The 57,671-nt window shown below is 53.6% G+C and carries 57 protein-coding genes and 2 pseudogenes (1 of these 59 running past the window's edge); 25 read left to right on the top strand and 34 right to left on the bottom strand.

From position 1 onward, the window contains the following. The 5 genes from DB48_RS10525 to DB48_RS10505 all read right to left on the bottom strand — a co-directional run. Nucleotides 1–374, bottom strand: the start of a protein-coding gene (locus tag DB48_RS10525) for an EAL domain-containing protein (protein WP_052813752.1). 1,675 nt of this gene lie to the left of the window's left edge; the window shows 374 of its 2,049 coding nt (coding positions 1–374); the start codon lies at nt 372–374; its stop codon lies beyond the left edge, outside the window. Between the two features lie 222 nt (nt 375–596). Then, complete coding sequence (locus DB48_RS10520; RefSeq protein WP_041510243.1) at nt 597–2,867, bottom strand: OmcA/MtrC family decaheme c-type cytochrome; 2,271 nt, start codon at nt 2,865–2,867, stop codon at nt 597–599. Nucleotides 2,868–3,026: 159 nt separating this feature from the next. Continuing rightward, the gene (locus tag DB48_RS10515; protein ID WP_235375384.1) at nt 3,027–3,941 is read right to left on the bottom strand and encodes a LysR family transcriptional regulator; all 915 of its coding nucleotides are present in this window, start codon (nt 3,939–3,941) and stop codon (nt 3,027–3,029) included. Between the two features lie 206 nt (nt 3,942–4,147). Beyond that, nucleotides 4,148–4,858 carry a pseudouridine synthase gene (locus DB48_RS10510; RefSeq protein ID WP_041510241.1) on the bottom strand — a complete coding sequence of 237 codons (711 nt, stop codon included), beginning with the start codon at nt 4,856–4,858 and terminating at the stop codon, nt 4,148–4,150. Continuing rightward, a complete protein-coding gene (locus DB48_RS10505; RefSeq protein WP_052813751.1) occupies nt 4,848–5,519 on the bottom strand; it encodes a helix-turn-helix transcriptional regulator in 672 nt (223 codons plus the stop codon). The genes DB48_RS10510 and DB48_RS10505 overlap by 11 nt, the downstream gene beginning before the upstream one ends. Before the next feature lie 140 nt (nt 5,520–5,659). On the opposite strand from DB48_RS10505, the gene DB48_RS10500 reads away from it, so the two are divergent. Beyond that, nucleotides 5,660–6,265, top strand: coding sequence for an NADPH-dependent FMN reductase (locus tag DB48_RS10500; protein WP_041510240.1), 606 nt, complete (start codon nt 5,660–5,662; stop codon nt 6,263–6,265). A 98-nt stretch (nt 6,266–6,363) separates the two neighbouring features. Then, nucleotides 6,364–6,786 (top strand): VOC family protein, encoded by a 423-nt coding sequence (locus tag DB48_RS10495; RefSeq protein WP_041510239.1) that lies wholly within the window; start codon nt 6,364–6,366, stop codon nt 6,784–6,786. A 62-nt stretch (nt 6,787–6,848) separates the two neighbouring features. Here DB48_RS10495 and DB48_RS10490 read toward each other — a convergent pair whose 3' ends face one another. The 3 genes from DB48_RS10490 to DB48_RS10480 form a co-directional block, all read right to left on the bottom strand. Beyond that, nucleotides 6,849–7,097: a hypothetical protein gene (locus DB48_RS10490; RefSeq protein WP_041510238.1), complete on the bottom strand. Its 249-nt coding sequence runs from the start codon at nt 7,095–7,097 to the stop codon at nt 6,849–6,851. A gap of 5 nt (nt 7,098–7,102) precedes the next feature. Further along, entirely contained in the window at nt 7,103–7,471 is a 369-nt protein-coding gene (locus DB48_RS10485; protein ID WP_041510237.1) for a hypothetical protein, read from the bottom strand. 164 nt (nt 7,472–7,635) lie between these two features. After that, the gene (locus DB48_RS10480) at nt 7,636–7,953 is read right to left on the bottom strand and encodes a DUF1971 domain-containing protein (protein ID WP_041510236.1); all 318 of its coding nucleotides are present in this window, start codon (nt 7,951–7,953) and stop codon (nt 7,636–7,638) included. Nucleotides 7,954–8,098: 145 nt separating this feature from the next. On the opposite strand from DB48_RS10480, the gene DB48_RS10475 reads away from it, so the two are divergent. The 5 genes from DB48_RS10475 to DB48_RS10455 all read left to right on the top strand — a co-directional run bounded on the left by DB48_RS10475 (nt 8,099) and on the right by DB48_RS10455 (nt 13,827). Then, entirely contained in the window at nt 8,099–8,599 is a 501-nt protein-coding gene (locus DB48_RS10475) for a YcxB family protein (RefSeq protein ID WP_327270663.1), read from the top strand. Nucleotides 8,600–8,746: 147 nt separating this feature from the next. Beyond that, a complete protein-coding gene (locus DB48_RS10470) occupies nt 8,747–9,421 on the top strand; it encodes an OmpA family protein (RefSeq protein ID WP_041510235.1) in 675 nt (224 codons plus the stop codon). Between the two features lie 149 nt (nt 9,422–9,570). Next, entirely contained in the window at nt 9,571–12,318 is a 2,748-nt protein-coding gene (locus DB48_RS10465; protein ID WP_041510234.1) for an ATP-binding protein, read from the top strand. Then, a complete protein-coding gene (locus DB48_RS10460; RefSeq protein WP_041510233.1) occupies nt 12,308–12,646 on the top strand; it encodes an Hpt domain-containing protein in 339 nt (112 codons plus the stop codon). Before DB48_RS10465 ends, DB48_RS10460 begins: the two co-directional genes overlap by 11 nt. Then, the gene (locus DB48_RS10455; RefSeq protein ID WP_041510232.1) at nt 12,643–13,827 is read left to right on the top strand and encodes a response regulator; all 1,185 of its coding nucleotides are present in this window, start codon (nt 12,643–12,645) and stop codon (nt 13,825–13,827) included. The genes DB48_RS10460 and DB48_RS10455 overlap by 4 nt, the downstream gene beginning before the upstream one ends. Here DB48_RS10455 and DB48_RS10450 read toward each other — a convergent pair. The 5 genes from DB48_RS10450 to DB48_RS10430 all read right to left on the bottom strand — a co-directional run bounded on the left by DB48_RS10450 (nt 13,824) and on the right by DB48_RS10430 (nt 20,219). Further along, nucleotides 13,824–14,390 carry an acetate uptake transporter gene (locus tag DB48_RS10450; protein WP_041510231.1) on the bottom strand — a complete coding sequence of 189 codons (567 nt, stop codon included), beginning with the start codon at nt 14,388–14,390 and terminating at the stop codon, nt 13,824–13,826. The two genes, DB48_RS10455 and DB48_RS10450, sit on opposite strands and share 4 nt — an antisense overlap. A 562-nt stretch (nt 14,391–14,952) precedes the next feature. Further along, on the bottom strand, nt 14,953–15,474 hold the full coding sequence (locus DB48_RS10445) for a GNAT family N-acetyltransferase (RefSeq protein ID WP_052813750.1): 522 nt from the start codon (nt 15,472–15,474) through the stop codon (nt 14,953–14,955). A 66-nt stretch (nt 15,475–15,540) separates the two neighbouring features. Then, nucleotides 15,541–16,611: an ACP S-malonyltransferase gene (locus DB48_RS10440; protein ID WP_041510349.1), complete on the bottom strand. Its 1,071-nt coding sequence runs from the start codon at nt 16,609–16,611 to the stop codon at nt 15,541–15,543. Nucleotides 16,612–16,625: 14 nt separating this feature from the next. Continuing rightward, nucleotides 16,626–18,935, bottom strand: a complete 2,310-nt coding sequence (locus DB48_RS10435; protein WP_041510230.1) for a dehydrogenase E1 component subunit alpha/beta — start codon at nt 18,933–18,935, stop codon at nt 16,626–16,628. 108 nt (nt 18,936–19,043) lie between these two features. After that, the gene (locus DB48_RS10430) at nt 19,044–20,219 is read right to left on the bottom strand and encodes an acyl-CoA dehydrogenase (RefSeq protein WP_041510229.1); all 1,176 of its coding nucleotides are present in this window, start codon (nt 20,217–20,219) and stop codon (nt 19,044–19,046) included. Nucleotides 20,220–20,375: 156 nt separating this feature from the next. On the opposite strand from DB48_RS10430, the gene DB48_RS10425 reads away from it, so the two are divergent. The 5 genes from DB48_RS10425 to DB48_RS10405 all read left to right on the top strand — a co-directional run bounded on the left by DB48_RS10425 (nt 20,376) and on the right by DB48_RS10405 (nt 24,686). After that, nucleotides 20,376–21,212 (top strand): LysR family transcriptional regulator, encoded by an 837-nt coding sequence (locus DB48_RS10425; RefSeq protein WP_041510228.1) that lies wholly within the window; start codon nt 20,376–20,378, stop codon nt 21,210–21,212. Nucleotides 21,213–21,384: 172 nt separating this feature from the next. Beyond that, the gene (locus DB48_RS10420) at nt 21,385–22,263 is read left to right on the top strand and encodes a MipA/OmpV family protein (protein WP_041510227.1); all 879 of its coding nucleotides are present in this window, start codon (nt 21,385–21,387) and stop codon (nt 22,261–22,263) included. Between the two features lie 107 nt (nt 22,264–22,370). Beyond that, the gene (locus DB48_RS10415) at nt 22,371–22,679 is read left to right on the top strand and encodes a DUF3019 domain-containing protein (RefSeq protein ID WP_235375381.1); all 309 of its coding nucleotides are present in this window, start codon (nt 22,371–22,373) and stop codon (nt 22,677–22,679) included. After that, nucleotides 22,679–23,392: a response regulator gene (locus tag DB48_RS10410; RefSeq protein WP_011864701.1), complete on the top strand. Its 714-nt coding sequence runs from the start codon at nt 22,679–22,681 to the stop codon at nt 23,390–23,392. Before DB48_RS10415 ends, DB48_RS10410 begins: the two co-directional genes overlap by 1 nt. 10 nt (nt 23,393–23,402) lie before the next feature. Then, entirely contained in the window at nt 23,403–24,686 is a 1,284-nt protein-coding gene (locus tag DB48_RS10405; protein ID WP_041510225.1) for a sensor histidine kinase, read from the top strand. Between the two features lie 26 nt (nt 24,687–24,712). Here the strand turns inward: DB48_RS10405 and DB48_RS10400 are convergent. Continuing rightward, a pseudogene (locus DB48_RS10400) lies at nt 24,713–24,990 on the bottom strand (DUF1289 domain-containing protein). A 188-nt stretch (nt 24,991–25,178) separates the two neighbouring features. On the opposite strand from DB48_RS10400, the gene DB48_RS10395 reads away from it, so the two are divergent. Next, the gene (locus DB48_RS10395) at nt 25,179–25,718 is read left to right on the top strand and encodes a DUF4136 domain-containing protein (protein WP_041510224.1); all 540 of its coding nucleotides are present in this window, start codon (nt 25,179–25,181) and stop codon (nt 25,716–25,718) included. Between the two features lie 31 nt (nt 25,719–25,749). On the opposite strand, the gene DB48_RS10390 is transcribed toward DB48_RS10395, so the two are convergent. The 3 genes from DB48_RS10390 to DB48_RS10380 all read right to left on the bottom strand — a co-directional run bounded on the left by DB48_RS10390 (nt 25,750) and on the right by DB48_RS10380 (nt 28,992). After that, nucleotides 25,750–27,219 (bottom strand): AAA family ATPase, encoded by a 1,470-nt coding sequence (locus DB48_RS10390; RefSeq protein WP_041510223.1) that lies wholly within the window; start codon nt 27,217–27,219, stop codon nt 25,750–25,752. A gap of 245 nt (nt 27,220–27,464) precedes the next feature. Further along, entirely contained in the window at nt 27,465–28,601 is a 1,137-nt protein-coding gene (locus DB48_RS10385; RefSeq protein ID WP_041510222.1) for an HlyD family secretion protein, read from the bottom strand. 1 nt (nt 28,602) lies between these two features. Further along, nucleotides 28,603–28,992: a DUF3302 domain-containing protein gene (locus DB48_RS10380; protein ID WP_041510221.1), complete on the bottom strand. Its 390-nt coding sequence runs from the start codon at nt 28,990–28,992 to the stop codon at nt 28,603–28,605. A gap of 267 nt (nt 28,993–29,259) precedes the next feature. Here DB48_RS10380 and purT point away from each other — a divergent pair, with 267 nt between their 5' ends. Beyond that, nucleotides 29,260–30,438, top strand: coding sequence for a formate-dependent phosphoribosylglycinamide formyltransferase (purT, locus tag DB48_RS10375; RefSeq protein WP_041510220.1), 1,179 nt, complete (start codon nt 29,260–29,262; stop codon nt 30,436–30,438). 73 nt (nt 30,439–30,511) lie between these two features. Here the strand turns inward: purT and DB48_RS10370 are convergent, their stop codons facing one another. The 5 genes from DB48_RS10370 to DB48_RS10350 are packed head-to-tail and all read right to left on the bottom strand — an operon-like array spanning nt 30,512 to nt 34,680. After that, a complete protein-coding gene (locus DB48_RS10370; RefSeq protein WP_041510219.1) occupies nt 30,512–31,465 on the bottom strand; it encodes a D-2-hydroxyacid dehydrogenase in 954 nt (317 codons plus the stop codon). Between the two features lie 20 nt (nt 31,466–31,485). Then, on the bottom strand, nt 31,486–32,115 hold the full coding sequence (locus DB48_RS10365) for an outer membrane beta-barrel protein (RefSeq protein WP_041510218.1): 630 nt from the start codon (nt 32,113–32,115) through the stop codon (nt 31,486–31,488). Nucleotides 32,116–32,140: 25 nt separating this feature from the next. Then, nucleotides 32,141–32,917 (bottom strand): co-chaperone DjlA, encoded by a 777-nt coding sequence (gene djlA, locus DB48_RS10360; protein ID WP_041510217.1) that lies wholly within the window; start codon nt 32,915–32,917, stop codon nt 32,141–32,143. Beyond that, nucleotides 32,918–33,643: an N-acetylmuramate alpha-1-phosphate uridylyltransferase MurU gene (murU, locus tag DB48_RS10355; RefSeq protein WP_041510216.1), complete on the bottom strand. Its 726-nt coding sequence runs from the start codon at nt 33,641–33,643 to the stop codon at nt 32,918–32,920. Then, complete coding sequence (locus DB48_RS10350; protein WP_052813756.1) at nt 33,640–34,680, bottom strand: aminoglycoside phosphotransferase family protein; 1,041 nt, start codon at nt 34,678–34,680, stop codon at nt 33,640–33,642. Before DB48_RS10350 ends, murU begins: the two co-directional genes overlap by 4 nt. Nucleotides 34,681–34,836: 156 nt before the next feature. Here DB48_RS10350 and lptD point away from each other — a divergent pair, with 156 nt between their 5' ends. From lptD to DB48_RS10315, 7 genes are all read left to right on the top strand, one after another. Continuing rightward, nucleotides 34,837–37,158: an LPS assembly protein LptD gene (lptD, locus tag DB48_RS10345; protein WP_041510215.1), complete on the top strand. Its 2,322-nt coding sequence runs from the start codon at nt 34,837–34,839 to the stop codon at nt 37,156–37,158. Between the two features lie 126 nt (nt 37,159–37,284). Next, the gene (surA, locus tag DB48_RS10340; RefSeq protein WP_041510214.1) at nt 37,285–38,589 is read left to right on the top strand and encodes a peptidylprolyl isomerase SurA; all 1,305 of its coding nucleotides are present in this window, start codon (nt 37,285–37,287) and stop codon (nt 38,587–38,589) included. A 5-nt stretch (nt 38,590–38,594) separates the two neighbouring features. Then, the gene (pdxA, locus tag DB48_RS10335; RefSeq protein ID WP_041510213.1) at nt 38,595–39,593 is read left to right on the top strand and encodes a 4-hydroxythreonine-4-phosphate dehydrogenase PdxA; all 999 of its coding nucleotides are present in this window, start codon (nt 38,595–38,597) and stop codon (nt 39,591–39,593) included. Nucleotides 39,594–39,595: 2 nt separating this feature from the next. Further along, nucleotides 39,596–40,405: a 16S rRNA (adenine(1518)-N(6)/adenine(1519)-N(6))-dimethyltransferase RsmA gene (rsmA, locus tag DB48_RS10330; RefSeq protein ID WP_041510212.1), complete on the top strand. Its 810-nt coding sequence runs from the start codon at nt 39,596–39,598 to the stop codon at nt 40,403–40,405. Nucleotides 40,406–40,457: 52 nt separating this feature from the next. Then, nucleotides 40,458–40,838, top strand: coding sequence for a Co2+/Mg2+ efflux protein ApaG (apaG, locus tag DB48_RS10325; protein ID WP_041510211.1), 381 nt, complete (start codon nt 40,458–40,460; stop codon nt 40,836–40,838). A gap of 26 nt (nt 40,839–40,864) precedes the next feature. Continuing rightward, nucleotides 40,865–41,689 (top strand): symmetrical bis(5'-nucleosyl)-tetraphosphatase, encoded by an 825-nt coding sequence (locus tag DB48_RS10320; protein WP_041510210.1) that lies wholly within the window; start codon nt 40,865–40,867, stop codon nt 41,687–41,689. Nucleotides 41,690–41,793: 104 nt separating this feature from the next. Continuing rightward, a complete protein-coding gene (locus tag DB48_RS10315; protein ID WP_041510209.1) occupies nt 41,794–43,818 on the top strand; it encodes a methyl-accepting chemotaxis protein in 2,025 nt (674 codons plus the stop codon). Between the two features lie 142 nt (nt 43,819–43,960). Here the strand turns inward: DB48_RS10315 and DB48_RS10310 are convergent, their stop codons facing one another. The 7 genes from DB48_RS10310 to rplU form a co-directional block, all read right to left on the bottom strand. After that, nucleotides 43,961–44,353 (bottom strand): DUF3718 domain-containing protein, encoded by a 393-nt coding sequence (locus DB48_RS10310; RefSeq protein WP_041510208.1) that lies wholly within the window; start codon nt 44,351–44,353, stop codon nt 43,961–43,963. An 86-nt stretch (nt 44,354–44,439) separates the two neighbouring features. Next, nucleotides 44,440–44,922, bottom strand: coding sequence for a type 3 dihydrofolate reductase (folA, locus tag DB48_RS10305; RefSeq protein ID WP_041510207.1), 483 nt, complete (start codon nt 44,920–44,922; stop codon nt 44,440–44,442). A 40-nt stretch (nt 44,923–44,962) separates the two neighbouring features. Then, on the bottom strand, nt 44,963–45,433 hold the full coding sequence (locus tag DB48_RS10300; RefSeq protein ID WP_041510206.1) for a threonine/serine exporter family protein: 471 nt from the start codon (nt 45,431–45,433) through the stop codon (nt 44,963–44,965). Beyond that, nucleotides 45,430–46,191 (bottom strand): threonine/serine ThrE exporter family protein, encoded by a 762-nt coding sequence (locus tag DB48_RS10295; RefSeq protein WP_041510205.1) that lies wholly within the window; start codon nt 46,189–46,191, stop codon nt 45,430–45,432. Before DB48_RS10295 ends, DB48_RS10300 begins: the two co-directional genes overlap by 4 nt. Nucleotides 46,192–46,226: 35 nt before the next feature. Beyond that, nucleotides 46,227–47,390, bottom strand: a complete 1,164-nt coding sequence (cgtA, locus tag DB48_RS10290; RefSeq protein WP_041510204.1) for an Obg family GTPase CgtA — start codon at nt 47,388–47,390, stop codon at nt 46,227–46,229. 216 nt (nt 47,391–47,606) lie between these two features. After that, a complete protein-coding gene (gene rpmA / locus DB48_RS10285) occupies nt 47,607–47,861 on the bottom strand; it encodes a 50S ribosomal protein L27 (RefSeq protein WP_011864676.1) in 255 nt (84 codons plus the stop codon). A gap of 15 nt (nt 47,862–47,876) precedes the next feature. After that, nucleotides 47,877–48,188 carry a 50S ribosomal protein L21 gene (gene rplU, locus DB48_RS10280; RefSeq protein WP_011864675.1) on the bottom strand — a complete coding sequence of 104 codons (312 nt, stop codon included), beginning with the start codon at nt 48,186–48,188 and terminating at the stop codon, nt 47,877–47,879. A 275-nt stretch (nt 48,189–48,463) separates the two neighbouring features. Here rplU and ispB point away from each other — a divergent pair, with 275 nt between their 5' ends. Further along, nucleotides 48,464–49,435 (top strand): octaprenyl diphosphate synthase, encoded by a 972-nt coding sequence (gene ispB, locus DB48_RS10275; RefSeq protein WP_041510203.1) that lies wholly within the window; start codon nt 48,464–48,466, stop codon nt 49,433–49,435. A 270-nt stretch (nt 49,436–49,705) separates the two neighbouring features. On the opposite strand, the gene mdh is transcribed toward ispB, so the two are convergent. Beyond that, on the bottom strand, nt 49,706–50,641 hold the full coding sequence (gene mdh, locus DB48_RS10270; RefSeq protein ID WP_011864673.1) for a malate dehydrogenase: 936 nt from the start codon (nt 50,639–50,641) through the stop codon (nt 49,706–49,708). Nucleotides 50,642–50,959: 318 nt separating this feature from the next. On the opposite strand from mdh, the gene argR reads away from it, so the two are divergent. Together argR and DB48_RS10260 are read left to right on the top strand one after the other, a co-directional pair. Continuing rightward, entirely contained in the window at nt 50,960–51,430 is a 471-nt protein-coding gene (gene argR, locus DB48_RS10265; protein ID WP_041510202.1) for a transcriptional regulator ArgR, read from the top strand. 242 nt (nt 51,431–51,672) lie between these two features. Continuing rightward, nucleotides 51,673–52,131 carry a cupin domain-containing protein gene (locus DB48_RS10260; RefSeq protein ID WP_041510201.1) on the top strand — a complete coding sequence of 153 codons (459 nt, stop codon included), beginning with the start codon at nt 51,673–51,675 and terminating at the stop codon, nt 52,129–52,131. 61 nt (nt 52,132–52,192) lie between these two features. On the opposite strand, the gene DB48_RS10255 is transcribed toward DB48_RS10260, so the two are convergent. From DB48_RS10255 to DB48_RS10240, 4 genes are all read right to left on the bottom strand, one after another. Next, on the bottom strand, nt 52,193–53,131 hold the full coding sequence (locus DB48_RS10255) for a Dyp-type peroxidase (RefSeq protein ID WP_152619140.1): 939 nt from the start codon (nt 53,129–53,131) through the stop codon (nt 52,193–52,195). Between the two features lie 187 nt (nt 53,132–53,318). Then, the gene (locus DB48_RS10250; protein ID WP_041510200.1) at nt 53,319–54,347 is read right to left on the bottom strand and encodes an ABC transporter ATP-binding protein; all 1,029 of its coding nucleotides are present in this window, start codon (nt 54,345–54,347) and stop codon (nt 53,319–53,321) included. A 1-nt stretch (nt 54,348) separates the two neighbouring features. Beyond that, nucleotides 54,349–55,980 carry an ABC transporter permease gene (locus DB48_RS10245; protein ID WP_041510199.1) on the bottom strand — a complete coding sequence of 544 codons (1,632 nt, stop codon included), beginning with the start codon at nt 55,978–55,980 and terminating at the stop codon, nt 54,349–54,351. A gap of 158 nt (nt 55,981–56,138) precedes the next feature. Continuing rightward, nucleotides 56,139–57,146: a Fe(3+) ABC transporter substrate-binding protein gene (locus DB48_RS10240; protein ID WP_041510198.1), complete on the bottom strand. Its 1,008-nt coding sequence runs from the start codon at nt 57,144–57,146 to the stop codon at nt 56,139–56,141. A 170-nt stretch (nt 57,147–57,316) separates the two neighbouring features. Here DB48_RS10240 and DB48_RS20450 point away from each other — a divergent pair. Further along, nucleotides 57,317–57,671, top strand: a pseudogene (locus tag DB48_RS20450) (hypothetical protein); the annotation flags it as partial.

The following is a 57,671-nucleotide window of genomic DNA, read 5'->3' as shown; positions in this document are numbered from 1 at the left end:
ATGATGGCCCTGGCATCGCCAAACAGGAAATCGAAACCATGGCTGAGATCGATAGCCTCGCTTCCATGAATATGCAGGGCAATTTGACTGCCGATGGAGAGGGACGCCACCACGACCGCCGACACATGGAGATACTTGGCAAAATGAAATGATAGCGAGAGCAGTGCCAACAGGGGAAAGAAGCTGAACAACAGGCGGCTAAACTGACTCAGCCAGCCGTAGGCCTCACTGCCGTGCCAACTGGGTTGCCACACATCGACCAGAGCAACAACCAGAGCCAGCAAGGAGTTAACGAAAATAAAGGGCAGGAGGGCAATAAAAGACTCTTTTATCGCAATGAGAAACAGGCTGGATGAGGTGTCTTTAACCGCCAACTTATGGCCCCAATGTTTGCTGATTGAATCTATTTAACTTAGACCAAGATACTGAAATCAGACAGTGAAATGTACGGCGCGATGTAAAAACTAAAGATAAAAACTAACGAAAAAACAGGCATAAAAAAGGGGAACCTGAATCAGGTTCCCCAAGATTATTGCTATCTCAATGGGCATTTAGCAGGGGTATGCCCATTTAGCGAGAGTTATTATTGTTGGCGTCTAGTGACCACCACCGGCGTGAACTTTATCAACACCGTATGTCTTGCCTTCGGCGTGACAGGTTGCACAAGACTCGACAGGTAAGTCGGCAGTTGTATCAGGCTTACCATGCACTGTCGCACCATTGCTCTCGAAGTGAGCTAGCGCGGAGGCACTGATGTGACATGTACGGCAAGTTTCAGCTACAGGTGAGATAAACTCAGTTGCAGTGACCTGAATTGAACGCTTACCAGAAGTCAAACCACCATCGGCTGCAAAGAAGGTTGCACCATCTTTATGACAGGCTTCACAGTCTGTTGCCAACGCTGGATAACCTACAGTTTCCAGGTTCTTATCAAGGTAGATACCACCACCGAAAGTACCTGTATGGAAACGGTGAGCCACAGTCATCAGGTCACGGTTAGCGAAGGTTACGCCTTCAACTGGTGCCATGATTGGGTTACCGTCTGCGTCTTTTTCACCTGTGTCGTATTCAACAGCGCCGTGGTAAGAACCTGGGTATCTGTTGTTGTGACAATCCATACACTGAGTAAACTCAGTCACACCATGACGTGGAGACTTGATGTGAGTCAGGTTACCGTGACAGCTATTACACTTAGCTTCACTTACGGTGACGCGATCCATATCGCTCATGCGGGCTTCAGTAGCTGCAACCGCAGGGTCATCCAGGTTGTAGTACTTAACAGGTGAACTTGCTGCAACCTGGGTGTAATCACCGTCGGCACACATCACAGCCTTACCACCAGCACCACAGATCATCACTTCTGCCGTGACATAGATAGAACCAGTCAGGCGTGCAGAGTCGAAGCTCTTAGTCGTGGTCAGGATGCCACCAGTAATAGCCACACCACTAACTGGCATGCCTAATCCACGGATTGGTGTGCCTTTCGCGTCAACATTACCAATCAGAAGACCAGTAGAGAGACGTGGCATGTATGGATCTAGCATAGTGCCATCGGCAGGTGCTGCGCCGTTGATGGTAACCTTAGTGGTTACGGTCAATGCACTGGTGCCATCGCCATTGTCAGTCACAGTCACACCTTGGAAATCAAGGACAACTTGTTCCTGTTCAATCGCTCTGTTGCCTACCTTATGCACCATTTCTGGGCTCAGGTTACCTATGTGACAGTTCATACATTGTGAATCATCAGCCTGTGGCAACTGGAAGTCAGAGTGACCTTCACCAGTTTCGAAATTAACCGTTACGTGACAACCTACACACGCCTCACGGTAAACGTTTTCTTTCCACTGATTGCCATTGTCGTGACAGGTCTTACACTCATTAAGCTCAGCTGGGAAGTGAACGCCAGCAAACTCTTCTAATGCTTCACCTTTCAGCACGCCCCACTCAGCAAGATGACCACCCGCGTGTATGGTATGGATCATAGCGTTGAAGTTAGGGTTAAAGCCTTTTTCAGGATCATTTTGATCGGCGGCATAAGCTGGGTTATGACACGCGATACAGTTTTCTACTTTCTGATAGTTGTGGTGAGCACCGATATTAGCGATACGCTTATCGTCATCACCATAGCCCATCAACTCGCTGTGACACTGAATACATGCGGCACTTGATACCGAATCTTTGGCCGATACGGCCATCTCACCCGTTGCCGGAATGAAATCGAGCGGGGTAGAGAGGAGTTTGTCGGATATCGATACACCATTTGCATCGGTCACGTTGTAGGTACGCACCATGACGCGGAACATGCTGTTAGGATCACCAGCCGCGGCCACTACAGGGGCATTACCGTCATGCTCCCAAGTACCAGTGTAGGTACCTGGATTTTCAGGATCTTCCACCAGAGTACAGGCATTAACTTCGGCGCCGCCACGGGCAGTTGCCTTACCGGTAGGTGTACAGTACATGCTTGAGCCAAACTCGTTTGCGATAGCATTGTTTGACCAGAGCATAGGTGCGCCACTGTCAGTAGCGTTAGCGACCTGGTTGGTAACATAGAGGGCAACCTTGTCCAGGCCAGTGAACGGAACATCATCTCCTTTACTATTTTTACCTGTCGCGGTGAACTTAATAGAGAAGTCATCAGCTCCTACTACTACGATGTCGGCAGGTTGTAGAGTCAGTTTGAAGTCTGCGGCTGTGGCTACAGCATCAACAGTCGATCCCGCGGGGGCACCAGGTGTACCAGGAGTACCAGGAACGCCAGGTTCACCTGGCGCGCCATCTTTACCATCATCACCATCACCACACGCACTCACACCAATGGCACAGAAGAGTGCCATGGCTAATAAGGTAATTTTATTTTTTTTCATCGCCATATCCCTTTGTAGGTATTGTCTGCTATTGCAGTACCTCAAATATAAGGGAGTAACGACAAAATGTTAGATAATTGAGTCCAAGTTGTGACTACAATTTAAAGATTCATTAACAGAAATTTCAAAATCTGAAAGTGTAAATTTCAATATGTGGAATTAACATTTAACCAGTAGCTGTTTGATAAGGCGGATAATTAATTCTCTCTGCTCCATCGAGTAGCGGCGATACTCGGCAGGATTCTCCAGCAACAGGTATTGGGGCGACATGCTTTCACCATGAAGCCGAGCCACCTCCTCGTCAGACAGGCGTACTACACGGATCCCGGGCAAGGCACCGCAGATCTCGGCCTCGGAACAAGGCAGGAAAGCCACCGAGTTCATGGTCAACAGATGGCTATACCATTCATCTCGCGAACTGACTCTCTCTATGCAATCTATGTCGGCACCGTTCTGGCGAGCGAACACCTCTAGTGGGTCGATCTTGTCGTTAAACCCCTTACCATCCAGGCAGAGAAAGGGGTGACGACAGATAGTCTCTAGAGTCAAAGGCTCACTCTGAGTCCAGATGGCATGCTCCTCATTAGCCGCCAAACAGACACTACTCAGGCAGCCTAGGGTATCCACCGATAATGAATGCTCGTTGCAGGCATCGAAAGTCACCCCCATATCCAGCTCACCGTTATGGATCTGATCGGCCGAGTCATCCCCCCAGATCACAAACTGCAGTTGACTAAAGGCGGTCTTGGCATCGCTACGGGCAAAAGCCAGGGAGAGGCTGGCCATGATACTCGAGGTGACCGCGATTCTCAGGCGATCGCTGGCCAACTCACTACTCTTTTCGCTGATAGACTGTTCTATTTTTAAGACGGCTTCACAGAACTGACACACGGGCTCGTAGAGAAACTCCGCCATAGGGGTGGGCTTGAGCCCGAGTTGACGACGATAGAAGAGCTCATCGTCGAAGGTGGCGCGTAACATATTCAAACAACGGCTAATTTTAGGTGCAGATACGTTAAGCTGCTTTGCCGCTATGTTGGCATGTCCAGTTTGAAAAATGACTTTAAACACCATCAAACAAAACACATCGAGTTCGCTAATTTTCTTAAGTGTTTGATTGCTCATCGATACTATTGTTTATGTGAGTAATCTAATATTTATAACACAAGAAATATAAAAAACGATATAGCCATTAGTCACACAATTATGCTTGGCTTGTCGAAGTCAGAAATTAGTGCTAGACGAGGGACAAAACAAGGAAACATGCCGGCATGCCCCTTCTAAGCGGAAATGCTCGCCACCTCGGATGGCGTTAGCGGGCGATATTGTCCGACGGGCAGGGTCTCATCCAGAGTCAGCTCACCCACTGAGAGCCTGTGCAGTGCCATCACCTGATTACGAAAACGGCCAAACATCCGCTTAATTTGATGGTAACGTCCCTCATACAGGGTGACGCGGGCCAGATGAGCATCGAGGATCTCCAGCTGTGCCGGCTGAGTGGTGATGTTCTCATAGGCAAAATAGAACCCCTCGGCGAAGGCTTTCACATAAGCCTGGGTGAGTGGCGCCTTCAGGGTAACCAGGTACTGCTTGGCCACCTTATGCTCGGGTGACATGATGCGTTTCGACCAGCGGCTATCATTCGTCAGTAACAGCAATCCCGAGGTGTTGAGATCCAATCGCCCTACGATATGCAGCCCCTTGTCCTGATAGTCAGGCAAGAGATCCATCACCGTCTTGTGCTCGCTATCCTTGGTCGCGCTCACCACCCCCACAGGCTTGTGCAGCATCAGATAGATGGCCTCCTCCTGCCTGAGCGACTGACCATCAAGCATCACATGGGAGAACTGATCTATCTGACAGTCGGCGTCTCGCACCACCTGACCGTCGACGCTCACCCTGCCCTTAGCCAAAATCAGCCTCACCTGTTTGCGCGGGATCTGACACTGCTGACTGATAAACCTGTCCAACCTGGCTCGCTTAGCGGACATTGTCATCCGCCATAGCTTGCTCGGCCTTTTCTACTTCAGAGCAAGGCACCAGCTTATAGGCGCAGCGCCTAGCCCCCTCAATGATATGCTCCTCTCGGCTAACCTTAGCCAGTCCGGTAAACAACTCCTGGAAGAGTTGTAGCTCGGAGCGGCAAAAATTGGCGCAACGCGTCGCAGCCGCACAGATGGGGCAGTGATTTTCCAGCAGCCAATAGACGCCATCTTGCGCCTCGACGGAGGCGACATAGCCTTCCTGTGTTCTGAGCCTTGCCAGCGCCGCGAGCTTGTCCGCCAGGCCGGCGGCTTGTGACAGCGCCTCTTGGTACAGACGCCGACTCGCCTGCTCTCTATGCTCGATCAACTGATTTAGCCCTTGGTCGCCAAACACCACCCGCACCGAGTCGATCAGCTGACTGGTGAGTTCATCGTGACGGTCGGGGAACAGCTTATAGCTCTTCTCGGTAAGCCCCCAGTATCTGGTAGGGCGACCGCGACAGGCCTTTCTATCTTCGATACTCAAGATCCCCTCATCCTCCAGGGCCTGCAGATGCTGTCTGACCCCCATGGTGGTCAATGCAAATTGCTCGGCCAACACCTTGGCGGTACTAGGCCCCTGGGTCTTGATATAGTCGATGATCTTTTCGCTGGTCTTCTTACTCACCCGCCGTCTCCTCTGGACTCACATGCGCCCATTATTACCTATCCAGAGATTAAGTAAACTTTTTTATTTACTTTAGTCTTTACAAAATTAAATAAAGCAACTAGTGTATAAAACATTAAATAAACAAAAAGGTTTACATAATGAAACTTCTTATCGTCAGTGCCAGCCAACGTCCCGGGTCCCAGAGCGCCAGAGTCGCCGGATACCTTAGCGAACATGCCAGTCAATTCAGTGAGATACAGCATGTCGAATTGTGTCGCTACGATCTGCCCTTCTGGGACGGCGACAGAAACGGTGCCGCACTCCAGGCGAGCGACTGGCACAAGCTCGACCCTCTAGTAAAGCAGGCCGATGCATTGGTGCTGATCACCCCTGAATGGGGCGGCATGGCCTCGCCCATGCTGAAAAACTTCCTACTGCTGTGCGACAACCAGGCTACGGCCCACAAGCCCGCCCTACTGGTCGCGGTCACCAGCGGGATCAGCGGCGCCTACCCTATCGCCGAGTTAAAGATGAATGCCCTGAAGAACAACAAGCTGGTACCTATCCCTGATCATCTGATCATTCGTAATGTCGAGCAGGTGTTGGGCGAAGGTGAAATCGATGCCAGAGAACAGGGACTGAGAGAGCGTATCGATTACAGCCTGCATATGCTCGGTCAATACGCCGACGCCCTCGGCGCCATACGCCTGCGCCACAGGGAACAAGCCTACCCCAAACAGCAAGAGTATCAGTACGGCATGTAGCAGGCCGCGAGCGCTAAAGCCAGCGCACCGATACCAAGGCGCTAAACCAGCGCATTTTTAATGGAATACCACCAAGCTAACAGAGAAGGAATTTAATCATGATCCAGCTAGAACATATCAATCTCGTGGTCACAGACTTAGACGCCAGTCTCAACTTCTACCAGGCCGCCTTCCCTCATTGGTCGGTGCGTGGCGGCGGTAAGGGCAGCTGGTATGGCAAGCCACGCAACTGGGTTCACTTCGGTGACGACTATCAGTATCTGGCCTTCAACGATGACGGTGAAGGGGAAAATCGCGATCTCAAGGGCCATCGGGTCGGCCTGGCGCACTTCGCCTTCACCACCCAAGATCTCGACGGCGTGATTGCCAGGCTGAGTCGAGCGGGTTTCGAGGTCGACAAGGTGGGACAGGACGATCCCTTCCGTCGCAACGTCTACTTTATCGACCCCGACGGCTATGAGGTGGAGTTTGTGCAATATTTAACTGACCTGCCAGCACAACGTAACCGCTACGACGCCTGATCACAGCCTAGTGCTTTAGGTCTACTGGGGATGATAGGCCGCAATATTTTGCAGCGAAAGGCCTATCCCCAGTAAACGACCAGGGTGAACAGCAGAAGGTAGAAGAAAAAGCCTGCCAGATAGACGGCGTAAAAATCGTTTTTCGCCAGGCGTTTCTCCCGATGGAACAGGGCGGGCCAGTACAAGGGCTTCTGCACTCGGCCAAGGGTTAGCAGGCCAATCACCACGGCGCCCGTGGTATAAAGAACAAACGAGAGTAAGATCTCCCAGATAAACCAGATAAAGAGCTCGGTGAGACTAGCCGCTAACATGAGTATTACCCCGCCATCTTGCTAAGAAACAACGCAAAACCCGCTCCTGCGAGCAGAAAGATGATCACCATGATAGTGAGTGTCTTGGAGCGCATCATGGACTGCAGCAGGGCGAAGCCTGTGTCCATCTCGGCCAAGTCTTGCAACAAAGAGGAGCCGGCCTGTGGCGCAGTAGCTATCTTAGGCTCGGTTGCGACAGCCTTATCTGGCGCTGCTATCGATGCCTTATCTGTCGTTGCCATCGATGCCTGGCTTTTCAAGGCCTGGGGGGTCAAGGTCTGATATTTCGATCCCTGATGTTTCGAGGCCTGAGGTTTCGGGGCCTGAGGTTTCGAGGCTTGATGTTTCAAGAAATTGTTTGGGGCGGTTTTCATCGGCTTTCCTTAGCGAGAAATATCATTGGACTCTATTACTTAACCCGGGGAAAGTCAGGTTAACTTTTATTCACTTCTCGCCTGTGAAGTGCCAATTTATCGCTAGCGCAGCTCGAAAAGAATTGTTGCTAGAAACAGTTGATAAGACTGCTCAAAATACGTGCTTAAGCCTGATCGACCGGCCCATCGGGTTTGATGAAGAAATGAATTTCGAAACGGGTATCAGGGGTAAGGGGCTTGATACTGTGCCAGTAACCGGGATGGGAAATCGCCGTTTCGTTAGCCAACAGGCGCACCTCGCGATTGACCTCCCCCTGTTTGTCTAGGTAGCCGAAAAACATCAGCTCCCCCTGGATCACATGGATCTGCTCATACACGCCGTGACGGGTAAAATGCCGCTCACGGTAGATGGCTGGCATATCCTGCTCGCTATACACAGGGGTCTTCTTACACTTCACATATCCTTTAGGCACAAATGACATTATAAAGCTCTCTTATCGCGGCCGGTTGCCGTCTATCCGAAAGCTAAACTTAGTCTAAATTTTGCCAAAGATCTAAGACAAGCTAACGGCAAGATTGCACTTCATCCATAAGAGATTACACTGTGTCCAAAATTCAGCTATCTCAATGACCATGACAGCTTCATCTCACTCTTCGTTTCACTACAGCACACACTTTATTCTGGACAAAGCCTATTATGGCGAGTGCTTCGATGCCTCTGTGACCCAAGATGTTCCCCGCACCGCATATGCTAAGGCACTGGGGTTCCTGCTTGTCGGCCTGGCGCTGCTATTAACGGGCGTCAACGCCTACGCCTCCTGGTTTATCATCGCCCTCGGCGTGCTGGAGGCCTTGAGTATCAAGTTTAAGCGTCCCTGGTACCTCGCCCGCCAGATGATGAGTAAGGCCGCCGGCAACGAAGCCAGCCTCACCCTGGACGAGCAAGGAGTCAAAACAGAATCTCTCTATGTTAAACAACTCCTGCTGTGGGACGATATCGACACCATTCAGGAGACCACCACAGGTTTTCTGCTACTGTCTAGCGGCCAAAAACACTACCTCTCGAAACGTTTTCTCGATGAAGCCAGCTGCGAGTTTGTGCGCAACAAAGGGGCCACAAAGGGCTAAATTTGCCGCAGTTATATTAAAATTTGTATAGATTCCGATAAAAACGCCTCGCTTTGTTATTATGCAAGCAAAATGCGACAATAGCGCACATAACAACAAGCCCTAAGGACGGTCTCCGCCCCTGGGCAAACCAAATATGGAGTAACGATGATCAGTAATCAGAAACTCGTCGCGGCAATCTTAGCCGGCTCGACACTTTTTATTTCGGCTTGTCAAACAACCAACCCGTATACCAACGAGACCCAAAACGCCAAGGCGACTAACGGTGCCATCATAGGTGCCATTGCCGGTGCGGCGATCGGTGTAGCCTCTTCGAGCAAGAGCGACCGGGGTAAAGGTGCCCTTATCGGTGCAGCCTCAGGCGCCGCGGTCGGTGGTGGTATCGGCTACTACATGGATGTGCAGGAAGCCGAGCTGCGTAAACAGCTACAATCGACCGGCGTGAGCGTCACCCGCAACGGCGACAACATCATCTTGAACATGCCAAACGAAGTGACCTTCGGCGTCGATCAGTCGGTGCTAAGCAGCCGCGCCAAGAACGTGCTGGACAGCGTCGCCCTGGTGGCCAAGGAATATGACGAAACCATGCTGAATATCATGGGCTTCACCGACAGTTCGGGCAGCGAGTCATACAACCTGCGCCTGTCTCAGGTACGTGCCGCTGAAGTGGCCAACTATCTGATGTCTCGTGAAATCGAGAACCAGCGCATCAGCTCTATAGGCATGGGCGAATCTCGTCCGATCGCCGACAACTCGACGCAACAAGGCCGCGCACAAAACCGCCGTGTCGAAATCGTACTGAGCCCAATGCCAAAGGGCTAATCCGCTAGAATTTTAGCGTCCCTCGCTCTCTGCAGCCGAGGGGCGCTCCTTCCAAAGCTTTCCCGCAAAAAAGATTCACAAATCCACTCCCCAAAATTGCTCACATAGGTCTAGACTTATTCTTAAGCAATAACAAGGATGTGGATGCCATGGCGCCTACAGGGAAAAGCATTGACCACTCACCATTTGCGCAGCTTATCTGCGATGAACAAGGACTGATCATCGAGGCCAACCACGCCCTTTGCGCCTTGTTTGAGCTTAATGATACGGCCATCATCGAGCACCCGCTCGATCAGCTATTGACCCTTAATCAAATCGATTCAAGCACCTCGCTCATTGATGCCATCGCCCATGCAGTAACAGAGGAACAATCCCTCGACGTACGCCTCCACCGCCAGTCTCAGACTCCTTGGTATCAACTGCTCCCTCACCGTCTAGACGACAGTCGCTACCAGCTGCTGTTTGTCGCGCAGAGAGATGATCCCAATATCCAGCAGGCCTACCTCAAGCGTTTCGAGGATTTTCTCTGCTCGGCGAATATCGGCATCTGGCATTATGACTCAGCCACGGGCCAGACGCGTTTCTCCAACAGGATGAAGGAGTTGCTACAGCTGAGCCATCACAGCCCCCTAGACTGGCAGGTGCTACAGCAGATGGTCAGGGTGAAAGACCGCCATAAGTTCGATAGCTTTCTCGCCCCGTCGCCCGCGGGCAAACATAAGACTCAGTTTCGTTTTCGTGTCGACTCAAAAGATATGGAGAGGGTCTATGAGCTATTCGCCGAGCATATCTTCCTGGACAATGGCCACTTTAAGCTGCTCGGCCTCATCAAAGATCAGACAGAATCCAACGCCATGCTCGACGCCCTTAACGAGGCCAACGAGTCGAAGAAGCTGGCGCTCGAGGCCGGTAACATAGGTAATTGGCGGGCACAAATAGATGAACAAGGTCGGTGGATCTGGCAGTGGGATCAAAGAGCCAACGAGATGTTTTGCCTCAACTTTGAAGATATTGGCGTATTAGAGAAGTGGGCCGAACGGATCCATCCAGAAGACTTACCCACGGTAATGACGGCCGTCGAGGACTCCCTGGCCAACGGCACCCCCTTTCATCAGGAGTATCGCGCCATTCTGCCCAACCAGGAGACCATCTACATACTCGCTAAGGGCAAGGTGAGCCAAGGACAGAACAATCAAAACAGCCGCATCGACGGCATCTGTATCGATCAGACCCCCATCTATCAAGCCCGTCTGGCGCTGCAGGAAAGCTACAAATCGCTGGAGAGCCGGGTCAAGCAGCGCACCACAGAACTGCAGCTTGCCAAGGAGCGAGCCGAAATCGCCAGCCAGGCCAAGAGTGAGTTTCTCTCTATGATCAGCCACGAGCTTCGCACGCCGATGAATGCGGTGATCGGCGCGCTGGAACTGCTGTCCCTGGCTGATAAGTCGAGCGAAGAAAGAGATCTTATCGAAACCGCCTCAACCTCGGCCAATAACCTCGTCTATATCCTTAACGACATACTAGATATCAACAAGATAGAATCGGGAAAGATGCAACTTGAGCAGCAAGACTTCCACCTCACCGGAGTCATCGCCGATCTGATCAAGAGTTTCTCACCGGTAGCCAGCCGCCAGGGGTTGAGGTTCGCCGTAGAGGAAGCCCTGGATCTACCCGAATGGGTCGAAGGCGATATCGTCAAGGTACGGCAGATCCTCAGTAACCTGCTCAGCAACGCGATGAAGTTCACCCACACCACAGAGGAACAGACGGGCTGTGTCTCGCTAAACATAGCCGTGAGCGAGCAGAATGATATCGTGACCCGGGTGCGTTTCACTGTGACAGACAACGGCATAGGCATAGACAAGGCGACCCAGAAACGCCTCTTTACCCCCTTCGTACAGGCGCAGCGCTCTACCACGCGTAACTACGGCGGCACGGGACTCGGGCTGGCTATCTGCGGCAAACTCACCAACCTGATGGGCGGTAGCGTCAATCTCGAAAGCGAACTGGGTCAGGGCGCCCAATTCTGCGTCGAGCTTCCCTTCTGGCGCGCCCATCGCCATGAGCAGAATCAGGCGCTTTCCCAACACACCATAGGGATAGTGAATCTGGGCCAGCCCCAGAGCAAGATGGACTGGATTAAACAGTGTTTGACCGACAAGGGTGGCAGGGTCAAATGCTACCAGGCAGAGCACCTGGGTTTCGACACCCAAAGCCTGCAGCTGGTGATTATCCTCGCCACAGGCGAGGCAGACGAGCTGAGTTTTCTGGTTAATCAGGCGGCGAGCCCCAAGGGGCATAGCAACTGGCTTGTGGCCCTGCCCCAACATCAACGCAAGGCGCTAAAACTGGCCATTCCCCAGATAGACAGCCTGGATATCTATCTGTTATCCAAAGCATTGCTGCTCAAGGCGGTGCAGAAACGTCTCGACACCGACCTCGCCATCGATCTCGAGGAGATGGAGCTAGAGCTCTTTGACTCCTTAACTCAGGAGCCAGCACCTCGACTCAAGGGGGATGCCGACATACTGGTCGTTGAAGATAACCCTCTAAATCAAAAGCTTATTCTTAAACAACTCGACATGCTTGGCTATCGTTGCAACCTCGCCGAAGATGGCCTCGCCGGTGTACACCTATGGCAATCGGCGAATTACAAACTGATCCTCACCGACTGCCATATGCCCAATCTAGACGGTTATGACATGTCCAAACAGATCCGCCAGATAGAAACCAGCACCCAACGTAAGTCGGTGCCCATTGTCGCCATCACAGGCGCCGCCATGGCGACCGAACTCGACGACTGCTATCGCTCGGGCATGAACGACTTTGTCAGTAAGCCCGTGCAGCTGAGAGACCTGAAGAAGGTCATACAAAAATGGTATCGCCATGAAGAATAGTCCCCAAATCCTCAACCCTAAGATCATGCGCGATCTCATCGGCAATGATCCTACCCTCATAGCCCAGTTCAAACAGGACTTCGTCAACCAGGCCCGCTCCAGCCTGCGCGAACTCGCTACCCACTACAACAACCGCGAATTCAAGGGGCTCAAGCAGGGGGCGCACTTTCTCAAGACCTCTGCCAAGGCGATTGGTGCCGAAGAGGTTACCGACAAACTACAACAACTGGAGTTCGCCGCCATCGAGCAAGATATGGCTCAGTGCAAGCAGCTCATCATCCAGCTCAAGAATGCCCTGCAATCCCTGATAGAGGTGATCAACTCATGACCCGAAAACCTAGCGTCGCCAGCCGTCACCCCGAAGTGATCATGCTCTATGAGAAGGAGGAGGATATCTCAGGCGCGGCTAACATCATCGCCGAACAGGTCGACGAATACCGCACTGTGCCTGTGACCAGGCTGGTGGGCGAGCAGATAAAAGAGCATAAACCCTCGGTGATCCTCTTTGCCATGAGCACAGTGAAACTCAGCATAGAGCTCTATACCAAACTCTTGAAAAACCAGCAGATCGTCCACAGGCATTACGCCATTGTGCTGTGTAAGAACAAGGAATCTGGTTTGGCCTTTCGCAGCTGCATCAAGGGGGTGTTCGACAACTACTTCGTCTATCTCCCCCTGTATGAGAAGTTTCGCCTGAAGATGATAGTCCACAATGGACTGAGACAGAGCCAGGGGGATGACCATTACGCCGGTCTGGATGACGACCAGCTAGAACGGATAGACACTAACCTCGCCTCGCTGATCGAACTCAGCAGTCAGTGTAAGCGTCAACTACTGGATTCAGTCGACTCCTGCAAGGCCTCCATGGAACAGTCGACCGAGCAGCTCCCCCATGGAGACGAGGGCATGGGTCACGACAAGGCACTGGTCAAATCGCTGGCGAAGCAGCATATCGAGCCCCTGCTGACCCAGCTTGAGGTGGAGATCAAAGATGGTCTGGATCTCATCCTGGCGCAGCTCACCAGTCGCCACAGCGAGATCAAAGATATCAAGCAGAAGGTACAGGCAAAACAGAAAAGCAGGCTCCCGAGTCAGGCCCTGGTTTCCTCCTTGTTTGATGAGCATGACGCCAAGCCGCCCAAGAAGAAGATCTTAGTGGTGGAAGACAATCAGATATACCGCGAGATGATCGTCAAGGTGCTGGAGCAGGATGAATATGACACAGAGCAGGCCTGCGACGGCCTGACCGCGCTCAAGATGATCAAGGGGAACGATTACGCGTTGATCCTCATGGATCTCTATATGCCCCACCTAGATGGCATCAACACCACCAAGCAACTCAAGGTCCATAACGACGGTAAGGACATTCCCGTGGTGGCGCTGACCAGCAACAACAACCGTGAGCTGATCAAGCGCTGGGCTCAGGTGGGACTGAAGGGGTATATTCTTAAGCCCTCCAATCGCACCGAGATCCTACAGGCGGTCAAGACCGCCATAGAATATGGCTAAGCTTTAGCCTCACCGATAGGCAGGATCACCCGACCATATTCCTGATTGAGCACCTGGGCCATGGCAAAGTAGATGGCACTGGCACCGCAGAATATCCCTTCGAATCCGGCGATCAATCCAATCGACTCGCTACCGGTAAAGTCGCGGGCCGCCAGCAGGAAAAACAGCAGGGTCAAGGAGCCAAATACCACTTGCTTGGCGCGAGGGTAACGCAAAGAACCGACAAACATGAAGGCGGTAAACACACCCCAAAGGCTTAGGTACCAGCCCATGAAATGACTCGGACTGGCGGCGGCAAGTCCAAGCTTAGGCAGCATAATGAGTCCCACTAAGGTTAACCAGAACAGGCCATATGAGGTAAATGCCGTGGTGCCGAAGGTGTCCCCTCGTTTAAAGCACATCATGCCCACCAGCACCTGGCCCAGACCACCGTAGAAGATCCCCATCGCCAAGATCATGGCATCGATGTCAAAGAAGCCCGCATTGTGTATGTTCAACAGCACAGTCGTCATACCAAACCCCATCAGACCCAGAGGCGCAGGATTGGCCAATTTTGTCGACATTTAATTCCCCTCGTTATCGCTCGCAGTGAATGCGCCCCCATGGCGCGGTCAAAATCGCGGCGGATTCTAGAGAAGTCTTAAAGGCACTACAATGCCTGCCCGAGTGGGTGACGTGTCATAACAAAAACAGATACAAAACAATAAGATAAGAGTTACAGTCGAGTGATGATATTAACGAGCAGCAAAAATATCCAATAAATTCATTTAGATAAATATCGCCCCACAGATAAAGCGAACATGATCACGCTAACCCGCTTTTTGAGAGAGGTATCACAAAGTTTGTTTCGGGTCATCTCAGGCGAGCGCTCTTAGGACAAGTAAAACCCCGGTAGATAGGACGAGCCTCACACTTTACGACTTTACGTGATCGACCCATCAAAAAAATCAGCAGAAGATCTTAGTTAACCATCTGCTGATCTAGATCAGTTTTGCGTCTCAGATAGCGCCTGTGCCTGGGCGCTTAGAGAGTATTTAAAGCTAATGCTAAAAGCTAGGATTCAAGCCCTGGCCTTAAAGACAGGCATCAGAGACAGGGCTCAAAGACAGAGCTCAAAATCAGGGCTTAGCTGCACCTGGCCATCAGGAAGGCGTTCACATAGCCGCCATCCCGAAAGGCATAATCTTTGGCCTCGCCTTCTATCACAAAGCCATGGGACTTATAGAGCGCAACCGCAGCTTCGTTATCGGTATAGACCTCGAGTTCGATACGACGCACCGCCAGCCAGTTGGTCGCCAGATCTATCATGGCTGCCAGCAAGGCACTGCCGATCCCCTGCCCACGCGCCGACTCACACACCGCCATGCCAAAGTTGGCCACATGCTTGCGCCTGGCATTGCTGTAGACCTCCATGCCAAGCTGCCCCACTATCTGCCCATCACGCACGGCCACCAAGCTGTAACAGTTCTCCGGCAGATCCTTCAGGCGTTTCTGCCAGAAGGCCAGCGACGGATAGGGACGCTGCAGTGTACCGGCATAACAGCTAGGCTGACCGAACAAGGCGAAAATCCCCTCTATGTCGCCATCTGTGCTGTGACGAATAGTGATCTCCGGGGCTTGGGGGGAGTTGAACTGCTGCTCGGCCATAAACGTCCTATATTTCCTTATAAAAGAAGGCAATATGCCATAGGTACAATAAGCATAGCAACGCCCTTATTCTCCCGTGGCAATGGGTCGCTGCGCGGGGTTGCCCATGGCGATCAGCTTAGGCGCCAACTTCTGCGCCTCGCCGAAATCCTGTTTGCTCTGCCAGTCAAACCATTGGTTGGCGATCAGCGTCTGCGCCACGGGTCCGCCTAAGGTGTTACCCGGTCCCAGCACTATCACGCAATCTGGGGCAAACTCCTTGACCCCCACGGCCATCGCCTGACTAAAGTCATAGGGCGCCACCACCTGATGCTCTAAGGTGTAGCTGTGCAGTCGTGCCAAATCAGTGGAGAAAGGATTCCACACATGTCCCCGGCCATCGACCATGGGCAATCTGGGGCGATGAAACAGCGACTCCGGCAGGGCCTGTTGCCCCCGGCGCGCAATATCCATCAGCAGTGGCGAGTGAAAGGCGCCATGGTTATACAGTCGCATAGGGTAGCGCTCTTCAAGCCTTGGCAGCAGGGCCTCAGCCTGAGTCAGCCCCGCCTCGTTACCCGCCAGTACCCTATATCCCCCCAGATGAATAGAGGTATAGAGCTCACAGCCGGCCAGCTCATTCACCTCGGCGATAACGCTATCCAGCAGTTCTGTCTTGGTCTTGTCCCGGCGCCAGTTGTCATCCATCTCTGGATAGATCATCTGTCCGCCAATCAGGCCGTCACTCATCATGCTGCCCATGGTGTTGATCACCTCAATCGCGCCGCGCTCATCCAGGGCGCCGGCCAGCGCCAGGGCGATATACCAGCCCATGGAGTTACCCGTGACCGCCACGATATCGAAGCGCTCACGGTCGATATCCATAAAGTCGGCCATGGCGCAGGCATAGATTAAGGCCGAGGCATTTTCCCCCGGGGTATGCAGCTTGAAGGAGTATTTACCCTGAGCATCGAGCTCGGCGATGGGCTTCTGCCCCAAGTCACGCCGATAGGCATCGACTGCCTCGATAAAGGCAAGCTTGTCGCTATGGTACCTGGCGAGATAGCCGAGCTCCTCCTTGTTGTAGCAGCCTCTTCCCGGCGCCACCACCAGCGCTCTTAGCTTGCCTGTCGCCGCCGTTTCGCCTGTCTTCATCATCTTAGCTTCCTGTGTCATAAGGCTTGTCTCACTCCTGTGCGCTGGATGTTTGCACTCCCCTCGTCATCTTTAGCCTGCTCACCAACCAAAGCCTGATCACCAATCAAAGCCTGCTCACCAATCAGGGCAAGGGCGGCCTCGACTATCTGCGAGCGCCCTGGCAGCGGCAGGGTCGCCGCCTCCGCTAGTGGAATAAAGCAATCCTCGGCGGTCAGCCTGGCCATCTGCGGCGCGAGATCCCCCAGGCGCTCATGCACACAGGTGACTATCGCCTCACTCACCGAACCGCTGCGGCGGCATTCATCGACGATCAGCAGGTGTTCACACTCGCTGACCGCAGCAATGATCGCCTCCTCGTTAAGCGGGATGAGGTAGCGCAGATCGATAACCCGGCAATCTATCCCCCGCTCGGCCAACTCACGCTCGGCCTGACGGCTGAGGTAATAGCCGTTGCCATAGCTGAGGATAGCCAGTGTCTTGCCTTTGCCGTAGACACCCAGCTCACCGTAGGGTAACGCCTTTGCCTGCTCCTGGGGGCAATAGGCATGACTCCAGAGGCCGTCGCCCTCCTGGTGCAGATCCCGCGTCATGTAGAGGGCAATCGGCTCAAGGAAGATCACCAGTCGCAGCTCCTGCTCCGCCAGGCGCACGCATTCACGCAGCATCCCCATGGCATCTTCGCCATTGGAGGGACAGGCCAGAATGAGGCCAGGTATATCGCGAAACACCGCCAGGGAGTTGTCGTTATGGAAATGGCCGCCGAAGCCCTTCTGATAACCCAGACCGGCGATGCGAATCACCATGGGGTTAGTAAATTGGCCGTTAGAGAAGAACGGCAGGGTCGCCGCCTCGCCGCGGATCTGATCCTCGGCGTTGTGCACATAGGCGAGGAACTGGATCTCGGGAATCGGCAGCAGGCCGTTATGGGCCATGCCGATGGCCAGCCCCAATATCGAGGTCTCATCGAGCAGGGTATTGATCACCCGGTTAGGCCCGAAGCGCTCCACCAGACGCGAGGTGACATGATACACCCCTCCCTTCTTGCCCACATCCTCGCCGCACACCACTATGTTCTGCTGACGTGCCATCAACTCGGTGAGCGTCATGTTGATAAGCTTACCCATGTGCAGCGGTTTACCCAGGGAGTTCTTGTCTGCGCTAAATAGCCGCGCAAAGGCTTCATCGGACAGATCTTGGTGTGACTGAACCTGGTCATTTACAGGCGGGACCACTGCCGCCATCGCCGCCTGGGCACTAGTGAGCTTGGGCCGCTCGACCGCGACCTTGGCAATGGCCGCGATACGCGCCTTGAGGCTTTGGTACTGCTCGACGATTTCATCCGGGCTCATCAGCTTGGCCTCGATGATCTGCTTGGCCGTGAGCAGCAGTGGATCCTGCGCCTCGTTATCGAAAATCTTCTGTTTGTTCAGATAGGCAATCTCGGCGTCGCTGCCGGCATGCCCCATCAGGCGAACCGTTCTGACATGCAAGAATACGGGGCGCCGCTTGACTCTGGCATATTCGGCCGCCTGGCGGCTGACCCGATAGCAATCCAGTAGATCCCGACCGTCACAATAGAAATACTTGATGCCGGCGCGGTCGCGAAAGTTGGCTGCGATCCAGCCGCTCGGAGTGGCGGTGGATATGCCGATACCATTGTCTTCGCAGACAAATAGCAGCGGCAGTGGCACCTGCTGATAAGCGGCCCAGCCCGCGGCATTTATCGCCGTCTGGGCGCTGGCGTGGTTCGCCGAGGCGTCACCAAAGTTGCAGAACACCAGGCTGTCCTCGGGCAAGACGCTGTCGATATCCAGCCGCTGGGTCAGGGGAATACTCAGGGCAGCACCCACCGCCTTAGGCAGGTGAGAGGCGATGGTGGAGGTCTGCGGCGGTATCATCAAGCGCTTACTGCCGAGCACCTTATGGCGTCCGCCCGAGATGGGATCTTCGCTAGAGGCGGCGAAGGAGAGCAGCATGTCCCACAGAGACGTCTCGCCGGGCACCTGACGCGCCCGCTCTATCATGAAGGCCGCGCTGCGATAGTGCAGAAATGCCATATCGGTCGGGCGCAGCGCCGCGGCGCAGGCGGCGTTACCTTCGTGACCCGAGCTGCCTATGGTATAGAAGCCCTGATTGCGGGCCCGCATCTTACGGGACTCGAGATCCAGCAGCCGGCTCTTCATCTGAGACTCGAACATGCCGACAAAATCGGCATCGCTGAGCCCCAGGCGGGTGTGGCACCAGCCCTGCTCTATCTCCAGGAAATCTTGCTGTGATACACGTTCGACAAATTGCCTGTCGAGGGCAATAGCTCTATCTTCCAAGTTGATCTACCTCAATTGGGCGCAACAAGGCCTAGACCACAGGCGTTCAACAGGCCGCTGCGACGAGAAGGCGGAGCGACGCCGTCGCTCCGAGCTGAAGGAGAGGAATTAGCCGAAGGCCTGGATACCGGTCTGCGCACGACCCAGGATGAGCGCATGAATATCATGGGTACCCTCGTAGGTGTTGACGGCCTCAAGGTTCATCACGTGACGAATGACATGGAACTCATCGCTGATGCCGTTGCCGCCATGCATGTCGCGGGAGGTACGGGCGATATCCAGTGCCTTGCCGCAGGAGTTGCGCTTAATCAGTGAGATGGCCTCGACCGGTAAGGCATCTTGATCCATCAAGCGACCGGCCTGCAGGCAGGCAAATAAACCAGTGGTGATCTCTGTCTGCATGTCGGCCAACTTCTTCTGGATCAGCTGAGTGGCGGCCAGCGGACGGTTAAACTGGATACGATCTAGGCTATATTGACGCGCCGCGTGCCAGCAGAATTCGGCGGCGCCAAGCGCGCCCCAGGCGATGCCGTAGCGAGCCTTGTTGAGGCAGCCGAATGGGCCCTTGAGTCCCTCGACGTTAGGCAATAGCGCCTCTTCCCCCACCTCAACATTGTCCATCACTATCTCACCCGTGATCGATGCCCTGAGACTGAACTTACCCTCAATCTTAGGCGCGCTTAGCCCCTTCATCCCCTTCTCCAGGATGAAGCCGCGGATCACCCCGTCGAGCTTGGCCCACACCACAAACACGTCGGCGATGGGCGAGTTGGTGATCCACATCTTGGCGCCGTTGATACGATAACCCCCCTCGATGCGCTCGGCGCGGGTCTTCATCCCACCGGGATCTGAGCCCACATCCGGCTCGGTCAGACCAAAACAGCCTACCCACTCGCCGGTGGCCAGCTTAGGCAGATACTTCTGGCGCTGCTGTTCGCTGCCATAGGTATAGATGGGGTGCATCACCAATGACGACTGCACGCTCATGGCGCTACGATAGCCGCTATCGACCCGCTCGATTTCACGGGCCACCAGGCCGTAACTGACATAGTTGGCATTGGCACAGCCATAGGCCTCGGGCAGGGTCGCCCCCAGGAGTCCCAGCTCACCCAGTTCGTTCATGATCTCACGGTCGAAATGCTCCTCGCGATTGGCCATCAATACCCGGGTCATCAACTTTTCTTGCGCATAGTCGTGCACCATGTCACGGATCATGCGTTCATCTTCGCTAAGCAGCGCATCGAATTGCAGTGGATCTTGCCAATCAAATTTCACTCGAGCCATGAGTCTGTTCCTTGCTGTCATTATTGTTGTGGTTGTCGCTGGTGACTAATTCACCACTTGCTAATTCGACTAGCATAGGCATAATTTATCCGTAGGAAAAATATTCTTTTTGTTTAGCTTACATAGTTATTTTCTATATCTTACGTAAGGGTAAAGATGAACCTGAGAGCCCTGAGCTACTTCGTCGCCGTCTACGATAAAGGCACCATCAGCGCCGCCGCTAAGCAGTGCTATATCGCCCAGCCGTCGATCTCCTCGGCCATCAGCCAGTTGGAAGATGAGCTCAATACCCAACTTTTCCAGCGCCACGGCCGAGGGGTCAGCCCAACAGAGTCGGCCGAGCGCCTCTACCCCCTGGCCCAGCGCCTGTTAAACGAGTCCAAGGCGATAGCCTCGCTCTTTAATACCCCCGAGCAGCGCCAGCCCTTTAAGCTTGGCCTGATCAACTCACTCGGGGTACAACGCATGAGCATGCTGCTCAAAGACTTTAGTCAGGCCTGCCATGATATGGAGCTTACCCTGGTCGAGGCCAACGAGCCCTGCGATGCCCGTATCATCACCACCAGCCAGCTAAAGTCCGATGAGGTATTTCAGCCCATCTGGCATGACGACTACCTGCTGGCAATCCCTTCCAACATGAGCCTGGCCTTGAAGAAAGAGATTCGCCTGCAGGATCTTAGCGGCCAGCCCTTCATCCACCGCGCCCCCTGCGAGGCCCTGGCGGATCTGCAACAGCTGATGGATCTCGAGGGGATAAAGATGCAGATCCGCGCGCGGATCCAGACGGTGGAATATGCCGTGGGTTTAGTGGCCGCCGGCGTGGGGATCGCCCTGGTGCCAGCACTGCCGGTACTGATGGAGCAGAACAACATCATCTATAAGGCGATTGGCGACTTGCAGCTCAGGCGCACCGTCGGCCTGGCCATGCCCAGAGAGGGGGAGCGCACCGAGCAGCAGAGGCAGTTGCAACAAGTCAGTAAACTCTATAGCTAAAAGGGATCACAGGCTCCCTATCACTGCGCAACATTTCACCAAAACGCAACCAACACAAGGCATCAAGCTGTATCATTTTGCATCAGGAATAGCGAAAACGCTGTGCATATATGACGTAAATGGTAATCTTTGCTCAGACTCCTGTTTGATCCGATTTAGTGTATCTATACCCATGAAAAACAAGCTGCTGACAGGCCTACTTACGACTCTGCTGTTCTCCTTTGCCATCCAGGCCGAAGAGCAGAAGGTTTGTCATATGGATGATGAATGCATCGAGGTTGGCCAATGGCAACTCGGCCTGGCATTCGGCTATGGCAAGCGCAGTAACCCCATCCGCGACTACGACGATATCCCCATCTACCTGGCACCGACCCTGGCCTACTATGGCGACAGCTGGTTTTTCGACAATGGTAATCTGGGCTACACCCTGGCGGACGAGGAGCTGTTCAGCCTCAACCTGACCACCAGCTTCAGCAGCGACAGCGCCTACTTCTACCGTTGGGATCCGTCGAACATCTTTATCTCTGGTACCAGCCAGATCAGCTCGACACCGGCGCTTACCTCACGATTTCAAGCCTTTGGCGCCGAGCCCGAGCCGTTTTTCAACGAACTCGAAGACAGAAAATTTACACTTCTTGGCGGAGCCGAAGCGTTTATTTACACTCCGGTCGGTATAATCAACCTCGCCTTGGCCCACGACCTTTTCGATGTCCACTCAGGCATGGAGGGCAAGGTCAAATGGCTCTACAACCTGTCGCTGACCGACTGGAAATTTGAAGTCGCCGCGGTGGCCAACTGGAAGAGCGAAGAGATCATCAACTACTATTACGGCGTACGTCCAAGCGAGAATGCATATTGGAGTGAACGCTATCGTGCCGGCTCTGGCACTAATTTAGGATTAGAATTGACGACACAATACATAATGAATGAGCACTGGGAGTTGCTCTTCCTGGTGCGCTATACCGACCTGGCCGATGCGATCACCGACAGCCCGCTCGTCACCGAAAGTTACACCAACACTTACTTTATCGGCACAGCCTATAGGTTTTAAGGTTTGTGTTTTCAATGACTTTCAGGCTGATACAGGCAATTATTGCCATTATTTTACTGTGTAACATTACCTATGCCGCGGGCCAAGAGTCTACGGCCAGCTTGTCATTGTCACCCCAATTTTGCATCACGGCCAATGTCGAACAGAGCTGTGAAATTGAGTTGGTACTGAACTGGGAAACCCCCTATCCCCAGGTGGTTTGTATCATGTCGGATCATAGCGACCTGGAGAAGTGGTGCGCCGATTCCCCCAATACCCACTCGCTCACCGTGAAGGTTGAGACACAAAAAGATATTCAATTTGTCATGATAGACAAAGAAAGCCACCAAACTTTGGCCGGCGTAAAATTAAAAGTTACCCCTACTTCGTCGCCTCAGGTGAGGCGTCGTTATCGCAACCCCTGGAGTCTATTCTAATGACAGAATCTCAATCGACCCATAGAGTCTTGCTCGTCGAAGACGATATTCGTCTGGCAAACCTGATTGTGGATTATTTAAAGTCGCATGGAATGCACGTGGAAGTTGAGCGTCGTGGTGACACAGTACTGACCCGACTGATCAACTACAAACCAGATATCATCTTGCTCGATATCATGCTGCCAGGGATGGATGGCCTTACTCTTTGTGAAAAACTGCCCGACTACTTTGCCGGCCCTATCCTGCTGATGAGCGCCCTGGGTTCCAACGAGGATCAGATCAAGGGATTAGAGCTGGGCGCCGACGACTATGTGGTGAAGCCTGTCGATCCTGCGCTGCTTATCGCCCGTATCAATAATTTGCTGCGCCGCACCGCCAAGCCACCGCAGGCGGAGTCTCACTGCCTCAGCTTCGGTAAACTCAGCATAGATCCCCACACTCAGGCCATTCGCCTGGGCGATCTCGAGGTGGACCTCACCAGTCATGAGTTCGAGCTTCTCTGGCTGCTGGCCTCACAAGCCGGGCAGGTGCTGAGCCGTCAATATATCTATCAATACCTGCTCAACATCGATTTCGACGGCAAAGACAGGAAGATCGACGTGCGCATCTCGAGACTGCGTAAGAAGTTAGGTGACAATATCGAAACCCCATTTAGAATTAAGACGGTATGGGGTCAGGGATATCTATTCGCCCCAGAAGCCTGGAACAACTAACGGAGCTGCGTTGAAACGACTCTTCATCAGCCTATACCTACTACTGAGCCTCAGTTTTCTCGGTATCGGCTGGACCCTGGACAGCATCTGGCAAAACAATGTCGACGACGGCGGTGCCCAAGACGCGCCGCTCATCGCCTTGGCCCAGCTAATCGGCAAGCTGCCCAAGGCCCAGCGCGAGGCGTTTCTCTCGCAGCTTAGCACCCAACACAGCTACCCACTCAGGCTACTACCTAAGGCCCAGGTGGCCATCAACCAAGATGAATCCCTCAGCCGCGACAGCGTCTTGGTGACCGCCCCGGACGAGCAACACGAGCTGCATTTTATCGAGATCGATGACCAGGAGATCCTCATGGCAGGGCCCATAGAGATAGATCCCAGGGAACAACTGCGCGGCCTGTTTACCCTCTTCTTCTATCTTTCCCTGGCATTGGTCGCGCTGATCTGGGTCTGGCCCCTGTCACGGGATCTCAAGACGCTGCGACTGGCGACCAAGGCATTTGGCCAGGCCAAGTGGGACACCCAGATCCAACTCTCCAGCCGCTCCCAGGTACAGCCCCTGGCGTCAACCTTCAACGAGATGGCCCGCCACATCAGCGCGCTGATCGAGAACCAGAAGCATCTCTCTAACGCCGTTTCCCACGAGATCAGGACCCCCCTGGCCCGGCTTAAGTTTGCCCTGGCCCTGGTGCCTCAATATTGTGCCCCCGACTCAGATCCCGAGCGGCGCCAGGAATTTCTCGACGAGATGCAGCAAGATGTGAAGGAGATGGAAACCCTGCTGCAGGAGCTACTCACCTATGCCAGCCTGGAGTCACAACAGCAGGATTTAGAGTTTGAATGCTGTGAGCTGACCCGGCTTACCCAGCAGACCATCAGCCGCCTGCAAAACCGCCACAGCGTTCCAATTTATTTTGACGAGCAGACGCCCGAGCTGAAGGTGATGGGCGACCCTTCGCTCATCGAACGGGCGCTGCAAAACTTGATCATCAATGCCCAGCGTTTTGCCAAGAGCCATATCACCATAGAGATCAGCCAGGAAAACAAGTCGGTGCAGCTCAAGGTGATCGACGATGGCCCGGGTATCGCGGCCGTAGATCAAGAGAAGATCTTCGAACCCTTCTATCGCAGCAAGGTGGTACAGAATGGCAACAAGGGTCATGGACTGGGACTGGCCATCATCAAGCGGATCATGCACAAGCACAATGGCCGGGTGTCACTGGCAAGCGAGCCGGGCAACACAGTCTTTACCCTAAGCTGGCCCAGGGTGAACGCGAGCAGACAAAGAAAATAACAGGCGGCAGAAACTAGGGCAGAGCCTTAATCGGCATCGAGGTCGATATCGAAATCCAGTGATTGGGTCGCGGCGGCACGCTCTTCCAAGATGGCGGTCTTCTTCGCCTTTAACAGGGCCAGGCGACGACGGCGATGACGCTGTTTACATAGGCGAATCACCTCATTTTTTTGCGCATCGGAGAAGTGTAGCCAATTAAAGCGCTCCTCTCTGCTGCGCAGGCAGCCTTGCAATAGCCCCGAGCGTCTGTCTGACAGACACCAATACAGGGACTGGGGATCTCGAAAAACTCTAACTGTTCCATGGGGGCTAGCTACACCTAATTGTCTGCGACATCTTGAATAGGGGCTCACTTAAGGGGTCGCTAAATGAGCCTATAGTTAAAACATAACCTAAATCTCGGCAACTGGCTAAACTTTATTCATACACTAAAACTGAAAACTCTAGTATAAATAAGCTGATAGCATCAAATTATGATTATTAAGGAGTCTCATGAGTTCACTACGCCTGCTCATCCTAACAATCGCCGCCTTACTCGTAGGCGCCTGTGCCAGCAAACCCACCACAGATTACGATACCCAGTATGACTTCGATGCGCTTAAGCGCTTCACCCTGCAGAGTCCTGCCAATATCGGCGACCCCCTCAGCACGGCGCGGATAGACCAGGCCATCGTCGACAGCCTGACCCAGAGAGGCTACAGCCAGGTCGCCGACCAGCCCCAGTTTATGGTGACCTACGGCTTCAAGGTGGTGGACAAACCCAAGAGCTCCGGGCTCTCCATCGGCCTGGGAACAGGCAGCTGGGGCAGCTCAGGTAGTGTCGGAGTCGGCACCAGCGTCGGCGTGCCACTGGGCAGCGACAGCGCCAAGATGCAGCTCATCCAGATAGACATAGTCGACAGCGCCAGCAACAAGCTGGTCTGGCGCGGTAGCGATAAGTTTGATTACGATGACGGCGGCGAGAAAAAGGCCAGAGAGACCAGGGAAACCGTGAACAAGATTCTCTCTCAGTTCCCCCCTAAGCCCAAGTAGACTCGCTCCTGATGGGCGTTGACCGCATGCACTATTGATGAGCGTTGACGGTACGCCCTTGCGCCCAGTGACGCAGCGCGGCCAGTTTTTCCCGCATCACCACAGACAGGGGGCGAGTCTTCATCAACTCGCCCAGCAAGAGCGCCTGAGACACGCTTTGATCCGCCGCCCGCGCCGTATAACGCGCGGAGATGATCGCCTGCTCTATCTCGGCACCAGAGAAGCCCTGGCTGGCCTGTGACAGCTTAGCCAGATCAAAATTAAGCGGGTCGAGCCGACGACGCTGCAGATGGATCAGGAAGATCGCCTGGCGCACGCTATCATCTGGCAGATCCACAAAGAAGATCTCATCCATCCTGCCCTTACGCATCAGCTCGGGTGGTAGGGCACTGATATCGTTGGCCGTAGCCACCAAAAACACCTCAGATTTTCGCTCGGCCATCCAGGTCAGCAGCGCTCCCAGGATCCGCTTAGAGGTGCCATCGTCGCTGCTACCACTACTGAGACCCTTCTCTATCTCGTCTATCCACAATACGCAAGGCGCCATAAGGTCGGCCAGCGCCAGGGCGTTACGCAGATTCTTCTCCGTCTCGCCGATATACTTGTTATACAGGGCCGACATGTCCAGGCGCAGCAAGGGACGCTGCCACATGCCCGCCACGGCCTTGGCCGCCAGGCTCTTACCACTGCCCTGTACCCCCAGCAGCAAGATCCCCTTGGGATGATCGACCCGCCCCTCTGCACTCGATACCGGACTGCGATGGGAGAGCCATTTCTTCAGGTTATGCAGGCCGGCCACCTGAGAGAAGTCGCTGGTGTCATATTCAAACTGCAACACCCCTTCCATATCCAGCAGCTTAAACTTGCCCTGGTTAATCCTGTCCACGTCCGAGTGAGTGATGGCCCCATCATCCACTATCGCCTTATGAGCCAGACGGCGGGCATCGTCGAAGGTCAGCCCCCTGAGATTCTCGGCCAGCTTAGCCACGGCGTCATCATCGACACTCTGCAGCAGACCTTCGCCGCGAGCCTTGTCTATCTGCTCATAGATAAGGTTTTGCAGCTGCACGGTATCTGGCAGCGAGATGGAGAAATGGGCGCAGTAGCGTTTGATCTCTGGCGGGATCTCGAAAGCATGGCTAACCAGGACTATGGTATGTTTCAATGCCTCATACTCTAAGGCGATCTCCTTAAGCAGACGCACATTCTTGGGGGCATTGTCGACGAAGGGATGAAAGTCGCACAATACATAGATTCCCTGCTGACTGGTGGACTTGATCTGCCCCAGGATCTCTGTGGGATCTGTGTTGAACTTCTGAGTCCCCATCTTCACATCGGCACGCGCCAGCCCTTGGGTGATGCTCCAGGTAAACAGCGGCTGATATAGGATGGTCGATACCCTTTTTAGCAGCTCGATCACCCGATACTCTTCATAGGTTTCGATCACGACGATCGGGGTATTGGAGCGAAGCACGGCGGTGAGATCGCGAATATCTTGCATAGTCATCCTTAAACAAAGCCACTAGCGGTATAAGATTAGTCGCTAGCAGTATATGAGCCGTCACTAGCGGCAGAAGCATTAGTCGCTAAGGCTGGCCCTGGTTCGCCAACCCAAGCGCTATTGTTACCCCAGTATCTCAACAAATTCAATTATTCACGCCATGAATTACCCCATAAAAAAGCCCGCAACGCGGGCTTTTTTATTAGCGGGACTCTGTTAGACTCGCCAGACTGACAGGCTATCAGTTAATGAAATAGGTAGTTCAGCCAGCCCTGCATGCGCAGCAACACCTTACGCATCACGGCCACATGAGAGAAATGCTCGGTATAGACCGCCGCCTGACCGGACACCCCGGCGGGAAAGTTACGTTTCGCCTCGTGATCGTCCAGCTCAATCAGGACGATGGCGCGCCCCCTGGGCAACAGTGCCATAGAGGAGACTAGCGCCCCCTGAGACTGAAACTCACCCTCGGCCATGGCGGGCAGCACCTTGGCCACCCGGCCCTTAAACACCTCACCCGGCGCGGCATCCAAGATCATCTCGGCTTCGTCTCCCTCCTTGAGGCGCAGCAGGGAGTTTTGCCAGAAGGCCCCGGCAAAATAGCGCTCCTCGTCGGGAATAAAACTCACCAGGGAGCGTAGCGGCATAGGCACGGCAATCACCCCGGGGCGCAGCGCCATCTGAGTGACTATGCCATCGGCCGGCGCCCGCACCACAGTTTGCTCGAGATCGTACATCGCCTTATCCAGTTCGGCTCGGATCCCGGCCACCTTGGTATTGACACCATCAACATTGGATTCATAGGCGAGCCTGACCCTCAACTCTTCAGAGCGGGCCGCGGTAAGCTGCGCCTCGGAGGCCATGTAGAGCTGGCGTTTGTTATCCAGCTCCAGCTCGGTAAAGGGCGAGTTGGCACCGCCACGCTTGCGCCCCTTCTCGTATCGCTCGAACGCCGACTTGCTTCTGTCTCTATCGGCCGTGGCTCGTTCCACACTGGCCTGAGCCGTCTGCCAGGCCGCCTCTAGCTGAGGCACCTCGAGTTCGGCCGCAGCCAGTGCCGCGCGCTTTTGCATCACCACCGCCTCGAAGGGCTTAGGATCGATGCGAAACAGCACATCCCCCTTCTTCAGGGGCACATTGGGCTTGGCCTCGACACTGGTCACCAGGCCACGCACCGCGGGGTTGATGGGAACCGTGGCAAACACCTGACGCGCATAGGGCGTGTAGGGGTGGTTATAGTTCATCAGCAGCACCAGGGCGCCGACGATCACTATGCCGCCGAGAATCGCCGTGGGCACAGTCCATTTATTGAGTGGTATCTTGAAGATCTTGAAGATGGCGATACAGATGGCGGTGTAGGTCAGAATGAGTAATAGATCCATCTTATGACTCCTTCTCTTGCGAATCTGACTGTGTCTCGACCACATGCAAGGCCGCTTGCCCGCCCTCGACGGCGCTCAGACGCTGTTCAAGCTTGGCGATGGTTTGATTGAGCTGTTTGACCTCATCTTCCAGCGCCAGCTCTCGCTCGACCACCTTGTTGAAGCCCCAGCCTCTGTCCTCGCGATACAGGGTCGCCCAGATCCACAAGAAGGGCCAGATAGCGTGCAGGGTAAACAGACTCACCCAACCGGCAACATGCAGGGCATCTTGCTGGGGATGATTACGCTTCTTGGCTATCTCATAAGGAATATCGTGGATCACGATCACCCCATAAAACAGGAAAACGGCGACAAAGATGATGACACCTAAAGCAAAGTAATCCAGAAACACGGCTCACTCCTTATTGTTATTGAACCTATTTAACCACAACACACCGCGCCATCGAGATTGGCGCAAACAAGTAAATCTCGCAATTTTACTTTATCCATACTAGCCATAAATTGCTGATAATGCTTTCCTAAATTCGCGTCATAATCTTGATCCAGTACACACTTGTCGGCGTAAGGGGTCTGCATACTCCTTGCTAAGAGGTAAGATAGTCACCAAATAATCGAAGCTGGGCGCACGACCCACTCAAGATAAAAAGGTACCCACACCATGATAGGCACACCCTATTCAAAAGGCGCTAGGCGCGTCATGCTGCTAGGCTGCGGCGAACTCGGCAAAGAAGTTGCCATCGAACTACAACGTCTGGGCGTCGAGGTCATTGGCGTCGACCGCTACCCCAACGCGCCGGCCATGCAGGTCAGCCACAGGTTTCATGTGATCAACATGCTGGACGGTGAGGCCCTGCGCGCCATCATAGAGCAGGAACAACCCCACCTGGTGATCCCCGAGATCGAGGCGATCGCCACTCAGACCCTGGTCGAGCTGGAAGCGCAAGGAGTGAATGTCGTTCCCACCGCCAAGGCAACCCAGCTCACCATGGATCGCGAAGGCATTCGCCGCCTCGCCGCCGAGACATTGGCTCTCCCCACCTCACCCTATTTCTTCTGCGACACCCAGGCCCAGTTTGAGCAGGCAGTCGCCGACATCGGCCTCCCCTGTGTCGTCAAACCTGTGATGAGCTCATCGGGCAAGGGCCAGAGCATCATACGCAGTGAGGCGGATATTGTTTCGGCCTGGCAATATGCCCAGGAAGGCGGCCGCGCAGGTGGCGGCAAGGTGATCGTCGAGGGCTTCGTCCCCTTCGACTATGAGATCACCCTGCTTACCATCAGCGCCGTCAATGGCATTCACTTCTGCGATCCCATAGGTCATCGCCAGGAGGATGGCGACTACCGCGAGTCTTGGCAGCCCCAGGCCATGTCTGATGCCGTGCTCGCCAAGGCGCAGGCGATCGGACGTAAGGTGGTTGAGGCGCTTGGCGGCTACGGTCTGTTCGGCGTCGAGCTGTTTATCAAGGGCGAAGAGGTCTACTTCTCAGAGGTGTCGCCTCGTCCACACGATACCGGCCTGGTCACTCTTATCAGCCAAGACCTGTCGGAGTTCGCCCTGCATGTGCGGGCCATCTTAGGCCTGCCGATCGCCAACATAATGCAACACGGCCCATCGGCATCGGCGGTGATCCTGGCCGAGGGCACGAGTCATAACATCAGCTACCGCGGCATGGCGCAGGCACTCGTTGAGCCAAACACTCAACTGCGCCTATTTGGCAAGCCAGATATCGACGGCCGTCGACGTCTCGGCGTGGGCCTGGCCCGCGGGGAAAGCATTGATAACGCCATCGACAAGGCGCTCAAGGTTGCCGCTCAGGTCGAAGTTTTGCTGAATTAAATCCTCAGCAACTAAAGAACAACAAAAAGGGCGCCAATAGGCGCCCTTTGCTTTCCCACCAGATGACCTTGGCTTAATTCACCTGATTAATCGGCTGCCCCGCCAAATAGCCCCGGAGGTTATCAATGGCAATGGTCAACAGATTCTGCCTCGCCTCCCTGGTCGCCCAGGCATTATGAGGACTGATGCTGATATTGGCCGCACTCAGCAGGGGATTGTCTGCCTCTGGCGGCTCGCTCGATAACACATCCACGCCGGCCGCGGCAATCTCGCCGCGGCTTAAGGCGTCGGCCAGGGCCTGCTCATCTACCAGGCCGCCCCTGGCCGTGTTGATCAAGATGGCGCTGGACTTCATGGCCCTTAGTCGCTCACTATTGATCAGCTGCTGGGTGTCCGGCGTCAGCGGGCAGTGCAGCGAGATGATGTCGGCGGCTGCGAATAACGCCTCACGCTCGCACCAGCTGACCCCTTCCGGGAGATCCCGTTTAATAGATGGCGTGTTAACCAGCACCCGCATCTGAAAGGCCTTGGCAATAGCAGCCACCTGCCGACCTATATCGCCAAAGCCCACCAGTCCCAGCGTCTTGCCCTTAAGCGATTGCAGCGGCGTCAGGGTAAAACAGAAATCTGGCGCCTGAGACCAGGCGCCGGCCACCACGGCATTGTGATGATCAGACAATCTCTGGGTGTGGTGCAGGATATGGGCAAATACCATCTGCGCCACGGCGTCCGGACCATAGCCGGGCACATTGCTCACCTTGATCCCTAGCTCACTAGCCGCTTTGAGATCCACCACATTGGTACCAGTGGCGAGCACGCCGACATACTCGAGCCCAGACAAGGCCTTGAGACTCTCTGCGTCGAGCACTGTCTTATTGGTCAGCAACACCTGGGCCCCCTGAGCACGATCGATAAGCTCGGCCGGAGCGGTTCTGTCAAAGCAGTGAAACTCGCCCAGCGCTGCCAGCGGCTGCCAATCGAGATCGCCAGGGTTGAGGGTGTAGCCATCGAGTACAACTATCTTCATGAAGACTGCTCTCTTAAGGGTTAAAAAGTGTATTTAAATCCGGCATTCACCTGGCCCTGCCAGATGACATCGGCGCGGATATTCCAGATACAGCGGTTAGCATCACAAAACAGCTCGTTATCACTGTTGATGAAGGTGGCATAGCCGCGGCCATCGGCAAACAGGCTGAAGTTATCCCCGAGCTGGTATTCCACGCCTCCCCCTATGCCCATGGAGAAGCGTGATTCATCAGAGAAATCCCCGGACGGACGCATCTGTGTCATGCCGACACTGACGGTAACATAGGGACGCAGATCTCCCTTGGGAAAATAGAGCGAGCCCCCGAGGTGGGCGTAATCCAGCTCAAGCTTTGCCAAGCGGTTGGGATTAAACATACCACCAACGTGCATATCTGTGCTCTGGTGGCTGTAGAGTAGGTAGACATCGCCAGGATCCCGGGTCTTCATCCCCACTATGATGCCGTAGTGGCTGGAGTCCTTGATGCTGATACTGCCTTGGGTGCTAGTGCCGATATCTGTGGCATCGAGTTCACTGGTGCCAAAGCTATAACCACCGAAGGGAGCGACGAAGATATCCGACTTTGCCCAAGCAACCTGAGCCGTCATCCATGCTAAGAGTCCCGTCAATAAGATCAGCCTTATTCCCTTCATCGCCCTCTCCTTTACTTGTTTATGATTATCTCATGGCGCGGTCTTGCTTTACCCTGTCATAGGCGGCCTGAATATCCTGCGCCTTCTGTTTGGCCAGTTCCATCATCTCGGCGGGTAGCCCCTTGGCGACTAACTTGTCGGGGTGATGCTCATTCATCAACTTACGATAGGCACGCTTTACCTGCTGATCCGATGCCTGCTCGTTGAGGCCTAACACCTCGTAGGCATCGTTAATGGAGGTCTGCTGGCGGCCGTGGCGCTGGAAGTTCACTTCCGCCTGCCAGCGCTTGAGTAGTTCATCGAGTTGCTCGCGGCTAAAGCCCAGCTCCTTCGCCACGGTTAAGAGTATGGCATGTTCTTTGGCATCTAGCTCGGCGTCCGACAGTGCCGTCTGGATCTGGATCTCCAGAAACATCTGTAGCAGTTCACGTCGCCCCATGGAGATCAGCCTGAAGGTGCGCAGTGACGCCTTGAGATCGAAATCGGCGGCCTTGCCCTGAGTAAAGGCCGCCTGAGCCTCGCGGCGGGCATCGCCGCTGAGCCGCAACTGATCCATCAGCGCCGTCGCCAGGCGGATATCATTCTCGGTCACCTGACCCGAGGCCTTGGCCACATGGCCCATGACGGCGAAGGCGGTATTGAAAAACAGCGCCTGTCGATCGCTGCCCTTACCCATCAATTGCTCCACCTCACCACGCTTCTTGTCATAGAGGTGGCCCAGCCAGAGACCTATGATACCGCCTATGATGCGGCCAAACATGAAACCTATGGCAAACCCAAAAAACTTACCCCAAATCTTCATCTAACAACCTTTATTGTGTTTTTGTGCCGCGCGCAGTTCGGCGTCCAGTGACTGCAATCGCTCCAGGGTGCCCACGTCGCACCAGAGGTGAGAATAGTGCTCACCAGCTATCAGTCCCTGCTGCATCTTAGCCCTCAACAGCGGCGCCAGGCCGAAACGCCCGCAGGGCGCGTCATCGAAAAAGCGCGGATGATAAATGGCCATGCCGGAGAAGGTCAGCCTGGGCTCGCCGCTGTCATTAACCTTGCCCGCCTCCAGGGCGAAATCGCCCTCTGGATGCTGTTTAGGGTTATCCACCAACCAGAGGTAGGCCTGGTGCTCGCCCATCAACTCGGTGACTCTTGCCTTATCGAGCGCCGCTTCGAGAGACAAGCCCTTCACCCTGGGCAGGCTGTCGATGTAGACATCGCCATTGAGCACCACAAAGGGCTCATCCCCAAGCAGGGGCAAGGCCTGCTTGATGCCGCCGCCTGTCTCTAACGCCTCTGTCTCAGGGCTGTAGCTGATGCTGACGCCCCAGGCGCTGCCATCACCCAGATAGGCTTCGAGCTTATGTCCTAACCAGGCGTGGTTGATCACTATCTCTGTGATGCCTATCTTCGCCAGACGCTCTATGTGATAGACTATCAGCGGCTTGCCCGCGACCTCAGCCAGAGGTTTAGGCAGGCTATCTGTCAGCGGGCGCAGGCGCTCACCGCGACCGGCAGCGAGTATCATGGCCTTCATCCCTGTACCTCCACATGACCTGTCAGCTGAGACAGCTTGTCGCTGGTCATGTGCGGCATCACCTCACGCCTTAACCAGGCGATGAAAGGCGCAAATTCAGGATATTGTGCCCCTATATCGCACACGTAGCTCAGGGTCAGCGGAATATCTTTCAGATAACCCGGTTTGGCGTCGCGATAGTTGAGGCGGCAGAAGATACCTGCGGCTTTCAGGTGACGCTGCATCCCCATGAGATCGAACCAACGGCGATACTGGCTAAACGCCACCTCACCGGATATGCGGCCCAAGGCGCGCATCTGCTGATAGTGCCTATTAAGCAGGGGCTCGACCACATGATTCGGCCAACGGACGTAACAGTCCCGCAGCAGGGAGACGGCGTCATAGGTGATAGGGCCGATAACCGCGTCCTGAAAATCGATCACCGCCAGCTCGTCATCGCAGAGCATCAGATTACGACTATGGTAATCCCTGTGCATGCCCACCTTGGGCTGCTGGGCAACGTTTTCGATGAGCAGGCTAAAACACCCATCTATCATCTGCCGCGTCTGACTATCCAGGGTCAGTTGCAGATGATGCTCGACCAGCCACTCGATGAAGATAGTAAGCTCCCGCAGCACGAAGGCGTCGTCATAATCGGGCAAGGGCTGCCCAGCCGACGAGGTGATGGTCTGCAGCGCCTCAAGCAAGCCAAGGGCCTTGCCATAGTATTGCTCGACATTCTCAGGCGTCAGCACCTCGAGGAGCTGGGTATCACCGAGATCGGAGAGCAACAGAAAGCCCTGTGTCAGCTCGGCGGCCTTAACTTCTGGCGCCAGGATGCCATGATCATGATAGGCGTTTGCGAGGTCGATAAAGGGGGCGACGGGCACCAGATCCGGCGGCGAGTCCATGGTGATAAAAGTCTGGCTTAGATACTGGACACGATAGTAGCGGCGAAAACTGGCGTCACCGGAAATTAAGGCTAGCTGCGCCTCATCGCCTAAAGTTCGCGCTATCCATGAATTAAGGGCAAGAAATCTTGGATCTGACAAGGGCACCTCATGGCTCTTAGAAGAAAATTGCTTTATTATAAAGCAAAATAGAAACAGCAATTAAGATGATTCTATCTCTTTTGCTAAGTTGCTTCCTAAGGGGGATGCAACTATTCTCACCGATAACTTGTCTAGACTAAGAAATCACAAAAACGATAAAAGATGCATATCCGTTACTTATTGGCATTGGCGCTACTCCCGCAGCTAGTCTTGGCAGACGAATCGGAAACCACTCCCGCGCCCGGTGCCCAGTGTCTGGTACTTCCGCCCGTACCTATTCCAGAACCCAGCACAGACGAACGCCCTCTGGATCTGCAGCAGATTAAGATCGTTTCCGACTCATCCAACGCCAAGATGGGTGACAAGGCCACTTTCCAGGGAGATGTGACTTTCAGCCAAGGCGGCCGTCATATCGCCGCAGACAGTGCCGTGCTGGATCAGGCTAACGAGCGCCTGGATGCTAACGGCAACCTGGTGTTCCAAGACAATATGTTTACCGTCACGGCAGACTCCCTGAGCGCCGAGATGCGCAGCAACAGTGCCCAGCTTAAGGGCGCCCAATATTGGCTCCACGGCCAGCAGATCCACGGCGACGCGGAAAACCTGGAGATCACCCAGGACAACAACCTGCACCTGTCTAATACCAGCTTCACCACCTGTCCGCCAGGCGATACCTCCTGGCTGCTGGAAGCCGAGACCATCAAGATAGACAGCAGCGAAGAGTGGGGCGAGCTCTGGGACGCCAAACTGAAAATCGGCGATGTACCAGTCTTCTATCTGCCCTATATGACGATTCCCGTGTCGGAAAAACGTAAGTCGGGCTTCCTGTTCCCGTTTTTCAGCACCAGTACCACCAATGGTGTCGAGGTGGCGACGCCCTACTACTGGAACATAGCACCAGAGTATGATCTCACCTTTACCCCGCACTATATGTCGGCTCGCGGCCTGTTCCTCAAGTCTGAGTTTCGCTATCTTGCCGGCGAGGCACAGCAGGGGCAGTTAAATGTCGAATACCTAGGCAAAGACGATCTGGTACCCAACCGCGCCGACCGTTACCTCTACCACTGGCAGCATCAAGGGGCCATCGCCGACAACTGGCGGGTACTGGCCAACTTTACCGATGTGTCAGATAACAACTACTTCAACGATCTACCCTCTGACGTGCTGCGTGCCACGGACAATCAGATCTCGCGCATAGGCGAAATCGCCTATTTCGACGATAACTGGGACATGTCGGCCAGAGTGCAGGACATCAAGGTACTGGGTGAGGAAGAATCTCCCTACCAGGTGATGCCGCAGATTGGCTTTAACTATCGCGCGCCCGGATTGTGGCAAGGCATAGACTTCAACCTCATGGGAGAGGCGAGCAACTTCCGCCACAAGGAAGATCAATATGCCACCGCCAGCCGTCTGCACTTCGAGCCAAGCGTATCCCTGCCGATCCACGGGCCTGCAGGCTCGCTGACCAGTGAACTCAAGCTGTTACAGACCAACTATTGGCAGGACACCAAGAACTACACGGGTACAGAGCCGCTGGACAGCACGGTGAGCCGTACCCTGCCCCAGGTACGTATTCACGGTCAGATCAACTTCGAGCGTTTCACCGATTACTTCGATACTAACTACCGCCAGACCCTGGAGCCACAGTTCCAGTACCTGTATGTGGGCTATGAAGATCAGTCCAACATCGGCATCTATGACACTGCGCTATTACAGGATGACTATTACGGCCTCTTCAGGGATCGCCGCTTCTCGGGTCTCGATCGTATCGCAGACGCCAACCAGATGACGCTGGGTTTGACCACCCGCCTGTTTGACGATCATAACCTGGAGCGTTTCAAGTTCAGCCTAGGTCAGATCTACTACTTTGAAGACAGCGAGGTTGGCATCACAGATCCCTCCCGCCCGAACGAGATCTTCAAGCAGGAAAACACCTCCAACTCGGTGCTGGCGGCGGAACTGAATACCCAGCTGTACAGCGACTGGTTCTTGAGCGGCGCCATTCAATATGACACCAAGAACAAGAACAACAAGAAGAGTGAAGTCACGCTGGATTTCCGCCCCGGGGTCAACAAGCTGTTGCAGCTCAGCTATCGTTACGTGCCCGATTTAGTTAACAGCAACACCAACGAATCTGTTAATGTGTCGCAAACCGGCTTGCGCACGGCCTGGCCGATCAGCGACAACTGGTATATCGTGGGCAACTGGTATTACGATCTCAACGAAAATCGTAGCGTCGAGACCTACACAGGATTTCAATACGAATCTTGTTGCTGGGCGGTACGCTTAAGTTATCATTACCGCATTAAAACCAACTACGATGACAATTTAGATCCAACGTTCAACGACAGGGAGCTGTTCGAAAGCGGCTTCTACCTGAACTTTGTGATCAAGGGATTAGGTGGCTCCGGCCCGCTTGGGGTGTCGGACATGCTTAACGATGGCCTGTTTAACTATCGCAAGCCGCTCTACCTGAAAAACTAGTTTTAATATTTTAATCGGCTCCGCGCTGAACCTAGATACGGACTTGTAGTCCAATCAGAATAGTCGAATTAGATACTCGGTCGACGCCTAAGTTGACCGACCTGAATATGCCAAGGATTTTTGTGGATGAAACCCTGTAAACAACTGATTTTTGCTTTACTTACACTGGCGATGAGCCACGGCGCGATGGCCGAGAACGTCCCTCTGGATAGGGTAACGGTTCAGATCAACGAAGGCATAGTGCTGGAAAGCGAAATCGTCAACATGTTGAAGACAGTCAAAGCCAACGCAAAAGCCGCCGGCCAGTCATTACCTTCTGACAAGGCGCTACGCACTCAGGTGATCGAGCGTCTGATCGTCACCCGCCTGCAGCTGCAGATGGCCGACCGCATCGGTCTGCATATCGGTGACCTGCAACTGGATCAGACCATAGAAAACATCGCCAAGGAGCAGAAGCTGACGCCTGAAATGATGCGTGAAAAGGTTGAGGCCGAGGGCATGAGCTGGAGCCAATACCGTGAGCAACTGAGGGAAGAGATCACCCTGGGCGAGATCCAGCGTATTCAGGTGCAGCGTCGTATCCAGGTGTCTCCACAGGAGATCAACAGCCTGGTTAAACTTATCGAAGAACAAGGGATGCAGCAGGTAGAATACCAGATCGGCCATATTCTGATCGAAGTGCCTAGCAACCCCAACAGCGAACAACTTGAAGCCGCCAGCAGCCGCGCCAATGCGGTACTCAAGCGCCTGCAAAACGATGGCGACTTCAAACAGACCGCCATCGCCTCCTCTTCAGGCCCTAAGGCGCTGGAAGGCGGTATCTGGGATTACATGAACGTCAATGAGATGCCAACCCTGTTTGCCGAACTACTGGTCGGCGCCAAGACGGGCGACATCATAGGCCCTGTACGCAGTGGCGCCGGTTTCCACATCATAAAGGTAATGGATGCTCGCGGCCTGCAGACCAAAGAAATTGACGAAGTACGTTCACGTCATATACTGATCAAGCCGTCACCTATCCTGTCGGAAGAGCGTGCCAAGGCGATGCTCGACAAGTTTGCCGACCAGCTAAGAAGCGGTGAAGCAGACTTTGCCACCCTGGCGCGTCAATACAGCGAAGACCCAGGTTCGGCGGCCAAGGGCGGCGAATTAGGCTGGGCGGATCCCACCGTCTATGTGCCTGCCTTCGCACAAACACTGGGCGCACTGAAGATTAACGAGATCAGTGAGCCTTTCCGTTCTAGCCACGGCTGGCACATAGTGCAGCTGGAGGAGCGACGTAAGACGGATGCGACAGATAAATTTAACACTAATCGGGCACACCAGCTCATCTTCCGCCGTAAGTTTAATGAAGAATTACAGAACTGGCTGGATGAAATGCGAGCGGAGGCTTACATTGAAGTATTCGATGCCGATTTCAATCGAGGTTAACCATATTGACGACTAAACGCATCGCCATCACACCGGGAGAACCTGCCGGTGTGGGCCCAGACTTAGTCATTCAACTTGCTCAGCGCGCTTGGCCCGCTGAGCTTGTTGTTTGTGCCGATCCCACTTTGCTGACCAGTCGCGCCAAGCAGATCGGCCTGCCGATCCAGCTGCGTCCCTTCCAGCCCAACCAGCCACCTAAGCCACAGGAAGCCGGCACACTGACTATAGTGCCCTTCCCGCTGGTCAACGACGCTGTGTGTGGCAAACTCGACGAACAGAACAGCAGCTATGTGATCGATACCCTGGCCTATGCCGGTGAGAAGAACATGAATGGCGAGTTCGACGCAGTGGTAACTGGCCCGGTGCACAAAGGGATCATCAACCAGGCAGGCATTCCCTTTAGCGGTCATACCGAATTTTTTGCCCACCAGGCCAACTGTCAGGATGTGGTGATGCTCCTCGCGGCGCCAGGCTTACAGGTGGCGCTGGTGACCACGCATATTCCGCTGGCCTATGTGTCTAAGGCGATCACCCGTGACCGTCTGCATCAGATCATCAAGATCTTGCACAAGGATCTGGTGACTAAGTTTGCCCTGGACGATCCTAAGATCTATGTCTGTGGCCTCAATCCCCATGCGGGGGAAGATGGTCACCTGGGGCGTGAAGAGATCGATGTGATCATTCCCGCCCTCAACGAGCTACGCGAACAGAACATGAATATCGTCGGGCCACTGCCCGCCGACACCCTGTTCCAACCTAAATACCTGGAGGACGCCGACGTGATCCTCGCCATGTATCACGATCAGGGTCTGCCGGTATTAAAGTCACAAGGATTTGGCAGCTCGGTCAATATCACCTTAGGCCTGCCCTATATCCGCACCTCGGTCGACCACGGCACGGCGCTGGAGCTGGCGGGCACAGGCAAGGCAGACATCGGCAGTTTTGTCTGCGCGCTTAACAAGGCTATCGAACTAGCCACCAAGAATGAGTCACTTAAAGAGTAGTAATGAGTAATAAAGTACATTTAGGCCACACGGCGAGAAAACGCTTCGGACAAAACTTTTTGACCGACAGCAATGTGATCAATCGTATCGTCGGCGCAATCTCCCCCGACAACGACCACGTGATGGTCGAGATTGGCCCAGGCCTGGCGGCGCTTACCGAGCCTGTTGCAGAAAGCATCGACAAGCTGACCGTGGTCGAGCTGGATAAAGATCTGGTGGAGCGCCTGCAGACCCACCCGTTTCTCAAGGATAAGCTGGAGATCCACCAGGGCGACGCGCTGAAGTTCGACTTCATGCAACTGGTCGAAGAAGGCAAGCAGATGAAGGTGTTTGGCAACCTGCCCTACAACATCTCCACGCCGCTGATGTTCCACCTGTTCGAATTTGCCGAGCATATCGAGAATATGCACTTCATGTTGCAAAAAGAGGTGGTTCTGAGACTGTCAGCCGCCCCCGGCACCAAGGCCTATGGCCGTTTGACCGTGATGGCACAATATTTCTGTCAGGTGATGCCTGTGCTCGAAGTGCCCCCAGGCTGCTTCACGCCGCCCCCTAAGGTTGATTCTGCCGTCGTAAGGCTGGTGCCCTACAAAGAGAAGCCCTACCCCTGCAAAGATGTGGATCTGCTAAGGCATCTGTGTACCACGGCCTTTAACATGCGCCGTAAGACACTGCGTAACAACCTCAAGCAGTTGTTAAGCGACGATGATTTCGGCGCGTTAGGCATCGATGCCAGCATGCGCCCCGAGCAGATCACAGTGCAGCAATATGTCGCCATGGCCAACCATCTGGCCGACAAACGCCAAGCCTAACCATGAAGGAGGCGCATAGCGCCTCCCAATCGTTAACCTTTTAGGGATCCGAATGAAACAACTCGAATCCTCAATCAGGATTGAGGTCAAAACCGACTATATCGAAGAGCAATCTTCGCCCGAAGAAGAGAGATACCTGTTCAGCTACACCATCACCATCATCAACTTAGGGGATGAACCCGTCACCCTTAAGAGCCGCATGTGGTGTATCACAGACGCCAATGGCCATGAGAGCAAGGTCGAGGGTGCCGGTGTGGTTGGCGAGACGCCCACTATCGCGCCCAATACCGCTTATCAATACACCAGCGGCACGGTATGCGAGACTCCCTTTGCCGTCATGCAGGGCTACTATGTGATGGTGACCAAGCAGGGCGAGACCTTCAAGGCCCCCATCGCACCTTTCCGTCTAGCGGCCCCCGGCCTGCTGCACTAATTCGAAACAGCGATCCGAGAACATCTATGGCGACATACTTCGTAGGCGACATTCAGGGCTGTTTCGATGAACTCCAGGCCTTGCTGGCCAAGGTAGCCTTTAACCCGTCCAGAGACGAACTTTGGGTCGTCGGTGACATGGTGGCCAGGGGAACCCAATCGCTGGAGACGCTGCGTTACCTCAAGGGGCTAGAGGGCTCGGTTAAGCCAGTTCTGGGCAATCACGACCTGCATCTCATGGCACTGCACGGCAAGGTGAAACGGGTTAATCCCAAGGATAATCTCGACGCTTTACTCGACGCGCCAGATCTCAACCAACTCATCGATTGGCTCAGGCTGCAGCCCCTGGCCAGGGAGCACAAGAGCCATTCCATCTTGATGGCTCATGCCGGCATTCCTCCTCAGTGGGACGCCGAGACCGCCCTCAAAGCATCCTACGAGGTGCAACAGGCACTGGCAGAGGATGGCTACATAGAACACCTCATCGCCAAGATGTACACCAACTCGGTCAGTGAGTGGTCACCAGAGACTCAGGGGATAGAGCGCCTCGTCTATACCATCAACGCCCTCACCCGAATGCGCTTTCTTTACAGCAACGGTCGATTAGACTTCGATTGCAAGCTGCCGCCAGCGAATGGCGAGAAGGAAGGCTTGATCCCTTGGTTTAAACAACCAGGACGGGCCATGAAGCACCATACATTGGTCTTTGGACATTGGGCTGCGTTAATGGGTGAGGTCGACCAACCGGGTCTACAAGCCCTGGATACGGGATGCTGTTGGGGACACTATTTAACCCTCTGGCACCTTGAATCGAATCAAAAAATTACCCAAAATAAGTTAAAAAAGAGTTAAACTAGCCCTTAGCTTGGCCGATAAAAAAATAAGCGGATTTCACCGCCCAGCCCTGAGAATGTGTTATGTAATTAGGGATATAACAACAAAAACCGGAGTGCCCTATGAAATTGAACGTCGCCACTCGAGTCATCGGTGGATTTAGTGTCGTCACCTTACTGCTTATCGTCTTAGGTGTGGCGTCCCTGGTCACCAATGACAACATCAAGAGCAGCACCCTCGTTTTGCAAGACCTGAGCCTTCCAGCCCTAAAGAGCAGCAATGGCCTGACCCAAAATCTTGCATTACAGGAAAAACAGCTACTGGTGGCCTTCCATAGCAAGCAATCCAAAGAACTGCCTCAGGTTCGCACTCAATTCTCCAACCTAAGCAAGGGCTTTATATCCGAGCTGGATCAACTCAATCACATCATTCAGGGCCATGGCGACAACCTGGGCGGCCAGATCAAGTCCCTCAGAGCCAACTACCAGTCCTTCAACGACAACAGCCTCAAGATGATGCAGGCCAGAGAGCAGTCGCTACTGACGCAGGAGTCCTTAATCGACAACCTGGACAGCCTAGAGGTCGCGGCTGACGATACCGCCTCTCTGCTGCTGGACCTTATCGATCTAGAGGTCAGTGAAGATCCCACCGAGCGTGAAATTGCCGCCACCGCCAGCAACATAGACAATAGCTTCAGCAACCTGATCACCAGCAGCTATGACCTGGTCAATACCACGGAGAAATCCAAGTACGAGACCATCCTTAAGGAGCTGGACTACATCATCAGCGAAGCGCAAAACAAGCTGGAATATGTGAGCCGCCACTGGGAAGGCGTCATCGACCAAGAGATGCTAGACAACATTAACACGGAGGCAGGCAAGGTCTTTACCATGCTCAACGGCCCTGACTCGATCCTCAAGCGTAAGGGTCAACAGCTGGACTTCAACCTACAGGCTGGTGAACTGCTTAACACGGTCGAAGCAAATGCCACCGCGGTGAATCAGAGCATGGGCAGCCTGAACAAGGCGATTGAATCTACCTCACAGGCCGTTAGCGTCAAGGCGATCGATGAGGTCGACAGTGCCAGCTATAAAACCCTAGCTCTGGTTCTGATTGCCATAGTGGTGGCCGTGCTGGTGAGCATCGCCGTGATCCGCCCACTCAAGCATTCACTGGATAAGGTCAACAACGCCCTCAATATCCTGGCCTCTGGCAATCTGACCCATAAGCTGGACGATAGCGGCCATGACGAATTTGCCGAGCTGTCTCGCAACTGTAACCGACTGGTAGACAGCCTGCGCACCCTGATCCAGGGGATCCTGGATCGCTCAAACCAATTGGCCGCCGCGGCCGAAGAAACCTCGGCCATTACCGCGCAAACCACCGCAGGCATCCAGGAGCAGAAGAACCAGGTCGATCAGGTGGCAACCGCCACGACACAGCTCAGCTCTAGCGCCATGCAGGTGAGCACCAGTGCCGACGAGGCCCTGAATCAGATCAGGCAGGCCGATGAAGAGGCGCAACATATGCGCGCCATCGCCGATGAGAACAAGCGCACCATACTGGCGCTGGCCGATGAAGTGGCCAAGGCGAGTCAGGTGATCAACAAGGTTCACTCCGACAGCGCCTCTATCGGCTCGATTCTGGACGTTATCCGTGGCATCGCCGAACAAACTAACCTACTAGCGCTGAACGCCGCCATCGAGGCCGCTAGGGCCGGTGAGCAAGGCCGAGGCTTTGCCGTGGTGGCCGACGAGGTTCGCAGCCTAGCATCACGCACTCAAGACTCGACCCAAGAGATCCAGCAGATGATTCAGGTGCTGCAACAGGGCACCCAGGAAGCCGTTTCCGTGATGGAACTGGGCCGTGAACAGGCGAGCAGCTGTGTCGAGAAGACGGAGCAGGCCAACGTCGCCCTGGAGAGCATCAGCAATGCGGTCCACTACGCCCATGATTCGGGCACCCATATTGCCAATGCCGCTCAGGAACAGAACCTGGTGAGCCAGCAGGTATCTGAGAAACTTGAGCATATCGCGGCTATCTCCGAAGAGACGGCCACGGGTGCCGATCAAACGGCGCAGTCGAGCCATCAGGTTGCCCAGCTCGCAGAAGAGTTACAGGCCTCCGTGGGCGAGTTTAAGGTGTAACGGCCGCGCCCTATAGGTTTATCTATCGCGGTTTATCTACTGTGGTTTATGCACCATAGTTTAAGAACCGCCTTTTAATAGACACAAAAAACCGGACTTAAGGTCCGGTTTTTTAATGCTCGGCTAAAAGCGCTTTAATAGATTAGTTACCCGCGAGGCGATCCTTGACTGCTGCAGTAATAGGACTGCCGCCGTGACCATTACCCTCGGCCCACTCAACGACGGTCAAACCATCGGCTTCCTTCACGCTCAACTCTTCGGTGGACAGACGCTTAGTCATAAACTCACCCACGTCGTTGGCACCGCTCTTCATGGCAAAACGCAGCAGGCTGTCACCGTTACAGCTCACCCCTTGATACACGTTACGTAGCTTAACGCGCGCTTCCTTCAATTTCTTACGTAAACGGTTTTTATCATCGGCCTGAACATAGTTGCAGATGTTGGCAACGAGTTGATCGTTGGCTTGAACCGGTGCAGGAACAGTATAAACAGAGGCTGCAATTACCACAGCTAACGTAGTCGGTAAAAAACGCATCGGGTACTCCTATAATATTTATTATTTTTTTCAATAAACTATCGTCAAAACGCTAGTCTAAAGACAACTCGGGGTAACACCATAAGTTAACATTTTTTTACCAAATTGATAAAGCGATATTCCAAACCTTTATCATTTGTGTGAGATTCACTATCGAGGATCTGCCAGCTGCCATCGTCCCACTCGGGGAAATGGGTATCCCCCTCGACATCGAGATTGATCTCGGTCAGATACAAGCGATCCGCCTGAGGTAAGAGCTCGGCGTACAGCTGACCACCGCCGATCACCACCAACTCCTCACAGCCTTGCACCAACTCCTTGGCCTGCTCAAAAGAGGTCACACAGGTTACCCCCTCGATAACCAGATCCGCCTGGCGGCTCACCACCAGATTGTGACGACCCGGCAGGGGCCTGCCGATGGATTCGAAAGTCTTGCGGCCCATGACCACAGGCTTGCCTAGGGTCATCTGTTTAAAGTGGCGTAGGTCTTCCGGCAGATGCCAAGGCATCTGATTATCTTTGCCGATAACCCGGTTATTGGCCATCGCGGCAATCATCGCTATTTTCATGGGCTCTCCAACGGTCTTATGCCGTTTCTAGGGTTAAGAATTAGATCACTGGGCGGGTACGAAAATAGAGCAGACTAGGCATGGCGAGTCCGACAGATAACGCCCCTAAGATAAAGATTGTCTTCAAGCCGTTGCTGATCACCTCGGCGGTCAGCTCAGGGCTTACCTCTGACTGGGCAGACAGCTGCACCAGGGCGATCACGGTGTTGTAGGCATAGGTGCCCGGGATCATAGGAATGATCGCCGCCACGGCGTACATCAGCGGCGGTGCCAGATGCTTCTTCGCAAAACCTATGGTCAACACGCCCACCAAGGCGGCCGCGGCAAAGGTGCACCACTCGATCGGCATACCGAAATGCAACAGCAGCGTACGCAGGCTGTGACCCAGGGCGCCGGCGAGGGCACAGTATGGCAAGAAACGTCTGGGGACATTGAAAACCATGGCGAACCCCACGGCCGGAACCGCCGAGAAGGCGGCGTCATTGAGCAGCTTAAGCAGGAGCTCCATCATAGGAAGAGTCCTCCCAGTTGCATGGCGATGGTGATCCCTATGACGGATGAGACGGTCAACAGGGTGGCATGCCCCCAACGGGAGATCCCCACGTTAAGATGGCCTTTTACCATATCCGAAATGGCGTTAATCATGGGAAAGCCCGGCACTAACATCAGCACGCTGGCCGCCATAGGCAGCTTTGGGGTATCGGTCAGCTGCAGGTGGTAGCCCATCTGTGCCACCAATGTGGTGATAAAGGCGGTCACGGCAAAGTTAACCAACAGGTTAAAATGATGCTTGGCTATCGCCAAACGCACAGACATGCCGACCGATGAGGCTAATATGGTGATCAACACCGCCATGGTATCGCCGCCAAACAGATGACAGAAACTGCCACAGGAGAGGCCTATCATGGGTACCAGATAGCGCTTGGGATAACTCTTAGGCTGAATCCTAGAGACACGCTTGCGCACCTCGTTGAGGCCGTAGATCCCCTTCTCGGTCAGCAGGCAGATACGCTGGAGCTCGCAGATGACTGTCATGTTGATGCCATGTTCACGAATGCGCCGGGTAGTGGTAATACAGCGACCGTGGACCAGACTGGTTAGCACCAGGGAGTTAGAGGAGATAGAGATCTCGACGCTGGCGAGACCTAATGCCTTACCCAGGCGCTGGCTGATCTCTTCGACGAGGTCAGACTCAGCACCATAGGCTAGCAAGAGTTGGGCAACCCGAACAACTTGCCGGGTAATATCATTTTGAGTATCGGCGTACACAATTCTCTCAGAATGAAAGGGGTAGCTTAATAAACTTACCTTTGATAGATGATTTCGACATCATAGTCATCATCATCGAAGTCATCGTCGAAGTCATCATCATAGTCTTCGTTGACCACTTCCTGGGTCTTCTGATGATAGTTGTCCCACTTGAACTCGACCTCGGCATCGGGATCTTCTTCGACCTCTGCAGGCAGCGAATCGATAAAGTCCATCAGCTTGAGTGCAAGCTCCTGGGTGCCTTCACGGTTGTAGGCCGAAATACAGTAGACCTCGCCCTGCCAATCCAGCTCTTTGACGATGCGATCGACACGTTCTTGCAACTCCTCTTCGAGCAGCAGATCTGTCTTGTTAAACACCAACCAACGCGGCTTACTGGCCAGCAGAGGTGAATGCTTCTCCAGCTCACCCACGATGGCGCGGGCACTGTCGACAGGATCTGTGCCGTCGATAGGCTCGATATCTAAGATATGCAGCAGCACGCGGCAACGCTCGAGGTGCTTGAGGAAGCGAATCCCCAGGCCGGCCCCTTCGGCTGCGCCTTCGATCAGACCCGGAATATCGGCGATTACGAAGCTCTGACCATGTCTTGGCGTCACCACACCCAGGTTAGGTACCAAGGTGGTAAAAGGATAATCGGCCACCTTCGGCTTGGCACGAGAAACGGAGCGAATAAAGGTCGACTTACCGGCGTTTGGCATACCCAAAAGACCCACGTCCGCCAACAGCATCAGCTCGAGTCTCAGGCTGCGCACCTCACCCGGTGTACCCAGTGTCTTCTGACGCGGTGCACGGTTGGTACTGCTCTTAAAGCGGGTATTACCCAGGCCGTGGAAACCGCCCTTGGCGACCAACAACTTCTGACCATGGGTCTTGAGATCGCCCAAGGCTTCCTGGGTTTCTTCATCGACGGCGCGAGTCCCTACGGGCACCTTAAGAATAAGGTCTTTACCGCCATGACCGGTACAGTCACGACCACGGCCATTCTCACCGCGCTCGGCAAAATGAAAGCGCTCGAAACGGTAATCGATCAGGGTGTTGAGGTTTTCATCGGCCTGCAGATAGACACTGCCGCCATCACCACCGTCACCGCCATCCGGGCCGCCATCAGGCACATACTTCTCGCGTCGAAAACTAACGCATCCACTACCGCCATCACCAGCTTCGACTCTGATCACGGCTTCATCGACAAACTTCATACCAACTCCAGGCGCCAAACAATAGACCGATTATACTGCCTATCGAAACTTACCGCCAAAAAACAATGATGCAACTACCCCAGCTCAAAAGTGGCAGAGGCAATATTGGACTGGTGCTGGAGCGATATACAGGCTCATTCACCAGTAATGATTCTTCATAAACAATAAAGCCCCACCAGAGGCAGGGCTTTAGAAACTAGCTTGGGTAGCTAAGTATTAAGCTTCGATGCTAATGAACTTGCGGTTCTTAGGACCTTTAACTTCGAACTTAACTTTACCGTCAGTTAGTGCAAATAGAGTATGGTCACGACCGATACCTACGTTAACACCTGCGTGGAACTTAGTACCACGTTGACGAACGATGATGTTACCAGCTAGAACTGATTCACCACCGAAACGCTTAACACCAAGACGTTTGCTTTCTGAATCGCGGCCGTTACGAGTAGAACCGCCAGCTTTTTTATGTGCCATTAGTTAGACCCCTTATTAAGCGTTGATAGCTGTAATTTTAACTTCGGTGAACCACTGACGGTGGCCCATCTTCTTGTCGTGGTGCTTACGACGACGGAACTTAACGATAGTTACCTTCTCGCCACGGCCATGGCTGATAACCTCAGCAACAACCTTACCACCTTCAACTAAAGGTGCACCAACGTGTACAGTTTCACCATCGGCAACCAAAAGAACTTGGTCGAATTCGATAGTTTCGCCTGTAGCAACTTCTAATTTTTCTAGACGTACAGTATGGCCTTCAGCAACACGGTGTTGCTTACCACCACTTTGAAAAACAGCGTACATAGCTATTTTACTCCGATATTTCTAGCACGCAGACCCTTTATGTTTGGCTGGGTGCTATAAAAGCTTTAATGACAATGGTCGCGGAGTTTACGCTAAGTTCGCCTGGCTGACAAGTCCTAATTCACTTTGATCAAAAAAAGATCGGAATTACTCGCACAATACTCTTCTGCTACTGTCAGGCGAGGCTTTTTTAGGTAGAATCTAATAATTATAACATTTTCGCCTTAATTTGGGCTGTCTGAATTACCTTACAACCCTCAAAGTAGAGCCATTATATGGATTTGAATGCCATTCGTCAGCTGGCAGACGCTGATATGAAAGCCGTCGACCAACTTATCTATAAGCAGTTGGAATCGGATGTCGCCCTTATTAATCAACTCGGATTCTACATCATCAACGGCGGCGGCAAACGCATGCGCCCGCTACTGTCTATTCTGGCCGCCCGCGCCATCGCCTATGAAGGTGAAGCGCATGTCAAGTTGGCGGCAATCGTCGAATTTATTCATACCGCCTCCTTGCTACACGACGATGTCGTCGACGAGTCCATGCTTAGACGTGGCCGCGAGACCGCTAACGCCCTCTTTGGTAACAGTGCCAGCGTACTGGTAGGTGACTTCCTCTATACCCGCTCATTCCAGATGATGACTGAGCTGAAGAACATGCTGGTGCTAGAAGTACTGGCCGACACCACCAACGTGCTCGCCGAAGGTGAGGTCCTACAGCTGATGAACTGTAACGACCCGGACACCAGTGAAGAAAGCTATATGCGCGTCATCTACTGCAAGACAGCCAAGCTATTTGAAGCCGCTACCCGTCTGGCAGGGGTGCTGGCCGATAGTAGCATAGAGGTTCAGACCGCCCTGGCCGACTATGGTAAGTACCTTGGTACCGCCTTCCAGCTGACCGATGACCTGCTGGACTATACAGCCGATACAGAGGCGCTGGGCAAGAATATAGGTGACGATCTCGCCGAGGGTAAACCCACCCTGCCGCTGATCTACGCCATCGCCAACGGTAACGAGGTAGAGCGTCAGCTGATCCGCGATGCCATCGAGAAGGGCGACGGCACAGAACATATCGACACCATATTAAAGGCCCTGGATCAATGTGGCGCCCTCAGCTACACAGAGAAACGGGCTCAGGAAGAAGCAGAGAAGGCCATACGCGCGTTAGATCCGCTTGCCGATAGCGACTATAAGCAGGCCCTGATATCGCTGGCGAAAATCGCCGTGGCGCGTAATCACTAACGAACTAGTTAGTCGATTTGTAATGACGAGTTATACCAATCACAGTAAGTATGTGATCAGAAATAGCGCAGGAAAAACGCTTGAGGACAAAGCAGGATTTTTAGATAAGTAGTTATTCTACAATTAAAAATGCTAATACAGTTATCGAGCGTTTTAACAAGCTAGCATGAGCAATTATGTATTACGATTGGTATTAAACATTACCCATAAAAAATGGAGCCGATTGGCTCCATTTTTTTATTCAGGACTAAACCTTACTCACACAGTGCCTTACTTAACAAAGTCTACACCCAGTGTGATATCGGCTTTCAGCGTGTCTAGCATAGCGTCGCGTGCGTTGGCTTCGAACTCGCTAACCTCACCATAGGCAAGTACCTGCTCGATACCGTTCTTACCCAGTAGTACAGGCTGTGCAAAGAAGTCGGCATGCTCGCTGCCACCGTCAACATAGGCACATTCAACAACGTTAGCTTCACCCTGTAGGCCACGAACCAGTGACAGACCGAAACGACATGCCGCCTGACCCATAGAGAGAGTCGCGCTACCGCCACCCGCCTTAGCTTCAACCACTTCGGTACCCGCGTTCTGGATACGAGTCGTCAATGCAGCCACTTCTTCATCAGAGAAGCTTACGCCTTCGATTTGAGACAGTAATGGCAGGATGGTCACGCCACTGTGTCCACCAATAACATTGACCTTAACGTCGGCAACATTCAGGCCCTTCGCTTCGGCAACGAAAGTTTCAGAACGGATCACATCAAGAGTGGTCACACCGAACAGACGGTTCTTGTCATATACACCGGCCGCCTTCAATACTTCGGCAGCGATAGCCACAGTGGTGTTAACTGGGTTAGTGATGATACCAATCAGTGCCTTAGGGCAAGTTGCGGCACACTTCTCAACCAGGTTTCTCACGATACCCGCGTTGATGTTGAATAGATCTGAACGATCCATGCCTGGCTTACGCGCAACACCAGCAGAGATAAGTACCACGTCGGCACCTTCCAGCGCTGGCGTTGGATCTTCACCCGCAAAACCCTTTACTTCTACCGCAGTAGGGATGTGGCTTAGGTCAACAGCAACACCTGGGGTTACTGGCGCGATATCATAAAGGGATAGTTTTGAACCGGCAGGCAATTGAGTTTTGAGTAGTAGGGCAAGAGCCTGGCCAATACCACCGGCGGCACCAAGTACAGCAACTTTCATAGTTATCTCCGTTAATTCTTGGATATTATGTGATATAGATCTAGATTTACCGATGGCGCAACATTACTGGAATCACGGTAAAAATTCAATTATCCCTTAGTCGTGTGGCCAGATAATTTCGAATTGCCCCAGTCAGCTGCCATTTACAACAGATATAAGTTATACTGCCCGGCCTTGCCCGCGATGCTACGTCACAAGACCGCCACAAAACCCACCCCACAAACCTGAATTTTTATTCACACAATCCGAATAATGCTTGACTAATGGCGCAAAAATATTCAAAATAAGCCAATTTTTTGAATATAAGAATAATTCGATATGCAAGCCAATAAAAATCAAGACGAACTTGTAAAGACCTTTAAGGCTATCTTGAAAGAGGAGCGTTTTGGCTCCCAGAGCGAGATAGTCAATGCCCTGCAAGCTGAGGGCTTCAACAACATTAACCAATCTAAAGTCTCTCGTATGCTGAGCAAGTTTGGCGCGGTGCGCACCCGCAACGCCAAGCAAGAGATGGTCTACTGCCTGCCCGCCGAACTTGGGGTCCCGACGGCTGGCAGCCCGCTAAAGAACCTAGTACTGGACGTCGACCATAACCAATCTATGATAGTGGTCAGAACCAGCCCTGGTGCGGCGCAGCTGATCGCCAGACTGCTGGACTCTATCGGCAAGCCCGAAGGTATACTGGGCACCATCGCCGGTGACGATACTATCTTTATCTGCCCTTCCAACATTCAGGAAGTGGACAAGACACTTGAGACGGTCAAGTCGCTATTTAACTATGCCGACTAAATTCGCCGACTAAATCCACCGATTAAGTCCGCCGACTCATTATTCGCCGATTAATCCACGCTCGAGCTTGGCCCCGTCCTACTCCTCGGCGAAACCTCGGCAATAGATATAGAGACACCCTTTGCGCTGTTAACGCCAAAGGGTGTCTTTTTTTATTTACGCTCAAATTGAATACTGTATATACGATAGGATACACTGATGCCAAACCATCCCCTCTGTCACCCGATGGTTAAGGACCCGAGATGAATAACAATAAGATAATCAATATCGACAACCTTTGCTGGGAATCTTGGCAACACTCAGACCAATACGCCAGTCATCAGAAGCATATCGGCGATGCCGCCGGTTGCCAGCAGATAGGTGTCACCATGGAGCGACTGGAACCCGGTAAACTCTCCTCCGTCGCCCACTATCACACCAAGGAAGAGGAGCACCTCTACGCGCTACAAGGGGAAGCCACCCTGTATATCGACGGCGAGCCGCATCCCTTTAAACAGGGCGACTATATCTGTTTTACCGCCAACTCAGGTATTTCCCATACCTTAAAAAACGAGTCAGATGCCGACTTTCTGTTTATGGTGTTGGGCAATCGCGATCCCCACGATGTGGTGGTGTATCCAGACCATAATAAGGTACAGGTGCGCTCCATCGACGAGGTGTATGCCAAGCGGCCGACCAACTATTGGGACCCAGACCGCTAATCCGCTTGTAAGCGAGCATAAAAAAACACACCTTAGGGTGTGTTTTTTGTTGGGCTAGGCCCTAGCTATCGGCTTCGCGCTCCATAAAATCCAGCGAAGGGGCAAAGAATGCCGATCCGGTCAGCGCCTGAGTAAAGTGCATCAGGTGATCGTGATTTCCCTCGCCGTCACCATGGATCATGCTGTGTAGCATCTTCTCGAAATTCACCGAATTGCGACAGACGGAAATAAACATCAGCCCCTGCTCTTTCATCGAACCGTAAGGCATACTCTGACGCAGGATCTCCATCGACTTGCCGTCGGCATCTTTCAGGTTAACCCGCTTGATATGGCTGGTAAGCGGCTTGTCCTCGGAGGCATACTCGATATTGTCTATCTTAGTGCGGCCTATGATATCTTCCTGCTTCTTCTGTGGCAGACGATTCCACTTGCTGAGGTTATGGGCGAACTTCTGCACATGAATATAGCTGCCGCCTCGGAAGTATTCGTCTTCGTCTCCCACCAGAGCCACATCCTGGCGATGACGTCCCTTGGGGTTCTCAGTGCCGTCGACAAATCCGGTCAGATCTCGGGTATCCATAAACTGGAATCCTCGCTCCTCATCCACCAACTCGACGAGATCTTCAAACATCTGACACACCTCGTTAGCCACCAGATGCAGGATATCGTAGCGATCGCAACGCAGATGCACGAAGAGATCATACTCATGGGCCGGGGCATCGCGGTTGTCGGCATGCATGGCCGGGAAAGGCTTGAGCTCTGAAGGTCTGCGCTCGCCATAGAGGCTATCCCAATAGTTAGCACCTATGGCCACGAAGCCGTTGAAGGCGCTGTCGGCATACTGGTCGGCCAGTTCATAGATATACTGAGCGACATTGGCGACGCAGGGGCGCAGCTGAGACTCGACGCCATCATTGGCGTTGAACATCAGATACACACTATGTAAATTTCCTTCGGCACACACACCCAGCTGTTCACGTGGCATAACCAGATTATCCATAAATAAACCTACCCTTCGTCAGTCTCAATTTCGGCGCTATTATCCGAAACTTTAGCGATAATTAGTATTACACAACCCACAAACCGTTAAAGCGAAACGTCATTTAATGGTTAGATTAACTTTTTTTTAAGTTGGCAACCATAGCAAGACGTAAATGCGCTTCACAAAAGTGTTACATCAGCCCAGTTTAGAACAGCACCGCAGGATGAGGCGTCACCGACAGGGCAACATTCTGCCCCTCGGTGAAATGATGCAAAGGCGAGCGCACCGCCAATACTTCCTCGCCAATCAAGATACTATAGTGGCAGAGGTTACCGAGGAAGCGCCGCGCTATGATGGTGCCCTCCCCTCGCTCATCCTCTGCTATCTGCAGCTGCTCTGGGCGCAACAAGAGCTCTCCGCGATAGCCTTTGGCCTTGTCCAAGTCACTGCTACTTTGCACCTCGCCCAGCAAGGTATCTAGCCTATTACGCGCACTCACCTCACAGCTGAGATAATTCACCTGACCGAGAAATTCCGCCACATACTTGTCGGCAGGCAAGGCATAGAGGGCCTCGGCATCACCATATTGCGCGATAGCCCCCTCTTTAAACAGCGCCAGCTTGTCGGCAAAGACGAAGGCTTCATCCTTACTATGGGTCACGAACACAGCACTGACCCCGCGATGTTTTAAGATCTCGCGGATCTCCACCATCATCTCGCCGCGCACCTTAGCATCGATATTAGAAAAGGGCTCATCGAGTAGCAGCAGCTCCGGCTCATAGGCGAGTGCCCGGGCAATCGACACCCGCTGCTGCTGACCACCAGAAAGCTCGTGGGGATAACGCCCACCTAGGCCTTCCAGCTTAACCAGCGCCAGCATCTCACTGAGTCGCGACTGCCTATCAGACTTACTCAACCCTTTGACACCAAAAAGTATGTTCTCGGCGACGGTCAGGTGAGGAAACAGGGCGTAATCTTGAAAGATCATGCCGACCTCACGCGCCTCGCTGGGCACAAAAACATCAGGACCAGACAATAGTCTGCCATTGATACTGATGCGTCCCTGAGAGATAGGCTGTAATCCGGCGATCGCCTTGAGTAGCGTGGTCTTGCCACAGCCACTGGGCCCTAGCAGGGCGGCTATTTCCCCCTGATGCAACACGAGATCTAAGCCTTTCAGTATCGCCTGGCCCTGATAATCGCTATGCACTTGTTCTATGGTAAGAGTCGACATTTTAGTTACCTTGCTCCAGAGAGCGATTGAGATAGATGAGTGGAACCAGGCCTACCAAGACGATCACTATGGCCCCCAGTGCCCCCTGCTCAAGCTGCTCATCTGAGACAAACTGATAGACATAGGTGGCAAGATTTTCAAAGCCGACGGGCCTGAGTAGTAATGCCGCCGGTAGCTCCTTCATACACTCGATAAACACCAGCAGGATGGCGGCAAAGATACCGCTACGCAGCAATGGCAGGTGGATCCGTGTGAGTATGCTCCCAGGCCTCATCCCCATGGTTACAGACGCCATATCCAGCGAGGGGCTGATCTGTTTATAGCTGTTTTCTATGCTGCCGATGGCAATGGCAGCAAAGCGTATGGCGAAGGCAAAAATTAACACAAACAGGGTACCGCTAAAGATAAGTCCCGGCCCATTCAACTCAAAATAGGCATAGAGATCATTTACCGCAAAATCCAGGTAGCTGAGGGGCACTAAGACACCGATAGCCAGCACTGTGCCAGGCAGGGCATATCCGGTAGAGGCCAGGCGCGAGGGCAACATGTCGATTTTCCTTGGACTACAACGCCGGACAAACATCAACAACAAGGCAAACATTACGGTGATCAGGCTAACCACCAGGGCGATCGTCAGACTGTTCAAACTGTATTGCCAGAAGTCCTGATTCCAACTCACCTCAAAGTAATCCCAGGCGTACCCCAGCAATACCCACACGGGAAGGCCGAAGGCCAATAAGAGCAGCACCGCGCAATAACCACTGGCCAGCCACGCCTTACTCCCCGATAGCGCGTATCTTTCGTGAGAGGTGATTGGTGTCTGTTTCTGAAACAGCTGCTGCTTACGCCGGGCAAAACGCTCGGCGCCGATCAGACAGAAGACCACCAACAGGATGATGGCAGACAACTTAGCGGCCGCCGCCAGACTGCCGTAGCCCAGCCAGGTATCGTAGACCGCCGTCGTTAGCGTGGGCACGGCAAAGTAGCTGACGGTGGCAAAATCGGCAGCCGTCTCCATCGCCACAAGAGCCGCTCCCACCGCCAAGGCTGGCCTCGCCATAGGCAGGTTAAGGCGCCAAAAACTGCGCCAAGGGCCAGCCCCCATCACTCGGGAGGCGTGCAGCAGGCTAGGCGACTGCTCCATAAATGCGGTGCGCGCCAGAAGATAGATATAGGGAAACAATACCAGCGCCAGCATCACAGACGCGCCGCCTAAGGTGCGCACATCGGGAAAGTAGTAATCCATGGGCGACTGCCAGCCATTGACCTGCCTCAGCCAGCCCTGCACAGGCCCGGCATAGTCCAGCAGATCCGTATAGACATAGGCCACCACGTAGGCGGGCATGGCTAAGGGCAACAGCAGCGCCCACTGAAACCAGTTGCGCCCAGGAAAATCACAGCGGGCCACACACCAGGCGGCAGGCACGGCGATCAGCAAGGCACCCAGGCTGACAAACAACATCAAGGCCAAGGTGTTGAAAATATAGGTAGGCAACACAGTTTGCATCAGGTGACCGAACACGGCTTGGTCCGGCACCAGCGCCTGTATGCAGATGGCCCCCAAGGGTAAGGCAAAGCAGATGGCGGTCAGATAACTCAGGGTGGACCAAGATTTGGGGAAGCCTAAAATCATAGAAAATCTCAATAGATCGAGTCAGGACATTATCGGTGACCAACTTAAATCTAAGCTTAAACGCAAACGATTATTAGTTGAATGATGACCCATCTGGCATAAAAACAAGATAGCCTTCCCGAGGGAAGGCTATCAACTGGTGAGTATCCGAGCTCGATTTAGAGATCAAACTTCACCTGGTCGAGCAACTTCACCGCCGCGCCGTGAAATTCCGCCAGCTTGTGGATAGGCAGCTCATCGGCCTTGTAGTCTCCCCAGGATGCCACCAGCTTTGACGGCTTTACGTCCAACTTAACCGGGTATTCCATGTTGAGTTCGGCGTAGGTCTGCTGCGCCTGTTGACCCGAGAGATATTCCATCAGCTTGATAGCGTTCTCGCGCTCTGGGGCATACTTAGCCAAGGCCATACCAGAGACATTGATGTGAGCGCCGCGATTTTTCTGATTCGGGAAGTTGATGTTAACCGCCTCGGCCCAAGGTACCTGCTTGGGGTCTTGCAGCATCTTACCCAGGTAGTAGCTGTTACCTATGGCGATGTCGCATAAGCCTTCCTTGACTGCCTTCACCTGCGCCCTGTCATTGCCCTGAGGCTTGCGAGCAAGATTTGCCTTAACGCCTTCTAGCCAGGTCTTGGTATCCGCCTCGCCATGATGGGCGATCATCGACGCGACCAGAGAGATGTTGTAGGGATGCTTGCCACTACGGGTACAGATCTTACCCTTAAACTTAGGATCCGCCAGATCTTCATAATCGATATCCAGCGGGCCGAGTCGCTCTTTAGAGGAATAGATGTTTCTCACACGCTTGGTGAGGGCAAACCAATCGCCATCGGGCGAACGAAGATTGGCAGGAATGTTCTGCTGCAAGGTCTCGCTGTCGACCGAGGCCACAAGCCCCTTGTCAGCCAGCTCCATCAAACGGGAAAAATCTGAGGTGAGCACAAGGTCCGCCGGTGACAGACGCCCCTCTCGGGCGATGCGTTCGGCGATGCCCTGCTTGGCAAACACCAGATTAACCTTAATCCCTGTCTCCTTGGTAAAGTCAGCCAGAATAGGATCGATAAGGAAAGCCTGTCGATAGGAATAAACCGTGATGCTATCGGCCGCATTGGCCATTGAAGTGACACAAGCAAAACCCAAAACAGCCAAACGTTTCATGAATCTCATGCAGATACTCCGCGCTAAAGTTAATGATAATAATTATCAATTGCGACAAGGGTAATCAATCTGGCATGAAACGGCAAGCCAGATTGGTCAAAATTTGCGAGGCCGCTCATTTTGACCAAAAATGTCTCGCTGACTAGACTCAAAGGACTCGGCCAATAAAAGGATCTTATATGCTACTGGAAATTCTCGCGCTGATGCTTGCCGTCATTCTGCTTCTGTTCCTCTTTAAACATAGATTTACTCGGGGACGAGTCCGCCGAGCCCGCAGAGCCGCCATGACTCAGGCAAGTCCCGGCACCAGTACGATCAGCGAAGAAGTTCCCCATACTCCAATCCATGCTCAGAGCACTAGTCACCCTTATCACTGCGTCGAGATTGTCAACGACAAAGGTGTGTGTGACAGCGCGAAGAAACTAAAAGATAAACGTTTTCTCTCCAAAGACGCGCCGACACTCCCCCTCCCTGACTGCAACGAGGCTGAGTGTCACTGTCGATATCTACATCATGAAGACAGAAGAGGACAAA

This window comes from Shewanella sp. cp20 (assembly GCF_000832025.1).
In the GTDB taxonomy this organism is placed as follows: Bacteria; Pseudomonadota; Gammaproteobacteria; order Enterobacterales; family Shewanellaceae; genus Shewanella.
This window is presented reverse-complemented; position numbering and strand designations above follow the sequence as displayed.

Bases quoted from the DNA above. Each gene is read 5' to 3' on its own strand.
- DB48_RS10520 (WP_041510243.1), bottom strand. From the start codon at position 2,867: ATGAAAAAAAATAAAATTACCTTATTAGCCATGGCACTCTTCTGTGCC.
- DB48_RS10515 (WP_235375384.1), bottom strand. From the start codon at position 3,941: ATGGTGTTTAAAGTCATTTTTCAAACTGGACATGCCAACATAGCGGCA.
- DB48_RS10510 (WP_041510241.1), bottom strand. From the start codon at position 4,858: ATGTCCGCTAAGCGAGCCAGGTTGGACAGGTTTATCAGTCAGCAGTGT.
- DB48_RS10500 (WP_041510240.1), top strand. From the start codon at position 5,660: ATGAAACTTCTTATCGTCAGTGCCAGCCAACGTCCCGGGTCCCAGAGC.
- DB48_RS10495 (WP_041510239.1), top strand. From the start codon at position 6,364: ATGATCCAGCTAGAACATATCAATCTCGTGGTCACAGACTTAGACGCC.
- DB48_RS10490 (WP_041510238.1), bottom strand. From the start codon at position 7,097: ATGTTAGCGGCTAGTCTCACCGAGCTCTTTATCTGGTTTATCTGGGAG.
- DB48_RS10485 (WP_041510237.1), bottom strand. From the start codon at position 7,471: ATGAAAACCGCCCCAAACAATTTCTTGAAACATCAAGCCTCGAAACCT.
- DB48_RS10480 (WP_041510236.1), bottom strand. From the start codon at position 7,953: ATGTCATTTGTGCCTAAAGGATATGTGAAGTGTAAGAAGACCCCTGTG.
- DB48_RS10475 (WP_327270663.1), top strand. From the start codon at position 8,099: ATGACCATGACAGCTTCATCTCACTCTTCGTTTCACTACAGCACACAC.
- DB48_RS10470 (WP_041510235.1), top strand. From the start codon at position 8,747: ATGATCAGTAATCAGAAACTCGTCGCGGCAATCTTAGCCGGCTCGACA.
- DB48_RS10465 (WP_041510234.1), top strand. From the start codon at position 9,571: ATGGCGCCTACAGGGAAAAGCATTGACCACTCACCATTTGCGCAGCTT.
- DB48_RS10460 (WP_041510233.1), top strand. From the start codon at position 12,308: ATGAAGAATAGTCCCCAAATCCTCAACCCTAAGATCATGCGCGATCTC.
- DB48_RS10455 (WP_041510232.1), top strand. From the start codon at position 12,643: ATGACCCGAAAACCTAGCGTCGCCAGCCGTCACCCCGAAGTGATCATG.
- DB48_RS10450 (WP_041510231.1), bottom strand. From the start codon at position 14,390: ATGTCGACAAAATTGGCCAATCCTGCGCCTCTGGGTCTGATGGGGTTT.
- DB48_RS10445 (WP_052813750.1), bottom strand. From the start codon at position 15,474: ATGGCCGAGCAGCAGTTCAACTCCCCCCAAGCCCCGGAGATCACTATT.
- DB48_RS10440 (WP_041510349.1), bottom strand. From the start codon at position 16,611: ATGATGAAGACAGGCGAAACGGCGGCGACAGGCAAGCTAAGAGCGCTG.
- DB48_RS10430 (WP_041510229.1), bottom strand. From the start codon at position 20,219: ATGGCTCGAGTGAAATTTGATTGGCAAGATCCACTGCAATTCGATGCG.
- DB48_RS10425 (WP_041510228.1), top strand. From the start codon at position 20,376: ATGAACCTGAGAGCCCTGAGCTACTTCGTCGCCGTCTACGATAAAGGC.
- DB48_RS10420 (WP_041510227.1), top strand. From the start codon at position 21,385: ATGAAAAACAAGCTGCTGACAGGCCTACTTACGACTCTGCTGTTCTCC.
- DB48_RS10410 (WP_011864701.1), top strand. From the start codon at position 22,679: ATGACAGAATCTCAATCGACCCATAGAGTCTTGCTCGTCGAAGACGAT.
- DB48_RS10395 (WP_041510224.1), top strand. From the start codon at position 25,179: ATGAGTTCACTACGCCTGCTCATCCTAACAATCGCCGCCTTACTCGTA.
- DB48_RS10390 (WP_041510223.1), bottom strand. From the start codon at position 27,219: ATGCAAGATATTCGCGATCTCACCGCCGTGCTTCGCTCCAATACCCCG.
- DB48_RS10385 (WP_041510222.1), bottom strand. From the start codon at position 28,601: ATGGATCTATTACTCATTCTGACCTACACCGCCATCTGTATCGCCATC.
- purT (WP_041510220.1), top strand. From the start codon at position 29,260: ATGATAGGCACACCCTATTCAAAAGGCGCTAGGCGCGTCATGCTGCTA.
- DB48_RS10370 (WP_041510219.1), bottom strand. From the start codon at position 31,465: ATGAAGATAGTTGTACTCGATGGCTACACCCTCAACCCTGGCGATCTC.
- DB48_RS10365 (WP_041510218.1), bottom strand. From the start codon at position 32,115: ATGAAGGGAATAAGGCTGATCTTATTGACGGGACTCTTAGCATGGATG.
- djlA (WP_041510217.1), bottom strand. From the start codon at position 32,917: ATGAAGATTTGGGGTAAGTTTTTTGGGTTTGCCATAGGTTTCATGTTT.
- murU (WP_041510216.1), bottom strand. From the start codon at position 33,643: ATGAAGGCCATGATACTCGCTGCCGGTCGCGGTGAGCGCCTGCGCCCG.
- lptD (WP_041510215.1), top strand. From the start codon at position 34,837: ATGCATATCCGTTACTTATTGGCATTGGCGCTACTCCCGCAGCTAGTC.
- surA (WP_041510214.1), top strand. From the start codon at position 37,285: ATGAAACCCTGTAAACAACTGATTTTTGCTTTACTTACACTGGCGATG.
- rsmA (WP_041510212.1), top strand. From the start codon at position 39,596: ATGAGTAATAAAGTACATTTAGGCCACACGGCGAGAAAACGCTTCGGA.
- apaG (WP_041510211.1), top strand. From the start codon at position 40,458: ATGAAACAACTCGAATCCTCAATCAGGATTGAGGTCAAAACCGACTAT.
- DB48_RS10320 (WP_041510210.1), top strand. From the start codon at position 40,865: ATGGCGACATACTTCGTAGGCGACATTCAGGGCTGTTTCGATGAACTC.
- DB48_RS10315 (WP_041510209.1), top strand. From the start codon at position 41,794: ATGAAATTGAACGTCGCCACTCGAGTCATCGGTGGATTTAGTGTCGTC.
- DB48_RS10310 (WP_041510208.1), bottom strand. From the start codon at position 44,353: ATGCGTTTTTTACCGACTACGTTAGCTGTGGTAATTGCAGCCTCTGTT.
- folA (WP_041510207.1), bottom strand. From the start codon at position 44,922: ATGAAAATAGCGATGATTGCCGCGATGGCCAATAACCGGGTTATCGGC.
- DB48_RS10300 (WP_041510206.1), bottom strand. From the start codon at position 45,433: ATGATGGAGCTCCTGCTTAAGCTGCTCAATGACGCCGCCTTCTCGGCG.
- cgtA (WP_041510204.1), bottom strand. From the start codon at position 47,390: ATGAAGTTTGTCGATGAAGCCGTGATCAGAGTCGAAGCTGGTGATGGC.
- rpmA (WP_011864676.1), bottom strand. From the start codon at position 47,861: ATGGCACATAAAAAAGCTGGCGGTTCTACTCGTAACGGCCGCGATTCA.
- rplU (WP_011864675.1), bottom strand. From the start codon at position 48,188: ATGTACGCTGTTTTTCAAAGTGGTGGTAAGCAACACCGTGTTGCTGAA.
- ispB (WP_041510203.1), top strand. From the start codon at position 48,464: ATGGATTTGAATGCCATTCGTCAGCTGGCAGACGCTGATATGAAAGCC.
- mdh (WP_011864673.1), bottom strand. From the start codon at position 50,641: ATGAAAGTTGCTGTACTTGGTGCCGCCGGTGGTATTGGCCAGGCTCTT.
- argR (WP_041510202.1), top strand. From the start codon at position 50,960: ATGCAAGCCAATAAAAATCAAGACGAACTTGTAAAGACCTTTAAGGCT.
- DB48_RS10260 (WP_041510201.1), top strand. From the start codon at position 51,673: ATGAATAACAATAAGATAATCAATATCGACAACCTTTGCTGGGAATCT.
- DB48_RS10255 (WP_152619140.1), bottom strand. From the start codon at position 53,131: ATGGATAATCTGGTTATGCCACGTGAACAGCTGGGTGTGTGTGCCGAA.
- DB48_RS10250 (WP_041510200.1), bottom strand. From the start codon at position 54,347: ATGTCGACTCTTACCATAGAACAAGTGCATAGCGATTATCAGGGCCAG.
- DB48_RS10245 (WP_041510199.1), bottom strand. From the start codon at position 55,980: ATGATTTTAGGCTTCCCCAAATCTTGGTCCACCCTGAGTTATCTGACC.
- DB48_RS10240 (WP_041510198.1), bottom strand. From the start codon at position 57,146: ATGAGATTCATGAAACGTTTGGCTGTTTTGGGTTTTGCTTGTGTCACT.